At 47.2% G+C, this 57,671-nt stretch carries 35 protein-coding genes (2 of these 35 running past the window's edge); 23 read left to right on the forward strand and 12 right to left on the reverse strand.

Translation table 11 applies throughout. The features are described from left to right. The 8 genes from C1752_RS11890 to C1752_RS11925 form a co-directional block, all read right to left on the reverse strand. Positions 1-540 carry the 5' portion of a condensation domain-containing protein gene (locus C1752_RS11890; RefSeq protein WP_110986284.1) on the reverse strand. Its footprint begins 2,172 nt before the window's first position, so only the first 540 of its 2,712 coding nucleotides appear in the window; its start codon is at positions 538-540; the stop codon falls past the left edge of the window. Between the two features lie 153 nt (positions 541-693). Next, positions 694-3,405: a condensation domain-containing protein gene (locus C1752_RS11895; protein ID WP_110986285.1), complete on the reverse strand. Its 2,712-nt coding sequence runs from the start codon at positions 3,403-3,405 to the stop codon at positions 694-696. Next, the gene (locus C1752_RS11900; RefSeq protein ID WP_110986286.1) at positions 3,402-11,675 is read right to left on the reverse strand and encodes a type I polyketide synthase; all 8,274 of its coding nucleotides are present in this window, start codon (positions 11,673-11,675) and stop codon (positions 3,402-3,404) included. The genes C1752_RS11895 and C1752_RS11900 overlap by 4 nt, the downstream gene beginning before the upstream one ends. An 81-nt stretch (positions 11,676-11,756) precedes the next feature. Continuing rightward, positions 11,757-12,008 carry an acyl carrier protein gene (locus C1752_RS11905; protein WP_110986379.1) on the reverse strand — a complete coding sequence of 84 codons (252 nt, stop codon included), beginning with the start codon at positions 12,006-12,008 and terminating at the stop codon, positions 11,757-11,759. A gap of 216 nt (positions 12,009-12,224) precedes the next feature. Then, positions 12,225-13,748: a class I adenylate-forming enzyme family protein gene (locus C1752_RS11910; RefSeq protein WP_199464363.1), complete on the reverse strand. Its 1,524-nt coding sequence runs from the start codon at positions 13,746-13,748 to the stop codon at positions 12,225-12,227. Positions 13,749-14,021: 273 nt separating this feature from the next. Next, complete coding sequence (locus C1752_RS11915; RefSeq protein ID WP_199464364.1) at positions 14,022-15,017, reverse strand: chorismate transformation FkbO/Hyg5 family protein; 996 nt, start codon at positions 15,015-15,017, stop codon at positions 14,022-14,024. Between the two features lie 949 nt (positions 15,018-15,966). Then, positions 15,967-16,764, reverse strand: coding sequence for a WecB/TagA/CpsF family glycosyltransferase (locus C1752_RS11920; RefSeq protein ID WP_110986287.1), 798 nt, complete (start codon positions 16,762-16,764; stop codon positions 15,967-15,969). 441 nt (positions 16,765-17,205) lie between these two features. Next, the gene (locus C1752_RS11925; RefSeq protein ID WP_110986288.1) at positions 17,206-19,437 is read right to left on the reverse strand and encodes an FdhF/YdeP family oxidoreductase; all 2,232 of its coding nucleotides are present in this window, start codon (positions 19,435-19,437) and stop codon (positions 17,206-17,208) included. Between the two features lie 318 nt (positions 19,438-19,755). Between C1752_RS11925 and C1752_RS11930 the strand changes: the two genes are divergently transcribed. The 19 genes from C1752_RS11930 (at position 19,756) to C1752_RS12020 (ending at position 45,386) form a co-directional block, all read left to right on the forward strand. Continuing rightward, on the forward strand, positions 19,756-20,940 hold the full coding sequence (locus C1752_RS11930; protein ID WP_110986289.1) for an aldo/keto reductase: 1,185 nt from the start codon (positions 19,756-19,758) through the stop codon (positions 20,938-20,940). Between the two features lie 848 nt (positions 20,941-21,788). Next, positions 21,789-22,979, forward strand: coding sequence for a glycosyltransferase family 4 protein (locus C1752_RS11935; RefSeq protein ID WP_110986290.1), 1,191 nt, complete (start codon positions 21,789-21,791; stop codon positions 22,977-22,979). A gap of 123 nt (positions 22,980-23,102) precedes the next feature. Beyond that, positions 23,103-25,214, forward strand: a complete 2,112-nt coding sequence (locus C1752_RS11940; protein WP_110986291.1) for a GumC family protein — start codon at positions 23,103-23,105, stop codon at positions 25,212-25,214. A gap of 91 nt (positions 25,215-25,305) precedes the next feature. Further along, a complete protein-coding gene (locus C1752_RS11945) occupies positions 25,306-26,781 on the forward strand; it encodes an O-antigen ligase family protein (protein ID WP_199464365.1) in 1,476 nt (491 codons plus the stop codon). 7 nt (positions 26,782-26,788) lie between these two features. Continuing rightward, positions 26,789-27,577 carry a Stf0 family sulfotransferase gene (locus tag C1752_RS11950; protein ID WP_110986293.1) on the forward strand — a complete coding sequence of 263 codons (789 nt, stop codon included), beginning with the start codon at positions 26,789-26,791 and terminating at the stop codon, positions 27,575-27,577. Between the two features lie 102 nt (positions 27,578-27,679). After that, the gene (locus tag C1752_RS11955; protein ID WP_110986294.1) at positions 27,680-28,645 is read left to right on the forward strand and encodes a glycosyltransferase family 2 protein; all 966 of its coding nucleotides are present in this window, start codon (positions 27,680-27,682) and stop codon (positions 28,643-28,645) included. Between the two features lie 82 nt (positions 28,646-28,727). Further along, positions 28,728-29,702: a glycosyltransferase family 2 protein gene (locus tag C1752_RS11960; RefSeq protein ID WP_199464366.1), complete on the forward strand. Its 975-nt coding sequence runs from the start codon at positions 28,728-28,730 to the stop codon at positions 29,700-29,702. A gap of 87 nt (positions 29,703-29,789) precedes the next feature. Further along, the gene (locus C1752_RS11965) at positions 29,790-30,899 is read left to right on the forward strand and encodes a glycosyltransferase family 4 protein (protein ID WP_110986295.1); all 1,110 of its coding nucleotides are present in this window, start codon (positions 29,790-29,792) and stop codon (positions 30,897-30,899) included. Positions 30,900-31,139: 240 nt separating this feature from the next. After that, positions 31,140-31,832: a hypothetical protein gene (locus C1752_RS11970; RefSeq protein WP_233501543.1), complete on the forward strand. Its 693-nt coding sequence runs from the start codon at positions 31,140-31,142 to the stop codon at positions 31,830-31,832. Between the two features lie 5 nt (positions 31,833-31,837). Beyond that, a complete protein-coding gene (locus C1752_RS11975; protein ID WP_110986297.1) occupies positions 31,838-32,815 on the forward strand; it encodes a sulfotransferase family protein in 978 nt (325 codons plus the stop codon). A 679-nt stretch (positions 32,816-33,494) separates the two neighbouring features. Beyond that, positions 33,495-34,268, forward strand: coding sequence for a glucose-1-phosphate cytidylyltransferase (gene rfbF / locus C1752_RS11980; protein WP_110986298.1), 774 nt, complete (start codon positions 33,495-33,497; stop codon positions 34,266-34,268). Between the two features lie 143 nt (positions 34,269-34,411). Beyond that, entirely contained in the window at positions 34,412-35,419 is a 1,008-nt protein-coding gene (locus C1752_RS11985) for a glycosyltransferase family 2 protein (protein ID WP_110986299.1), read from the forward strand. An 815-nt stretch (positions 35,420-36,234) separates the two neighbouring features. After that, positions 36,235-37,290 carry a hypothetical protein gene (locus tag C1752_RS11990; protein ID WP_110986300.1) on the forward strand — a complete coding sequence of 352 codons (1,056 nt, stop codon included), beginning with the start codon at positions 36,235-36,237 and terminating at the stop codon, positions 37,288-37,290. Further along, entirely contained in the window at positions 37,287-38,708 is a 1,422-nt protein-coding gene (locus C1752_RS11995; RefSeq protein WP_110986301.1) for an MBOAT family O-acyltransferase, read from the forward strand. Before C1752_RS11990 ends, C1752_RS11995 begins: the two co-directional genes overlap by 4 nt. Positions 38,709-39,492: 784 nt before the next feature. Continuing rightward, entirely contained in the window at positions 39,493-40,173 is a 681-nt protein-coding gene (locus tag C1752_RS29715) for an acyltransferase (protein WP_110986383.1), read from the forward strand. A 344-nt stretch (positions 40,174-40,517) separates the two neighbouring features. Beyond that, positions 40,518-41,450 carry a sulfotransferase gene (locus C1752_RS12005; protein ID WP_110986302.1) on the forward strand — a complete coding sequence of 311 codons (933 nt, stop codon included), beginning with the start codon at positions 40,518-40,520 and terminating at the stop codon, positions 41,448-41,450. A gap of 26 nt (positions 41,451-41,476) precedes the next feature. Then, the gene (locus C1752_RS12010) at positions 41,477-42,562 is read left to right on the forward strand and encodes a glycosyltransferase (protein ID WP_110986303.1); all 1,086 of its coding nucleotides are present in this window, start codon (positions 41,477-41,479) and stop codon (positions 42,560-42,562) included. A gap of 188 nt (positions 42,563-42,750) precedes the next feature. Next, on the forward strand, positions 42,751-44,418 hold the full coding sequence (locus C1752_RS12015) for an alkaline phosphatase family protein (protein ID WP_110986384.1): 1,668 nt from the start codon (positions 42,751-42,753) through the stop codon (positions 44,416-44,418). Between the two features lie 38 nt (positions 44,419-44,456). Continuing rightward, the gene (locus C1752_RS12020; RefSeq protein ID WP_110986304.1) at positions 44,457-45,386 is read left to right on the forward strand and encodes a glycosyltransferase; all 930 of its coding nucleotides are present in this window, start codon (positions 44,457-44,459) and stop codon (positions 45,384-45,386) included. Between the two features lie 192 nt (positions 45,387-45,578). Here C1752_RS12020 and C1752_RS12025 read toward each other — a convergent pair whose 3' ends face one another. Continuing rightward, entirely contained in the window at positions 45,579-46,424 is an 846-nt protein-coding gene (locus tag C1752_RS12025) for a hypothetical protein (protein ID WP_110986305.1), read from the reverse strand. An 834-nt stretch (positions 46,425-47,258) separates the two neighbouring features. Between C1752_RS12025 and C1752_RS12030 the strand changes: the two genes are divergently transcribed. Next, positions 47,259-48,320 (forward strand): D-alanine--D-alanine ligase family protein, encoded by a 1,062-nt coding sequence (locus tag C1752_RS12030; protein ID WP_110986306.1) that lies wholly within the window; start codon positions 47,259-47,261, stop codon positions 48,318-48,320. A gap of 205 nt (positions 48,321-48,525) precedes the next feature. Here the strand turns inward: C1752_RS12030 and C1752_RS28925 are convergent, their stop codons facing one another. Then, complete coding sequence (locus tag C1752_RS28925; RefSeq protein WP_199464367.1) at positions 48,526-48,675, reverse strand: hypothetical protein; 150 nt, start codon at positions 48,673-48,675, stop codon at positions 48,526-48,528. A gap of 408 nt (positions 48,676-49,083) precedes the next feature. Here C1752_RS28925 and C1752_RS12035 point away from each other — a divergent pair, with 408 nt between their 5' ends. Beyond that, positions 49,084-51,432, forward strand: coding sequence for an HD family phosphohydrolase (locus C1752_RS12035; protein WP_233501546.1), 2,349 nt, complete (start codon positions 49,084-49,086; stop codon positions 51,430-51,432). Between the two features lie 68 nt (positions 51,433-51,500). Next, positions 51,501-51,944 (forward strand): peroxiredoxin, encoded by a 444-nt coding sequence (locus C1752_RS12040; RefSeq protein ID WP_110986307.1) that lies wholly within the window; start codon positions 51,501-51,503, stop codon positions 51,942-51,944. A gap of 31 nt (positions 51,945-51,975) precedes the next feature. Here C1752_RS12040 and C1752_RS12045 read toward each other — a convergent pair whose 3' ends face one another. After that, positions 51,976-52,644, reverse strand: coding sequence for a cysteine dioxygenase family protein (locus tag C1752_RS12045; protein WP_110986308.1), 669 nt, complete (start codon positions 52,642-52,644; stop codon positions 51,976-51,978). Between the two features lie 1,020 nt (positions 52,645-53,664). Here C1752_RS12045 and C1752_RS12050 point away from each other — a divergent pair. Further along, the gene (locus C1752_RS12050) at positions 53,665-55,884 is read left to right on the forward strand and encodes a calcium-binding protein (RefSeq protein ID WP_110986309.1); all 2,220 of its coding nucleotides are present in this window, start codon (positions 53,665-53,667) and stop codon (positions 55,882-55,884) included. 54 nt (positions 55,885-55,938) lie between these two features. On the opposite strand, the gene menD is transcribed toward C1752_RS12050, so the two are convergent. Further along, a protein-coding gene (gene menD, locus C1752_RS12055) for a 2-succinyl-5-enolpyruvyl-6-hydroxy-3-cyclohexene-1-carboxylic-acid synthase (RefSeq protein WP_110986310.1) crosses the window boundary here: on the reverse strand, positions 55,939-57,671 show its 3' portion. It continues 37 nt past the right edge of the window; 1,733 of the gene's 1,770 nt are visible here — the last part of the coding sequence; its start codon lies beyond the right edge, outside the window; the stop codon is at positions 55,939-55,941.

A 57,671-nucleotide genomic window follows, 5' to 3' on the forward strand; every position in this document is an offset into this window, starting at 1 on the left:
GAAGGGTTGCTTACTGATCTCTGCGACCCTGCGTAGCGCTTGGCTTTCTGCGTCACTCTGCTCCTGTAAATTAACGATCGTAAGGGCAGGGGGAGTTTCTGCTTGGATGACGACTTTGGGACCACTACCGTTACTGGTGTAGATAGTTCTTAGAACTTCATGGCGGTTAACAATTGTTTTCAGCGCGGCCTCAAGGCGTTCGATATGAAGATTGCCCGTCAGCCAAAAGGCCATGGGTAGGTTATATATACCCATGCCTGCCTGAAGCTGATCAACTAACCACAAGCGTTCTTGGGCCATTGAAACCTGCAAGGGGACATCTCGGGAAGTGACAGGGATAGGAGTAAGAGTCGAAGCTAAACCCGAGAAAGTCTTGGTCTGACTCAGTAATTGCAGCAGCTCTGGTTTGGACTGCTTTAAAGTCTCTTGGAGTTCAGGGGTAAATTTCCCTTTAGGAGCTCGGATGCGCAACCTATCGTTTTCAGCAGATACCTTGATCCCCAGTTGAGATAACTCAGATAGCAGACCCTCCAAACTCATGTAATTTCCTCCATTTCCTTTTCTAGATCACCGGATAATGTAGCCTCCGGCATAAATCACATTGGTGCTTCTTCCTTGACTCAAGGCTTCATTCCCTTGTGAACCTGTATTGTTCGCTTTTTCTGCGGGAATTTTGGGTAATATAGCCTGATTCTAATTTGATGTCTGTGTCGGCTCGTTGAAACGGATTGATATTTTCTGAGCCTCGTCCAAGCATGCTCCGAGCTGCTGAGCTACGTCTTGAACGTAGGGCTGGCTCAGCATTTTTCCATGATAGCCTGGGACAGAATGAACTTCTATCTTCCCGTCGATTAACTCTCCCCAACCTAGGTCAGGCGCGCGATATACATGTTGCTGGTCAACATTTCGTTCAGTGGCTCGAAGAATGGTTAACGTATCTGAGTAGATTCTGGGTTCGTAGTCTTTGACGGCTTTGTAATTGGCTTGCGCGACTCGGTAGGTCACTTCATCGATCGTGGAACTCCAGTGAGGACGTGACTTAGATGAGAAGAAAGGACGAAGGAGCCTGTTCGAGTAACTTTTTTCCTTGAGCTGATGCTGTAGGAAATTAAGAAAATATTTCAGAAAAACGAGAGGATGAACTCGAAATCGCAGAAGATTCATCGCATTATAAAGCCACCTCTTCAACGGTGAGACATCCCGTATTGAGTCAAACAAGACCAGCAGTGCTACCTTTTGACCTTTCTGACGAAGTTGCTGGGCCATTTCAAAGGCTACGATACCGCCAAAGGAGTATCCTCCAAGAAAATAAGGTCCTTCTGGCTGAAACGTTCTTATTTCTTGAAGATAGTCTGCGGCCATGTCTTCAATGCGAACATTTGCAGAGTGCTGACCATCTAGAGCACGGGACTCTAAACCATAGAAGGGCTGCTCTGAGTCTAAAAGACTCGCTAAAACTCGAAAATTGAGGACGTGACCCCCTCTGCCACAAACGCAGAAAAAAGGAGGCTTAGCACCATGGGGCTGCAAGGGAACAATCGGAGACCAGGGAGCCGACTCATCTTTCTTACGGATTGTTTCGGCTAGCTGTTCAACGGTTGGTGCTTCAATCAAGGTCGCCAACGGTAGCTTTTGATCACAGACCATTTTGATCTGATTGAACAACTGCAGCGCTAACAACGAAGAGCCGCCTAGATCAAAGAAGTTATCATGCACGCCAACCTGGTCTACACCCAAAACAGTTTGCCAAATTTGTGTTAACTGTAGCTCTACGGGATTGCGAGGGGCAACGTAGTGGGCCTGATCTTGTTCGGCTTTGGCTGAAAGCTGATTGAGTGCATCAACTTTATCTTGTAATTGTTGACGCTCAACGGTGCCGAGGGGCTGCAGCTCACTTAATGTTGCTTCTGGCTGCTCAAGTGCTCGCTCTAGCAAAGTCACCCAGTGACGAAAGAGATCTTCGACTGTGGATTGCTCAAAAAGCTCTGTTCGATACTGAATATATCCGCCGAACTGATGGGGGGCTGGCTCTACAAAAATTGCTAGATCAAAGTCAGCGGTATCAACGCCCATTTCTTCTTTTGTTAGCGGTTGAGCGGTTACTGCATCAAGGGTCAGAGCCTGCTGGGGACCGCTCTGTTGACTTTGAAGGACGAACAACGCTCGGGATAGGGAAATACCTGCTAAATTCGGGAAATTGGCAATCTGTTGCAAAGGTACGTCAGGATAGTCATAAATTGCGGTGACTGTTTTCTGCTCCTGTTGGATAAGGTCACGAAAGGTTTGGTGACTAGAAACCTGGGTCCGCAAGGGCAAGATGTTATTGAAATACCCGATTAACTGCTGTGTGTCGCTGCTGCGCCCCGCGACTGGCGAACAGACGATGAGGTCCTTTTGGCCGCTATAGCAGTGCAGCAATGCTTTGAAGGATGCCAAAAGGACCGTGAATTGAGACTTACCTTCCTGCTGGCAAAAAGCGATGAGGGCTTGAGAGAGCGAGCTATCTATATTGAAAGTCTGGCAGCGTCCCTGCGTGCTTTGACTGGTTGAGTGGAGCCGATCTAGAGGTAGCTTGAGGGTTTCTGGAGAGTCTGTAAAAATTTGGTGCCAATAGTCTAGCTGAGGCGTCAATTGTTCACTCGCTAGCCATTGTTTTTGCCAAGCTGCGAAGTCAGCATATTGAAAGGGAAGATCTGTGAAAGATACTTCGCCTGAGCCTTTGGCATTGTAGAACGCAGATATTTCAGAAATGATCAGTCCTAAGGACCAACCGTCTGCCACCATGTGATGAACAACAATAACGAGTAAGGACTCATCGGCAGCTAAGCGGATCAGGCTGTAGTGGATGAGAGGTCCTTGAGCGAGGTCAAAGGGTTTCTTACTCAGCTCTGCAACTAAGCCTAAAGCTTGAACTTCAGGTTCAGGATGCTGCTGTAGGTCAGTACAGGTCAGTGCTGGGGCCGTTGTCTCAATGATGACGCTGGGACCGTCCCCACTGGGAGGATAGATAGTCCTGAGAACTTCATGTCGCTTGACCAGGGTTTGTAGGGACTTTTCGAGCCGATCTGCGTCAAGATGACCGGTCAGTCGAAACGCCATGGGCAGATTGTAGGTACTGCTGCCAGGTTGGAGCTGATCGACTAGCCACAGACGTTCCTGGGCGATAGAAACGGGTAGAGGAGCATCGCGGGAAAGAAGCGGAATGGCGTTCGCTGCCTTTGCAGGACTGGCAACTGTTCTTTGCTGGCTGAGGAGATTGAGCAGCTCTGGTTTTGATTGGTGCAGGGCGGCCCGCAGCTCTGGGGTAACTCGACCTTTTGGAGCCCGGACGCGCAGCTTGTCGTCCTGCACGGAAATTTTAATCCCACGTTGGGACAGATCGGACAACAGTTGTTCCAGGCTCATATGAAAAACTCCTCCATCTCTTCTTCTTCCAGCTCTTCGGAAGGGGTGGATTCCGGCAGCAAGATATTGGCAACTCTCAGCTTATGTAAGAGTTCCCCTGTTAGCTCCTGCAATGTACTGCCGCCGATCAGCTGCTCCATGGCAACGTCAATTTGGAGTTGACTTTGGAGGCGGGTCCTCAGCTCAACACCCATGAGGGAATCTAGGCCGAGGCGATTGAGAGAGTCTTTCGACTTGGGCCGTCGAGAGGCCGGTAATCCCAAAACCTCAGCAGATTGAACCTGTAAGTATTTCAGGAGTAGCGAAAGACTCTCTTCTTCTGATGCTGTTTTTAGCTGCTGGAGTAGTTCATCGATCTGAATCGAGTCGCTTCCTTCTGCGCTAGCTGCTGCGGAAATAGGGCTCGCTAGCTCAGACAGCAGACTTGTATAGGCTTCTCCTGAAAAGCGCTGGATGAAGGTGGACCAGTTAACGGGCAAGACACCGACATGGCTTCGGGACTCGGCAATCATCTGCTCTAGAGCCTGAAGCCCCTGTTCTACGGGAATGGAGCTGATGCCTTGAGAGGATAAGCGTGCGCGGTCTTGTTCGCTCATGCTGGCGGCCATGCCGACCTCTGCCCAGGGACCCCAGCTGAGGCTGAGTCCAGGCAGGCCTAGGGACTGGCGGTAGTGGGCGAGGGCATCCATGAAGGCGTTGGCGGCGGCGTAGTTGCCTTGACCTTGGGCACCTAAGAGGGCGGCAACGGAGGAGAAGAACACCATGAAGTCTAGAGGGTGTTTCTGAGTGAGCTTGTGCAAATGCCAGGCTCCGTTGACTTTGGGTTCCATTACTTCGAGGATGCGATCGCAACTCTGCGAAACTAGCAATCCATCATCGATTACCCCAGCCGCATGAATAATCCCACGCAGCGCCGGATACGGTTCGATCTCTTTGAGGGTCCGCTCCACAGCTTCTGCTTTGGAAACATCAGCCGCGACCACATGGACTTGAGTTCCCGCCTCCTGAAGCTGGTCGATGACAGCCTGGGCCGTTGGACTTGCGCCCCGGCGTCCGGTCAGAGCGACATGCTTAGCCCCTTGTTTTGAAAGCCACTTGGCAATTTCTAAACCTAAAGCGCCTAATCCACCTGTTACTAAGTAGGTCGCATCTTCCCGAACAACCTCGGTTTTTGTTGGAGATTGAGGAGGCTGAGAAATCACAACCTTACCAATGTGCTTGGCCTGGGCCATAAATCGGAACGCGCCGATATAGTCCTGCATCGGAAAGGCCGTGAAAGGCAGCGGTCTCAGGGAGCCGTCCTGGAAAGCGGCCATCAGGACCGTCAGCATCTCTTTGATGCGGGCGGGCTGCGGAACGGCAATGTCGTCGCCGAGATCGTAGGGCATATAGTTGATGTCTTTGCCCAGTGCCTTGGCTTCCTCTTGCGTCCACAGGCCAATTTTGCCCAGCTCTAGGAACCGACCGCCGCGACCGATGGTGTCAAAGGTCTTGGTCATGAAGTCACCTGCCAAGCTGTTGAGGACAACATCGACGCCCTCTCCGTTAGTCAAGGACAGCACTTCGTCAGCAAAGTCCAGCGTGCGGGAGTTCATGACGTGCTGAACACCCATCGATTTAAGAAAGTCCCACTTGCCCGGGCTAGCGGTGGCAAATACTTCAGCTCCAGCTCTTTGGGCGAGTTGGACGGCAGCTTGACCGACGCCACCGGCTGCGGCATGGATGAGGATGCGATCGCCCGCTTTAATCTCAGCCAGGGTGTGCAGACCATAGTAGGCGGTCAGATAGTTGGTGGGGACTGTCGCGGCTTCTTCAAAGCTTAGTTCGACAGGTTTGGGAATCACGAACTGGGCGTCAGCAATCACGTGGCTGCTGAGACAGTTGGTTGCGATCGCAACAATCACTGCATCACCCACGGCAAAATCAGTAACGCCGTCGCCCACAGAGGTTACAGTGCCTGCACATTCATAACCGAATGGCATATTCTCAGGGTCTTCTAGCCCCAGAGTCTTAAAGTAATCCTGCAGCTTGCCCAAGACCGTGAGCACATCTTTAAAGTTCAAGCCCGTTGCCTGGACCTTGACCTCCACCTGAGCCGGTCCAGGAGTGGGTCGCTGCAGCGGCTCTAGCGTTAAATTCTCTAAAATCCCGTATTCCTTGAGCTTGAGCTGGAACGGTTGCTCAGCCTTTTTCTGCTCAGTCCGGCGGACCAATCGGGCGGTGTAGCGAACGTCCTGTCGATAGGCGACTTGCTTCTCTAAATCAACGCCTGTCACTTCAGCCAACAACGCCTCAGCCTTATTTGCCGCAGCAAACGGATCAAGGTCCACCATCTTGCAGTGCAGCTCGGGATGTTCTAGAGCAATCACGCGCCCTAGCCCCCATAAAGGAGACTGCTGAACCTGAACAGATTCTGGAACTTGTCCCACAGCTTGTGCCCCAGCGGTCACGAGCCAAACCCCAGCAGAAACATTGGCCTGACTGAGAGCCTGGACAAGGTGCAGAACGCCGCCACAGGTTTTAACCTGCGTTTTTTGAATCTCAGGCAACGTCAATGTGCTCACCGCTTTAGTCGCTTGATCAAGGCTTCCGAGGTGAACGACGCCGTAGCCCCCCTCTCGCTTCAGGTCAAGATTACTCAGTAATTGCTGAACGTCCTCAGGTGCTTCTGGATTGACGGTGTAGCGATCACCCTGCCGACCGTAGGCTGACCCGCTGGCAATCAACTTGCAATGATGGCCTTTGTCCTGTAGTGAGGTGGCAAGATTCTCCCCTACCTGTGCCTGATCCATAAAAATGAGCCAGTTATTCGGGATCTTTGCTACATCGCCTGCGCCGACCTCTTGGGGTTCCCAAGCATACTCGTATAGCCAGTCTTCAACATTCTGCTGTAGACTTCGCATCAACGCCTCACGGCTGGCTCGTCGCAACGCTAGATCTCGAATCCGAGCAACCACGTTTCCGTGATCGTCCAACAGCGTCAGCGTTGCAGTCAAACTTTGGTCATCTCGCTGGAGCTGCTCGGCATGGCACCAAAGATGCGTCTCTGGCGCGCGATAAAGATCTAGAGCGGCCAAACTGACCGGAACGTAGGTGTCATCAGAGTCCTCGCCGGAGAAGAGGGCACCCACGACCTGGAGACAGGAATCTAAGAGGGCCGGGTGCAGTTTGAATTGCTTGATTTCAGAGGCAACAGAAGCGGGTAGCTCAATTTCTCCTAAGACCTGCTGAGGCTGCGTCCAAAGCTGCTTCACACCCTGGAAGGTTTCACCGTAGCCAATGCCCTGATCTGCAAACTTCTGGTAGTGAGCCGCCGCCGCAATTGTTTCAGTATGTGCTGCCTTCAGCGCCGTCAAATCAACGGGAGGTACTTCTAATTCCTGGGGGACTCGCACATTGCCAGAAGCATGTAACGTCCAAACAGGTTCGGTCTGCTTCAGTTCTTTGAGGCTAAACACCTGGAACGAATAGCTCTGATTGCCCTCGGCATTAAGAACACACTGAAGCGTCTGCGTCTCATCGTCCGACAGCGCTAGCGCCCGTTGAACCTTGACATCTTCAACGGCTAATGTCTCAGATTGAATCAGGCTGGAGCCAGCAGCCAGCGCCATTTCCAGGTATCCAGTGGCGGGCATCACCGCTGTCTCAAACAGACAGTGATCGTTCAGAAAAGCTGGGATCGCAGGACTAACCTGAGACTCAAAGCAAATGTTAGTCATCCCAGCTAGATGGAGGCGCTGCCCCAATAGCGGATGCATCGTTTGACTACGGGCATCACTGGGAAGAGCCTGTCCCTGTATTTTTGGTGCAGGATCAATCCAGTGACGGTGACGCTGGAACGGATAGGTCGGCAGCGGCACCCGGTAGCGCTGCTCATCAACATAGAAGCCAGCCCAGTCCAGCTTGACACCAGCCTGCCAGAGCTGACCGACGGTTTCGAGTACAAAGCCAACGTCTGAAGCTTCCTCTTTAGGATGGCGAATGGAGGAAAGCACGACTCGCTCAGCTCCAGTCTGCTTGGAAGCCAGAGACTTCAGCATCCGTCCAGGACCAACTTCCAGAAGGACGCGCGTTTCATCCTCTAACAGTTCCTTGACTCCAGCGGTGAAGCGCACCGTGGATCGGAGATGGTTCGCCCAGTAGCTAGGATCAGTAGCTTCTGCATCTGTAATCCAAGTTCCCGTCACGTTTGAAATGTAGGGAATCTGAGGCGGATTGAGCTGCACCTGTCGCACCCGCTCAGTGAAAGGCTCCAGGATAGGATCCATCATGAAGGAGTGAAAAGCGTGGGATGTGTGCAGGGTTCGGAAGTCAATACTTTCGTCTTCCAGCTTCTGCTTGAGAGCATCAATAGCCTCTGCAGGTCCGGCCACGGTACATAGAGATGGAGCATTACTGGTCGCCAGAGCGAGCTGATCATTCAACAGTGCTTCGACTTCATCTTCTGGCAAGAAAACGGTCAGCATCGAGCCTGACGGCAGGGACTGCATCAACCGGCCCCGTTCTGCAACGAGCGCCAACGCTTCTTCTAGCGAGAAGACGCCCGCTAAGCAAGCCGCCGTATATTCGCCAATGCTGTGGCCAATCATGGCCTGCGGCTGAATGCCCCAAGCCATCCAGAGCTGAGCAACGGCATACTCTGTGACAAAGAGCGCAGGCTGAGTGATGTTAGTTTGCTTCAGGAGCTCGGTGTTGGCTGCAGCATCTCCCGAGGTGTTGTAAATGATTTCGCGTAGATCTAGGCCAAGGTGCGGCTCTAGGATTTCTGCGCAGCGATCGACTGTTTCTCTGTAAACGCGCTCTGTTTCGTAGAGATCGCGGCCCATATTGACGTATTGAGCGCCCTGTCCCGACAGCATAAAGACAATCGAAGGCTGATGGGTGTCGGGGGCGTAGATGGCTTCTTCGGGTTCCCATGTGGTTAGGGTTGCGATCGCATCCTCCCCACGTTCACAAACCACTGCTGTCCGATATTCGAACGCTCGCCGACCCACCTTTGATGTGTAGGCAACATCAGCTAGATTTTCAATCGGAGTCTCACGTAGATAGATAGCAAAATTTTCAACCGCCGCCGCCAGAGCTTCCTCTGTCTTGCCAGAAAGCACCAATAGCTGCCAGGAACGAGATTCTCCAGAGGCATCTATCTTGGGTGATTCTTCCAGTACCGCATGGGCATTGGTACCCCCGACCCCGAACGAGCTAAGCCCTGCCCGACGTGGACCCCCATTCGTCTCCCAAGGCAGCAGCTCTTTGTTGATGTAAAAAGGGCTGTTCTCTAGATCAAGCTGAGGATTCGGTGTTTCAAAGTTGACAACTGGCGGAATCTGCTTGTGCTTGAGCGCCAAGGTCGCCTTAATTAAACCCGCAACGCCTGCCGCTCGATTCAGATGACCAATATTGCTTTTGATAGATCCCAGGGCACAGAATCCCTGTTGTTCGGTTTGCTCACGAAAGACTTTGGTTAAAGCTGCCACCTCAATGGGATCGCCCATTTGGGTTCCTGTACCGTGGGTCTCAATGTAGGAAATACTCTCAGGCTCAACTCCAGCCAGAGCGTGAGCCTCAGCAACTACATCTGCTTGACCATCAACGCTAGGGGCCGTGTAGCCAACCTTCAACGAGCCATCATTATTGAGCGCCGTACTTCTGATCACAGAATAAATATGATCACCGTCAGCCAAAGCGTCCTCAAGACGTTTTAGAACAACAATTCCAGCTCCATTACCAAGAACAGTTCCCTGCGCCTCAGCATCAAAGGGACGGCAGTGACCATCGGCTGACTCAATCCAACCTTCCTCAAAGGGATGGCCTATTCGATGGGGCACATTAATGGTCACGCCTCCCGCCATCGCCATATCGCATTCACCACTGAGGAGGCTCTGGCAAGCTAAGTGTGTGGCAACTAAAGAAGTCGAGCAGGCCGTATTCACAGAGAATGCAGGCCCTTTCAGATCGAGCTTGTACGAGATCCGAGTGGCGACAAAATCTTTATCGTTGGCAATCTCCACCGGACCCGCCCCCATCGACTGGATAAAGTCTGGACGAGACAGAAGATTATTGTGCCAATAGCTGCTGAACAGAGCACCAGCATAGACCCCAATTCTGCCAGGGAAGGTATCCGGATCGTAGCCTGCATTCTCTAGAGCTTCCCAAGCGCACTCCAACATGATTCGATGCTGGGGATCAAGCGCAGAAGCCTCCCGAGGACTGAATCCAAAGAAGTACTCATCGAACAGTTCGATATCGTCGATAATCGGGCCTGACTTGACATATCCCGGCTGGCTCAACAAAGTCGGATCAACGCCAGCGGCCAACAGCTCCTCGTCTGTAAAAGCAGTCAGCGACTCTACGCCATCACAAAGATTCTGCCAGAACTGCTCAACAGTATCAGCCCCAGGGAAACGCCCTGCCAAGCCGACGATGGCAATGCCCTCCACGCTTGACGTAGCATCACCCTCGAACCCCTGGTTGCGGCGCTGCTTTTGGCGCTGCACTCTATCTTTGACAGCCTGAAAAGAAGATCCCGTCGATGGAGCCGCCGTTAAAAACTGCGCTAAAGAATGAACGGTCGGAGACTTAAATAGCTCAATTGGGGAAAAGTCAGATTCAAAAAGGCTTGTCAACCGTTGATGGACTTGGGCGAGTAGCAGTGAACCGCCCCCAATTTCAAAGAAATTATCGTGAATCCCGACATCCGTTAGACCCAGTACATCCTGCCAGACCTCAAGAATCTGTTTTTCTACCGTAGTCTGAGGCGTAACGTTTGTGCTCCCCGCCGGCTTAACGGGTTGACGCGGCGTGTAGCTGATGGCCTCTGCCAGCTCAATCGAGGCAATCTCCTGCTCAGGACTTTCAACGATGCCGTTTAGTAGAGACTGATAGTTTCTGAGAAATGCCGCGATTGTCTCAGCTTCAAATAAATCCGTTTTGTATTCTAAAGCGCCGACTAGCCCGTCCTCTCCTTCCTCCCAGAAAAAAGATAGGTCGAAGTCAGCATTTCTCTCAGGTGCTACCATCGCCTCAATCTGAACATCCGGCAGCTGAAAGGGCTGATTTTGGGTGTTGAGCAACGCAAACAGAACCTTCGAGATTGAAGGGAGTAAAAGACCCTGAATGTCTCCCAATTGCTGAAACGGCACATCTTGATGCTTAAAGGCATCCAATGATGTCACGCGAACGCGATCCAGCAGTTCCTTGAAGCTTGGATTGCCCGATAGCTGACACCGCAGGGGAATAATGTTGTTGAAGTACCCAATCAACTTCTGAATCTCTGGCCGATTGCGACCGGCAACTGGCGAGCAAACCGTGATATCTTCCTGGCCGACATATCGATACAGAAGCGTTTGGAATGCAGCTAAAAGAGTGACAAAAAGCGTTGTTCCTGAATCTTTTGCGAGAGACTCTAAAGCAGTCTTCAGAGAGGACGGCAGCGTCAGAGATTGTCGAGTCCCTGCCATTGCCGGGAAAGAGGGTTGTTCGTGGTCGACAGGTAAAATAACGGATGGACAGCCCTCTAGCTGCTGTTCCCAGTAAGATATTTGTGGCGCTAAAGCACCGGTGGCAATCCAGCTACGCTGCCAGTTCGAGAAATCAGCATATTGAATCGGCAGATCCGGGACCGTTGCAGGCTGTTTTATCTGATGGGCCTTGTAAATTTCTCCTAGCTCAGAGAAGAATAATCCCTCTGACCAGCCATCGAAAACAATGTGGTTAATGCATAGACTCAGTACGTTCTGGTCTTCATCCAGTTGAAGTAGCTTAGCTCTTAGAAGAGGTGCTTTGCCCAAGTCAAAGGGCCGATTGATGTTGTCCTGAACGAGCTGCTTGAGCCTTTCGTCCCGTTGCTCAGCCGACAACTCCCTTAAATCATAGGTTTCAAAAATACCGGCAATACTGTCTGAGACAGCCTGTATCGGTGTCCCATCCACCTCTTTAAAGTAGGTTCTTAAAGCCTCATGACGATTCAATACCTCAATCAGGCTCTGCTCAAGAATTTGCGGATTCAAGGAGCCGTTGAGCCGAAAAGTGTAGGGAATATTGTAGGCACTATTTGACCCAATCTTAGCCAGGAACCAAAGACGCTCTTGAGCAAAGGAGAGCGGTAGATTCTGGTCCCGACTGACCGGTTCTAAGGGTGGAGCTTGCTTTTGCGCCTCCATAGCGGCTCGAATAGCTTCCCAGAAGTCCTGTCCTTTCTGGTCAGCGGATGAGTCATTAGTGCCAGGACTTTCAATATCGATTTTTTCTTGATGGTCTGATGCGTCTGGCACTGGGTCACTCCTCTACGGGCTGAGGTTCACAATCTGATTAATTATCTGGAGGAAATACCGTTTCTATGCAGGACGGTACGACTAAGCGCTTTGCTTGCTTTTCAGCAATTCTTCAATATTGGCAACGGTTCTAAAGTTATCAAGGTTGATCTCACCCATATCAAACTGAACGCCAAACTCATCCTGTAGCTGAAAGATGAGATTCATCGCGTTCACTGAGTCCAGTCCGAGCGCAAAAATATCGCTATCGTCTGCGATTTGATCCTCTGTTGTATTTGGTAGAATAGATAGAACAACGGAGTAAATCTTGGGCTTAATTTCTTCAGCAGTCATTTTATAAATCAACTTTTATAAGCGTTACAACCAGGAAATCAATTGTCTGACTAGATCTATCTTTGTGATGGTAGAGAAGTTACTCCCGAAACTCATGAAAGCAACAGAAGAGCTGGCAAAGAGCCACTTTCATGACTCGTCACCGTCAACGGCAGCATCTCATGAAAGCAATTCGCCCCTGAAGAGATGCTGTTAGCTAGAAATAAGGAAAATGAGCTAGATCAAGTCCTTACGTAATATTTTACCCAGAGCGCTCTTAGGAATTTCATCTCTGAACTCAACAATCCTCGGAGTCTTGAAGTCAGCTAGCTTATCTTGGCAGTAACTGATGATGCTAGACTCCTCACATTCTCCCTCAGCAACTACTACGGCTTTGATCACCTCCCCTGCATAGGGGCGCTTAGTCCCCACGACCACAACTTCTTTCACATTGGGGTGTGTCGCTAAGAGATTCTCAATTTCAAAGGGATCGACCTTATGGCCACCCGTATCAATAAAGATTTTCTTGCGGCCCGTTATGAAGATGTAGCCGTCTTTATCTTTAGTCCCTAGGTCTGACGTGAAATAATGACCTTCTCGAAAGACCTCTTTGTTAACCTCTGGGGCATCATGATATCCCTGGGTTAGCGTGTTACTCTTGATGGCCAGCTCACCCGTCACGCCGGGTTGCGCCTCGTTACCGTCATCACCCATAACTTTGATCTCGACATCTTGCATGGGTTGACCCACAGAGTCGTACCGATGCTCAGGAGATGCCTCCATATTAATTGCGACTGATCCCGCCTCTGTACAGCCATAAAGCTGACGAATGGGGAGTCCAAATCGAAGCAAGAATTTGTCAAAAATATCTTTTGCTAGGAAGTTGCCTGCCGAGATACACAGCCGCAGAGTGGATAGATCAATCGTCGGATCGGGAGGCGTAGAGGCCAAAATGCTGTATACGTAAGGCACACTCGGCAAGATCGAGATCTTTTCTGTTTTGATGAGCTCCAACACTCTAGGCCGACGAAAAACAAAAGGAATTTCAGAAACGACCCCATCCTTTGAATAGGGTTCAAGAATCACCAGTTTGGCTCCTGAACAAGTTGCTGCTAGCAAGCATTCACCAAACCCGTAGGCGTGATACATCGGCACGCTACAGAAAATACTGTCTTCCATGGTGACGCCTAGCGTTTCAACGCAGCTTCTCGCCTGGGAGAAAACGTTCACCTGAGTTCTGCTGACTCTCTTCGGTTTACCGGTGGAACCAGAAGTGTATTGATATAAGACGGCTCCCTCATAAGAATCAGTTGATGGATCCTCGGTGGAGGCACCCCGTACGACATCTTCGAATGCGACACCACAGGGAGGGTTGTTCCCAACCACAACTAGCTTTATCTGTCGGTCGCTTTTATCAATAAGTGCTTGGCAAGTCTCAGCACGGGCTGCATCAGTGATAATGAGCTTCGTCTGGCTGTCTTCAATGTAATGGTTGAGTTCGCTTTCTTTGAAGGATGGGTTTAAAAGCAATGCGATCGCATGTAGGCGAGAGACCGCGAAAAAGCTGATTAAGAACTCGGGACAATTCGGTAAAACCAAGGCGATACAATCTGATTCGCTGATTCCCAGAGAACCTAGTCCATTCGCAAGTCTAAGAACTATCTCACGAAGAGCTTGATAAGTGAGTCTTGATTCACCGCAAACAACGGCATCATTATCTGGATAACTGCTCGCCGTTTTATCCAGCATTTGATTCAACATTGGCCTACCCTATATTTATAAATTTCATCATAATTACGCTGTCCCAAACCCCTGCGAGCCAAAACATATAGCGAGTTCACTAGAACATTACCGCGTCAAATGTATTGATCCCCAGGAAAGTCATAAAATTGACATCCCCCCGTCTTCTCACATCTTATCTGATGCACCGATATTCTCATCGAAATCGCTGTCTGCGGGAAGTAAGTATCCACTCATCCCTTCCGCCTGTAATGCTTGGGGATACTGCGGTTCTAGAATCTATCGACCCTATCTCTACCTTTCTTCGATAATGGCTTCAATTTCAATATCTAATTCAAATCGGCAAATATCTGATTTAAGGTAGATAATGTGATCGTCTTTAGTCGCCATGATCAGCTTTGGGAAAAGCTCTCGAACATGTGCCGCGTCTTCTGCTCGCCTTATATAAACCTTAAAAATTCTGTCATGCTTGACGGGATCGGGCATCAGGTTACCGTAGCTCTGACGCTCAAACAAAAGCCCCATCTCCTCAAAGACTAGGCTCATATTGTCAACTGTCGTATACAGTTGCTCCGTCATGTCTGATAGCGTGACTGACTCATGGCTTTTGATACTAGCCGTTCCCGAGAGGAACCCAACTTGCTTGCTGTCACGCATAAGAACAGTCCCCCTCGCAAAGCTAGGAGAGCGAGGACCGTAACGCTTCGGATATTTATATGCCGCAATCTGCTCGGGGTTTTCGACATGTTTGCCGTCCTCTTTACCCGCGACGAAGTACATAACAAGCTTGTTGTCATCGATTCCAACGGCAGAGGCTGCGGGCAGTTTGACATCGAACCCCTCTCCGTAAAAAGCCTCAAAGGCGAGCGAACGTGCTTTACAGAAAGAGCGATAATTCTCTAGAGAAGAGGTCTCTTCATTGATATATGGAACGTAGTGCCAGACCCGGTATAAATTCCAGTTTTTGGTCAGCTCCAAGAAATCCATATAAACCTCGTAGGTTGCTTTCTCGAGAGGGAATTCAACCTCTCGTGTCAGCGCTCCGATGAAATAATCATCACTCTCTAAAATATGAAAGCCAAATTTTTGATAAACGCGTCCAGGACAAGAAAAAATTCGTTCTCGACTTTCTTCACCCAGTACCGGGATTTTGACGTGGACGTCAATGCTCTCTGCCGTTTGTACACACTTGGTCTCACCTCGTCCAAAGAGGACCTGAAGCGTCTTCTGCTGATAAAGCGGCTTGAGTTCATCAGACTCTTTAGATTCGATGGATGGTTGTGTGACCATAATTGCTCCCCAGAATTAATAGCTTAGCGCTTCATAGAAAAACAGCTAAAATATGAAAAAAGATAAAATGCTTGTAGAGGCCTCTGATGAATCCCCATCACGGCTTAAGAGTGAATCCATTGATGGTGCCGACCCTTTATCCAAGGTGTAGGTGCTCCCTAGGTTTATTCTCCGAAGCAACGACCGGCGTGAGCAGTCGGTGCCTACAAAATTCATCGCATAATTCAAAAACTGTAAATTTTAAGAACTATGAAATGGTAGGTGCAAATAGCCTTACCTGAAGTGGCGTTTAGATGTTGATTTATCAAAACTAATTTAACCCATCTCTCCTAGTGTTGCCAACTCTTCCGTAGCGTATCTACAAGTAATCGCGCTTTCTTGGCGACGCTCACTATTTTGTTCTGCAGAGTCGCAAAGAATCGAAGACTCCTGCTCAAAACCGTTGCTAGGACTCCAGATTGTTTAACAGATTGCAATGTAAGAGAGTCAATCATGCCGAGCTATCTCTCAATAACGCACTTTTTATAACCTAGGCTCCAGGCTCAGTAGCCCGGAAATTGCATTGTGCAAACTGGCGTACTGCTTGTTATTGTCAAAGATGCTGCTCTTTGAATCTGTGTCTTCAACTACTAAACTTTCCATCACAATACTTGAATTATTTCCTTGGGAAAAATATATATGTCAGCGATACTCTGAGCTGCTAGCCGGATGGTAAAGGCTGGCTCAGCTCTCTATATTTGTGCCTTCAAAGCTGTTTTGGCTTCGTAGAGAATCCGGGATTTAGTTGTGAAAATGGAAATTTATTAGAGAGATTCTTTTTGAAAATAACGAAAAAACCTGTGGGGAATTCATCTTCTAGACGGCTATGGTCAATGGAGTGTTGAGTGTGAGAAAGGTAGATCTCTGCTAACCTATATCTCTCTTTACCATCTGCCCTGAATCGATCGCATCATCGATTACTCACCCTCAGATGAGCTCGGCTAACGACTGTCTTGGTGATTAGCTGCCGCGCTGCAAGCCAGACGAAGGGAGGAATCGTTGTTGCATATCGTCGCCATAGTCGCCCCGGCTCTTGATATAGACGATATGCCCATTCCATTCCCAATGTTCTTATCCACTGAGGCGCATACTTTTGTAGCCCGGCATAAACGGGGAAGACGCCACCTAGTCCCACCATGGTGGCGTTGATCCTGCCTCGATGCTGAGCAATCCATTTTTCCTGTTTAGGGCAGCCTAAAGATAGGAAAAGTAAGCCTGCTTCTGTGCCATTAATTCTTTCTACGATTTTTTGGTCTTCTTGATCTGTCAGAGGCCGAAAGGGCAAGGACTCCATACCGATAATGTCTAAGCTGGGATATTCACTTTCCAATCGCTGACGCATTTTTGCAAGAATCTTTGTCTCAGAACCCAGGAAAAATATGCCGACTTTTTGCTGCTGTGCCTCTTCACAGAGTTTCTTGAGCAGATCCATGCCAGCAACTCTTTCTTGGCTGTATGCCCCTAGAAATTTCAGCATCCAGACCAGCGGCATTCCATCTGGGGTGACCAAATCAGCTGAATGTAAAATCTGTTTGAAGGATGGATCCCAATACGCTTCCATCAGCATGTGAACATTAGCCACACAAATGGTCTTGCTAATATTCTGTTTTGCCCAGGCAATGATCTGAGTTGCACTTTGCTTTAGAGATAGTGCATTGACATTCGTTCCAATAACCTGGATCTTATCAAGGGTTCTAATATGATTCATGCTTTTGATCCGTTTGAATTTGGAGAGAATGCAGGTTTATTTTTGCTGCCTCTACCCTGCTCTTGATATCTTGCTGAGAGCGAGTAAGAAACGCGTTAGCGCTCGATGTGGTAGTTGCACTGTATCGATGGAGTCAAGATGCCATATGTTGCCTAGTACCTCGATAAGGTGTAAGTGACGACTAAACTGCAGAGAAGGCAAAATGCCTAAATTACAGCATTACGCTGCCAAATAAATTGTGATGGTGTTCTGCAGCCTGTTTTTGAAGACCCGCAACGGATCCTTCCAAAACGCCATCATTTACATGTCTGTTAGAACTGGCTAATTTATGCAAATGCCCTGCATCGAAGGAGAAGGTCTGCCGTTTTGCAATGCTTCTAGCCAAGCCGTTAAGGGACTCATCGGGTAACTTTTGTGTTAATCAAATTAAGTGACGGCACTTCAACTCTGGGCATAAATGACAACAGGAACCCGTTTATAGGCGGGGGTCCCACAGCGCGAATCAATTTTTGCTTTGAACAGCACATTGGCCTCTGGATAGAACATTAGCGCTGCACTTGAGCGGATGTTCCCGTAGATAATTTCTACTTGTTCTAGCTTGTCAGCATTGCCCTGTACGGTGACGCGCTGATGATTGCTGAAGCCTGCTTCTTTTGCATCATCTGGGTTCATCAAAATGCAGTTGCGATGGGGCATGGCTCGATAGCGATCGTTCAACTGATACACCACTGTATTGTGTTGACCATAGCTGCGCCCTGTAATCAGCGCTAAGACTAAGCTAGGGATCTGATCCGAGATCCCAAACGCTTCGGCTTTAGGCAAATGTAGCTCAGGTATTGGTGTCACCTGCATCTGGGCTTTGCCAGAAGGTGTTAGAAATTTTGGCTGCTTGAAAATGCGTCCGCTGATTGTAAACTCAGCTTCTGTTTTGTCAATGTCTGCGATGGCTGCGTATCCTGGGATCGTTTGAGCAATCAGTTGCCGGACATACTCTGTATTCTGCAGGCGACGCCAGTCAACTGGGCTATTCCCTAAAAGCCGATGGGCTAATTCGGTTAAGAACTCGACTTCGGAGATTAGATCTCCTTTCAGGTGGGTTTCGCCTGGATCGTTGAGTCGGACAAAGTTATTCCCTGATTCGGTTGTTGTCCGGTGGGGCGTTTCGAAGCGGTTGAAGACGGGGATGATGATGGTGTTTTGATTGGCTAGGCCATGAAAGTGACCTAAGTTTGGCTTTGTTGCCAGATAGATTACTGTCTTGATCTTCCCGAATGCGCTTTTGGCCTGGGCAAGGTCTGGGTTGGCAGCGTAGAGGTTGCCGCCAACACACAGCAGTGTCTCTACTTTGTGGGTGTCTGCAGCTTCAATGAGGGCTCGGGCGTCGTAGCCAGGGACACGGCTCAGAGATTTGCCGAGTAGCGTTTCTAGGGCCTGCTGAATTTCTTTTTTCAGCTTTGTTGTTACCCCCATGGAGCCAAAGCCTTGGACGTTAGAGTGTCCTCGAATGGGCATGGTGCCTGAGCCTTCTTTCCCTGCGTTTCCAGTCATGAGGGCAGTATTGGCGATGCTGAATACGTTATCTACGCCGTTGGCTTGCTGGGTGATCCCCATTGCCCATGCCAGTACAACATTCTGGGCTTGCCCAATGATTTGGGCCGCTGCTTCTATCTCACGCTGGGCAACGCCACAGGTTGCAGTAATGGTGTCCCAGGAAGTCGCATGAACCTGCTCTATAACTGCTTCCCAGCCATCGACGTGGCCTTGTAGAAAATCAAATTCTACGAGATCCATTGCCAATAATGCTTTCTGAATGCCGACAAAGAGTGCCACATCGCTGCCGGGAATCGGCTGCAAATATAGTGAGGCAATTTCAGAACCCGTCAATAGCGACTTAATCGGAAAGGCTGGGGAAGCAAATTTGACTAATCCTACTTCTTGAACCGGGTTGATGACAATGATGTGACCGTTGCGATCGCGTATTTTAATCAGTTCATTTACGAGTCGGGGATGATTCGCAGGCGCATTCGAGCCAACGAGAACGACGCAGTCAGATTTTTTTAGGCTCTTTAAGCTCACCATTGAGGTACCAGAACCAAACACCTGTTTGAGTCCAACGGTGGATGGCGCATGACAGAGGTCAGAACAGTCTGCTAGGTTATTAGACCCCAGTGCCCGGATCATCAACTGCAATAGGTACGCAGCTTCGTTAGAGGATCGCCCTGAACTATAGGAAGCTACTCGCTCAGGTGGGCATTGAAAGGCATCTGTCGCAATCTCATAAAGTTCGTCCCAGCTTAGGCGTTCGTAGTGGCTTTGGCCTGCCCGTAGGATCACAGGAAAGCTCCAGCGACCAAGCCGGTCTGCTTCATAGGAGGTCAGTTGCTGCAGTTCAGTAAGAGAGTGGCGTTCGAAAAAGTGCTCTGACACAGCAGGCATTAACTCTGCATGAATAGCCTCAACGCTCTTCATACAGCGCTGCAGAGACTCTCCCACTTCGTTGGTGAATCCGCCATGCTGCCCACCTGTGCCCCAAGCACAGGAAAGACAGGCGCTCTTGTGATTAAGGGTTCGCCACAGCCTCGGCCCTCGAGTCGAGAGGGTCTTGGCTGCCCAGTAATGAATCACAGGCATCCCACCGCCGACTGTGGGAAGTTGAGGGCGATTCTCTGACATTTAGGGATGCTCCTGCACAGTAGATATATTGTACGTGCAGTTTTAAATAATTTTGCCGTCCACCAAGCAATGGCTCAACAATGTCTGCCTATTTAACTATGGCGATTGACGTTTACGACAAAAGCAAAGCCTCTGGCATAACCAAAGGCTTCTCGATAGGTGCGGCCCCCCCGCACACTCAGCTAAGTATCTTAATATGTACATTACATTTCAATGGTGAACATCTAGTGAAGGAATATCTTGAGCCGTTGAGCTTTCTGGCACTTTTTCCTTGCTAGGATAATCAGCGTTAATGAATTCCTCGCGGTTTGATTTGTGATGCGATATCGACGCTTCGGGCGCACTGAGCTACAAATGCCTGTCTTTTCCTGTGGCGGAATGCGCTACCAGTATTCTTGGAGAGATGATCAGGTAGAAGGTATCACCCAAGCCAGTCAAGACAATCTTGAGGCAACGATTCGCCGCGCTCTTGATTTGGGCATCTATCACATTGAGACAGCGAGGGGATATGGTACCTCAGAAGTTCAGTTGGGTCGCATCTTGCCTCAGCTACCGCGTGAGCCATTGATTATTCAAACAAAGGTTAGCCCTAAGCCAGATGCCGAGGAGTTCCGGCACACGTTTGAGCAGTCTTTGGCCAATCTTCGGCTTGATTATGTCGATCTGTTGGGGCTGCACGGTATCAATACGCCTGAAATTTTAGAGTACAGTCTTCGACCTGGGGGCTGTCTTGATATCGCCCGTCAGCTACAGGCCCAGGGTAAGGTCCGCTTCATCGGCTTTTCGACCCATGGACCCACTCAGGTGATCGTAGATGCGATCGCAACTAACCAATTTGACTATGTAAACCTGCACTGGTACTACATCAATCAACATAACTGGCCTGCTTTGATGGCTGCCGCTGAGCGCGATATGGGTGTATTCATCATTAGCCCCTCCAATAAAGGAGGACTTCTCTATAAACCCTCACAAACACTGCTAGACCTCTGCTTTCCCCTTAGCCCAATGGTGTTTAACGATCTGTTTTGCCTAAGTCATCCACAGGTTCATACCCTCAGTCTTGGGGCTGCTCACGCAACAGACTTTGACGAGCATCTCAAGGCCCTTCCCCTTCTAGAGCAGGCTACGCAATATTTACCCCCCATTATTGAACGGTTGGAAGATGAGGCTATTGAAGTACTAGGAGAAGACTGGGTCAAAAACTGGCATAGAGGACTTCCCGAGCCAGACGAGACGCCGGGCAACCTTAACATCCCTGTGATTCTGTGGCTGCGGAACCTTGCGATCGCATATGACATGGTTGAATATGCCAAGATGCGATATAACTTGCTTAGTAACGGGGGACATTGGTTCCCTGGGAACACAGCCGCCCAAGTGCAAAACCTCGATCTGAATAACTGCTTGAGCGCTAGTCCCTACCAATCTCAGATCCCTGAACTACTAGCAGATGCTCACCACCGACTCGGCGACAAACCGCTCCAACGTTTGTCGAAAAGTGAGTGATTGGAGTGCCTTTGCTCAAATAGTAGCCCACCCCAAATTCTGTAATAGCTGCAACCGGCCTAGGCGCTCTCAAAATTACGATCTAGCCCTAAGGCGTTATGACTTTGATTTTGAAGGCCAACGACTGCTAAACACCGCCTACGCCGTATAGGGTGCAAACATTGCGGTTCACAGGAGTCTATGATTAAATATATGACAACCTGTTAAGTTGTTTTAAATTAAGCTGCGCTATCATTCCACGCTACATTTTCAGTGATGGTGGAATAGCTGGCTAAAATTTATTCAGCGTGGGTTGGGGGTCCTACACTGATAGCATTCTTTTTTAGGGAGTTCAGTCAAATTGAGCGGTTGCTGTAGAGAATCGGGGGGTTCTAAACGGCACCGAATCTTTATCACTGTGAAGCTAAGAGACGCTTAGTTTCTAGACTTCTGTCTTCTGGCTGTTAAGCAGCGTTATGAGGTCTGACTATCTGCCTTAGAGTCTTCTATTGACTCAGTCAGATTGTTCGGTTCACGGGTGCTTTTGGGATTGGAGACCTAATCAAACTTAAGAAACGAAGTCTGGGCACATTTTGCCTAAAGCTATCGTCCTTGTGATTCATACTCAACTCCAGGAGTCGCATGCAGGGAGGTCCATTGGGTTTGTTGTGCGTCCGAGAAGCACGCCGATCTAGAACTAAATGTCTTTTTCCTGTTTAGAAAGTAAAATTAGCTTATTGTCGTTTTTTCGGCCTAATATTGGAGACTTCCGTCTGCATAAGTCGGGCCTTCTCCATATCTATATTCGAGCCATCTACCGTTCGAATCATTCTGTTACTTCAAGTAAATGACATTGAGTTTGAACCCGTATGAAGATTGCTGTAATTGGTGCAAAGGGTTTACCTGCTCAGCAGGGGGGGATAGAACAGCACTGTGCTGAAATATGTGCGCGTATGGCTGCTTGGGGGCACGAAGTTGACCTCTTTGCCCGACCGTCTTACAACGGGACATCTTGGTTTCATCATGACATTTACCATGGTGTGAGGGTTATCACGTTGCCGAGCTTGCCCCTCCGAGGAATTGACGCATTCTTGAATTCGGCGCTAGCGGCCATCATGACCTTGAGACGACCGTACGACGTTGTTTTTTTTCATGCCCTGGGACCTTCTCTGTTCTCCTGGATTCCCAAGCTAGTCACCACCTCTAAAGTCATTTCTGTTTGCCATGGCTTGGATTGGCAGAGGGCTAAGTGGGGTCGGTTTTCAAGTTTGATGCTACGTCTTGGTGAAAAGACCGCTGCTCACTGCGCAGACGATATCATCGTTGTGTCTCATGCTCTGCAGTCATATTTCTCGCAAGCTCATGCTAGAGAAACAACCTATATTCCCAACGCACCGGCAAAGTATGCTGACTCAGATCCCAACTTTGCCTATGGACAATCTCTAGGGTTAACGGCAAATAAGTACGTTTTGTTTCTGGGCAGAATAGTGCCTGAGAAATGTCCAGATCTATTGCTTGAGGCCTTTAGCAAACTGCAGCCAGCCGGCTGGAAACTAGTATTTGTCGGTGGAGGTAGCGACACCGAAGAATTCTCAACAGATTTGCAAAAACGTGCTACGGGTCGGATGGATATCGTTTTTACCGGTCAGCTAAAGGGCAAGTTTCTAGCTGAAATAGTTAGAGGATCAGGTTTATTTGCCTTGCCTTCTGATTTAGAGGGTTTGCCCCTAGCGATGCTGGAAGCGATGCGAGAAGGTATCCCAGTTCTTGCCAGTGATATCCTTGTTCATCAGCAATTACTGGGGCGGGATCGGGGTGTTTTGTTTAAAGCTGGAGATCTTGAATCATGTATCGAAGCTTTGGACTGGTCGATTAACCATTCTGGCAATTTAGCGGAAATGGCCCACGCAGCTCAGAAACACATTCAGAGACATTACGATTGGGACGGCATCACAATTGAAACGCTGAACCTATGCTTTGCCCTCCTTGGAAGCAGCCCAGATGTTTCTCTGCCCATTATTTCTACTCAAGGTAAAAAATACTTTAGACATAGAATGTAGATCTAAATCGTGTCTCTACCAATGGGTGAGAAGTAACGAGTTAAATATCCCTACTTTCGATATTAAGTGGCTAGTATAGGTATTAGGTATTTTAATTTTTAAGTGCAGCAGTAAGGTATCTCCATGGATCAGAGTTTATCCCGACTTCCTCTTGTCTTTAGTCGGCATCGATGGTCAGCTTTAGCAGCTTTTTCCGCCGTTATGTGTGGTCTTTGCCTATACGTGGTTTTTGCGCCTCGTTTATACACCTCTAAGGTGCGCCTGATTTTGGATGGCACGCCAAGCACGAGCGTCTCGGATTTTGGTAGCACGATTGCTCAACAGCCCGGTAATGGCGCTCTGGCGAACCAAGAAGAAATTGTCTCTTCGAAACGTCTTCTTGAGAGAGCTCTGCAGTCCTATCGTCAGCAGTGGGATGATCCAGTAGATATTCCACTATCAGTTGGAGAACTCAAGCAAAGCCTCCAGACGGGTATTGTTCCTGGTACCGACATCTTTCAACTGCAGTATACAAGCTCTGACCCCGAGTTAGCTTCTAGAATGCTCAACTCCATTGCTCAAACAGTTGTGCAAGAAAATACGGAAACAATTCAGGCTGAAGCTAAATCAGCTCGTGAATTCTTAGAAGGGCAAATTCCTCAGCGACGTCAAGAGCTGCTTCAGGTTGAAGCAAGAATGAGCAAATTCAAGCAAGAATATGGTTACGTGACGCTGAGTGCTGAAGGGAATAATAACGAGGCAAATCAGCTATTGGTTAATAGCTATGCCCAGTTAGAAGGTCAAATTCGTGATTTGACGTCACAAATTCAAGAAGTTGATGCGCGCAATCTGTCTTTGAGTACTTTGACGAATGCAGGCAGCATTAATAATACCTATACTTCGGTTCGAACGGGGCAAGATCCCGAACTGCAGAACTTAAAGTCAGCCGTGACAAATTTAGAATCTCAGGTCGCTGCGCGTCGGACTGAACTTACAGATAGCCATCCAATCGTTATTCAGCTTGTTCAAGAACTGGATGCTGCTCGCACACTATATAATCAGCGACTATCACAGTTGGGAGGCGGTTCAAGTGTTAACATCGCGCCTGAAAGCGCACGGGTAGGTCAAGACTTATCTGTGCAGTTGATTCAGGGGAAAATTGAGCGTCTGTCTCTCCAAGAAAGATTAGAGGCCGCTCGAGGTAGCATGAAGCAGCTAGAGTCGCGCCGTCAGCAATTTCCCATCCTAGAGCAGTGGTTCACCCAGATGGATCGACGCAGGGAGGCTCTGTTCAACTCTATCCAGTTGCTAGAGCGCAAGTTGGATGAAGTTCGAGTGGCTGAGGCACAACTGCTGAGCAACTTCAGGATTCTTGATCTTTCTGAACCCAGCGGCAAACCCAGTGATCCAAATATTCCTGTGGTGCTTATCTTGGGTACGCTAGCGGGCGCGGTTCTTTCAATCGGTACGGTAATACTGCTGGAGGCTCTAAATAGAAAGCTTTATAGCGCTGATGAAATTGAGGAGCTGGTGGAGTTGCCTGTCTTAAGTACATTGCCTCGGCTCTCGAAAAACACTCTCAATTTAGGCGAGCCAGCAAGCTTTTACGAAAATTCAGCTATTTTAGAAGCGTACCGAGCGTTGTTCAAAGCATTGGAATTTAGAGGTTTGGAAGAGTTCCATACTCTGGTTGTTAGTAGTGCTATTTCAGGGGAAGGTAAATCAGTTGTAACGTCCTATCTTGCTGCCGTTGCGGCTATGCTCTCTCGCCGAACATTAATTATTGATGCCGATCTGCGACGACCGACGATCCATAAGCAGTTCCAATTACCGAATAAATCAGGCTTATCAGACATCCTTTCAGGTGACGTAAGTCTTGAAAGTGCTGCACAGTCAACATCGATTGATAACTTATCCGTAGTCACGGCCGGTAGTTCCTGCGTTCTCCCCTCCCGCTTTTTTGAATCAGACGGCATGAAGATTTTGCTTGAAGAAGCGCGGAGTAGCTACGATCTCGTTATTGTTGATACGCCTCCTGTCACGAGCTGCGTTGATGCTATGGCGGTTAGCAGCGAAGGATATCCTCTTCTGCTCATTGCTCGACCAAATGTGACAGAGAAAGATCTCTTAAAGCGATCGGCAGCGGAGTTGATAGAGCACAATATCAATGTTTTGGGTGTTGCTGTGAATGATGGGATCCCCAAGACTGACAGATATTATCAATACAGGCTAGAGAGCTATCAAGAGACAGCGTAGTAGCTTTATTGAAGTTGTTTCGTCCTCAATAGGAGTGAGTTTGGCTGTTGCTTAAATCAGGATGAGGGATGCTATTAGGGGAGATTTTTTTGTGTTACCCGTTGTCGTAAAGCGTTTCTTGAATCCAGCGTTCTGGGTCGTTGTCAGTGTTGTTATTGCGGGCTTGCTGGTTGGCGTGATTGCTGGCACTTCCCCTTCTTTGCTTGTTGCTGCGCTTGCGGCTCCCTTTCTGCTAGCCTATTTTTTTTGGGATTTTGAGCGAGCTGTCATTGGCTTATTGCTCATACGCAGTTCATTAGATACTTTCTCTGAGGGAGGAATTCCTGCTGCTTATGCCATAGGTTTAGACGCACTGACGCTGATTTATATCACTGTGCAATTGCTGACGGGGCGTCCTGTCAAAACTGACTGGTTTTGGTGGTGCTTGGCAGGGTGGGTCGCATTCCATGGCTTATGGTTGATTTTTCTGCCTCTAGGAGGATTAGGATTCGATGCTGATCCTTCTCTTCTAAGGATCAGCCTGCGGGAGTGGGTTCGCTGGTTTACGCTTGCGATGGTTTACTTGCTTGTCATGCAGCTCAAGGACAGAGTGCATCCGAGCAAAGCACTCTCTCTCATGTTTTTTTCCTTGATTCCGCCTGTTACCTTCGGTCTAGTCCAGTTACTTGCGCCATCAAGTTTACCTGAAGAGCTAGTTAGGACGGGGCGAGGAGGGCAGTCTGCCCAACTGGCTGCACAGGGAATCGATATCTCTCGGATCAATGGGACATTTGGTCACCCAAATACTTTTGCCCTTTATCTAATACTATTTATTGCTTTAGCCTGGTGGAAAACAAACCAATCAAAAAAACGCTGGCCTTGGTTAGCGCTCATGTTTTTACTAACGTTTGTTCTTGTCGGGACCAAGGCTTTAGGCGCATTAATAATGTTCTCTATCTTTATCCTGATTCAAGCCTTGACAAAGATCGATCCGCCGAAACTTTTCGCAAGTGGAATTTTTCTAGTCATTGCGATAGCCTTGTTCGGAAGTACAGAATTTGGGCAAGCCCGTTTACTAGAAATTTCTGAAACGCCATTACTCAATCCAGAGATTGATGTATCGAGGGCCATTCTGATGCGAGGGAATAGCTTTAACTGGAGAATAGCTCAATGGGTAGATGTTTTAGGTGCATGGCGAGAACACCCATTTTTGGGTTTCGGCCTGGATTTAAGTCAATTTATCCCTAAGGAAAATAATTTAGCCCCTCATAACGACTATATCAGAGCGTTAGTTGAGACGGGATTGCTGGGGCTAGCTGGTTTGCTTACGTTCCTAGCTCTACAGCTCACACGTTTATTAGCTTTACTCAAAGGCTCTCAAGGGCAATCTCAGCGTAACTTATGCTCGGGATTATTTGCGATTGGTGTCGCCATATGTGTTGGCATGCTTGCCGACAATGTATTGAGTGCTACGCCTTTCTGGCTATATTTCTGGTCTGTAATGGCGATGGCGGGCTGGGACTGGGGAGACCCACAAAATCCTCAAGATGCTGGTGATATAGATTCGCGAACAATAGAGAAGAGCTAAGCTGACGATGAAAAAAGCAGGTTTCTGTGTATTGACGACGCAAAGGAGCGGCTCAACGTGGCTTGCTGAATTATTAGATAGCCATGAGCAGGTCACAATGTTCGGTGAGCTATTCTTTTGGCAGAGCAAAGAGGTGGAGATGAAAAATAGGGCTAGAAGGCTGAGCTCTGGCCATAATAAGAAAATTAGTATTGGTAAGTCTATGCTGACCTATAAGAGCTTCAAAGGCAACCGAAGAAGGCCTTGGTCTATTTTTCAATACATTGACCAGCTCAAATTATCTCCTGAACTCGGGGATATGGTGGGCTTCAAGCTCATGTATAATCAGCTGTTGCCAAGGCCAGAAATATTATTGAAGCTAGCGCTAGATGAATACAAAGTTATTCACCTAGTTCGACAAAACTACCTCGATATTTTGATTTCAAAGGCTAGTATGAATCAAAATAGCGTTGTTCATGCAAAAGCCGAGGTTGCGCAAAAACCGGTGATCTTAGATGTATCCTCTTTGGTTAAGGATCTTTCGATACGAGAGGCGGCCACGCGGGCGGTCAGAAGTACCTTGCGTGCGTTGCCCAACCCTGTATTGGAAATCAGCTACGAAAAGCTGCAAAGTAGTAAAAATGATCTGCTTTCGTCAGTCATTGAGTTCTTAGGGTTACAGAGTCTAGATGTTGAGTTTGAAAGCGACCTGCGAAAGATAAGTAAAGGACTTTATCGTGAGAAGATAGCGAACTATGACCAGGTTTGTTGTGTATTGGAAGGTACAAGATTTCAGGCTTTGCTCAAGGATTTCTGACGTTCTTTTTTTTCATGCTGTGTCATGGATTTTGTGTTGCGATCGCAAGCAATATTCCGATTTTTTCTATAGCTTATTTTCGCTAAATCCTAGTTGATTGGTATGCCTAAAGTTTCGATCATTATCCCAGCCTATAACTCAATGGTTTTTTTGCCAGAAACCGTTGAATGCGTTCTGAGCCAAACCTTTAGCGACTTTGAGCTTTTGATCGTCAACGATGGCAGTTCAGATAACATCATAGATTGGACTGCTCAACAAACCGATCCTCGTATTTGTTTGATTTCACAAGAAAATCGTGGGGCACCCATAGCTCGGAATACGGGCCTTGAACAGGCAAAAGGAGACTATATTGCCTTCCTAGACTCCGATGATCTATGGGATTCAACAAAGCTAGAGAAGCAAGTTTTGCTCTTAGATAAAAATCCAGACATCGGTGTTGCCTACGTCTGGACACGACTCATGGACCGGCATGGAAAACCGCTAGATCGGGTGTGGGCTTCAAAGGCGTCCGGGCATGTCTGGAAGCGCATTGCCGTGCAAGATAATATGATTGCTAGTGGCAGTGTTCCTTTGGTGCGTCGAGACTGCTTTAACGTTGTTGGAGGATTTGACCCTAACCTTCGGGGGCAGCAAGATTGGGATATGTGGGTCCGGCTCGCATCAAAGTATCGTTTTGGGTTGATCCCCGAAATCTTATCCTTTCATCGACACCATCAAAGCAGCATGTCGCGAAGCCGGAGCATGAACGATACAGAGAAATATTCTTTAGAGGTCATTGATAAAAACTTCAGCTCTGCTTCGCCTGACCTCGTGCATCTGAAACAGAAAAGCTATAGCTATTTTCGTATTGCTCAAGGCTATAGTTATGTTGATAATGGAGAGCCTCGTAAGGCTCTAGGATCCGTTGGCTCTGCCTTTTCTTTATACCCAAAGGCTGCTTTCTCTCTTTACTTTTTGCGTTTGCTGTTCGCCTCTTTAGTGACACTTCTCTTGGGCGTAGGTGGATATGAAAAAGTGAGATCCTATCTCCACTCTATTAAGCTCATGGCATTGGGGATTGGCTCGTAAACTAAAATGGTCTATATATCACGATTAGTCTCAAGAGATGCTACCCCCTCTGTCTCTCAACCGTTCTCAAAGCCTCGTTTCTGTGAATAGAAAAATACCAGCAGTCTCAGTCGTGGTGCCCGCCTACAACTCGATGGAGTATTTGCCAGAAACAATCTCTAGCTTACTGGCGCAGAGCTATACAGACTTTGAAGTCATCATCGTTAACGACGGCAGTACCGACAATACCCAAGAATGGGGATCGCAAATTCAGGACTCAAGGGTTGTTCTCATTTCACAGGAAAATCGAGGTTTATCTGGAGCTAGGAACACCGGCATCTGCCATGCAAAGGGGCAGTACATCGCATTTCTCGATGCCGATGATCTTTGGCATCCCAGCAAACTGAAGAAGCAAGTACAGGAGCTAGACAATAACGCCAGTGCAGGGCTGGTTTACTCCTGGGTGTCTTATATTGATGATCAAGGCCGATCTACAGGGAAATGTCTGCGGAATTCAGAAACAGGGATGATTTGGGACACGCTGATTCAACACAACATTGTTGAATGTGGCAGTGTTGCTATGGTTCGACGAGAGTGTTTCGATCAATGCGGTCTGTTTGATGAAGCCTTGAAATCTGCAGTGGAAGACTGGGATATGTGGTTGCGAATTGCGGCTCAGTATCCGTTTGCGGTGGTCAAAGAAGCCCTAACCTACTATCGTCAGCACCCTGGTGGTGCTTCAAAAGACTGGAAGTCAATGGAGCGCAGTTATCAAGTTGTCATTGAGAAAGCTTTCTCTACGGCTCCAGCAGCCGTTCAGTCCTTAAAGGATGAAAGTTGTGGTTATGCTAATTTGAAACTAGCGTGGAAACCCCTACAGGCAAAGGAGAAAGATTGCAAACAGGCCATTGAATACCAAAAACGCGCCGCACATCTCTATCCACCCCTGAAATATACAAAAGAGTATGCACGCTTGAGTATCGCAATTTTTTTAATGCGAACGTTAGGTCCAACCCTATATAGAAATGTTTTAGATACCGTTCGCTCAATCAAAGGGTGGATGGTAGGTACATCATAAAAGTCTTTTCTAATCTGCATGAATCTGAACGGACTCTGCAGCTTGAGGTACTTGCGTCGCCAATGATGTCCAAATTTTGCTTAGCCTATGATTCTTTCTAGCTCCACAAACGTTCAAATCGAATCTAAGCATCTCCAGATAGGATTTGTCCCCTTCATTACTTCCAACTCATATCAGACGCAGTTGACCGAACAGTTGACCCAATTGGGTGTTCGCGTGTTCGCGCTTGATGGAGGTGACTACTTTCTTCCTTGGGTTGCTTGGAGAATGAATCTGAAGGTCGTACATATTCACTGGTTAGATACATTTTATTGGGGGAAAAATACCTTTAGATCTTATCTAAAACTATCTCTTTTTATTGCTGGATTGATTTTTCTGAAGCTAACTGGAATTAAAATCGTGTGGACAGTCCATAATCTAAAGCGACACGAGTGCCTAAATCCCAGGCTAGAAAAAATTTGTACTTCGGCTGTCGCCAAATTTTCTCATCGGCTGATTGTACACTGCGATATTGCAAAGACAAAAATAACTGAGTCTTTTCCCTTCATGCCGAGTGAAAAAGTCGTTGTTGTTCCCCACGGCAATTACATTGGTCAATATGACAACAAGATTAAAAAAAAAGAAGCTCGAAAAGTCCTAGGTATCTCTGATTCCAGCTTTGTTTTTCTCTTTCTAGGTCAAGTAAGAGCTTATAAGGGAATCATAGATTTAATAGAGGCCTTTAAACAGCTTGATGAGGCTGAAAATACGACTTTACTGATCGCCGGCAAGGTCGTTAAGGATTCTGTGGGTAAAGATATTCAGGCGCATGTTGGCGATTCGAACAAGATCTATTTGAACTTAGCGAATATTAAAGATGAAGAAATTCAGCTCTATATGAACTGTGCCGATATCGTTGTTTTCCCTTATAAAAATGTTTTGACATCGGGGGCCGTTATTTTAGCGATGTCTTTCGCAAAGCCCTGTATTGCTTCTAAAGTAGGCTGTATTGAGAATACACTTGATAGTGATGGTGCTTACTTGTATGAATCTGACGATCCGAGCGGTTTGCTCACCGCGCTGCAAGCCGCGCTACAGGAGAGAACTCGGATGTCTGAGATGGGGCAACACAATTACGTAACGGTCAAACAGTGGGATTGGAGCATTCTTGCCAAAGACACCCATGCCGTCTACCTAGACTCTGTGAAAAAGAGATAAACTTCACATAGATAAGCTGTAGATACCGAAAAGCTCTATGAGTGGCTAAAGTATTGCGTCGGGCCTTTGTTGTAGAGAGGCAATCCTAAGCTTTATCTTTTTAGTATGCTGTTTCTCCTTTATACCTCATTCTAAATGCCATCATTAAGGAATATATATCTAGGCTGCCGTCAGTTTTTAGGTCCAAATACACAGGAAAAAATTGCATTTATACATATCCCTAAATGTGGTGGATCCTCAGTGAATCATGCAATTCGCAGAAGCTTTGGATTGTCTGAGTACTACTTCAAAAAGAATAGATTTGAGCTAGAGAGTGGTTCCTCTTTAAGAGCATCACTAATTGTAGAGGACGATCTGATGGCTTATCGAGAAAAACTGCTCTTATATTATTTGTCAAGTCATAACTGCAGATATATTAGCGGACATTTTGACTATGCTTCAAATGCCTTCGATGAATTTAAGGATGCGTGGAGCTTCATTACAATTTTGCGTGAGCCCATATCTAAGTGGTTCTCGCAATACTTCTATAATCGCAACAAAAATTTTGGCACTTTTCAAATTGAAGCGACTTTAGACGAGTTTCTCGACTCAGAGGAGGGGATTGCTCTGGGAGGAGATTATGTGCGCAAGTTCTCAGGCTTAAGGGGGAGCGATGTCCATCTGAATTGTGACGCTGTCGAGCGTGCTGTCAGCAACCTGGATAACTTTGCTCTTGTGGGTTTTTTAGAACATCTTGATCGGTTTGTTGATGACTTTGAAGATCTGTTTAACGTGCGTCTTTTTATTACAAAAGGGAATGTTAGCCCTGTTGTTAAGTCAAAGCAAAAGCAGCTTGTGACAGATGCACATCGAAAGAGGGTCGAAGAAATTTGTCAGCCGGATACGCTAGTCTACCAAGCCGCACTGAAGAAGATGGGGTTACTTGAGGCCTGATCCAAATGAAGCAATATATTCCTACAGGCTTAAAGCAGCATCTGCGCAAAACGTTGCGCAAGGTCAAGCCTGTGATCTGGACAAATCTGGGGCCGGTGAGCTGGCGGTTGGCGCGCTCATCTCCTCTGGCATCACCGCCGGTACTAATTTTATCTTTGCCCCGTAGCGGTTCGAGCTGGGTCGGTGAGATTTTGGGACAATCAGAGTCGTCACTTTATCTCCATGAACCGATTACCCAAACGTATCTTGATCAAAATGTTGAGGCCGGTCCGAGCTTTTTTGAAATTGACGCCAATAATTTACCCATAGGCTATCGGTTCGCTGCTGATGCGGCTTTCCTCGGTTTACCTATTTTCCACCATGTGATCGTAAAGTCCCCTTCGCAGTGGATGTGGCGGCAGAACCGTCAGCATCAGCGAGCATTGATCAAAGAGGTTAATCCCTTTGCTCTTCAATGGTGTATCGATGAATATAAACCTCGAATCATCTATCTTGTTCGCCATCCGGTGTCTGTGGCTAACAGCTTTTCCCGCATGGGATGGACTGGCAAGCAATTTGAGAGTCGGCTCTCTCCGCAAACGTTATCTACGCTGCATCCAAACTACCAAAATTTTACTCACTCTTTCTGGGCTGAGATGGGTGCGCTACAGGCGGTTACTTTAAATCGGTCGCTTGAGATTCTGCAGAAGTATGACGACTTTACTGTGGTGGAGTATGAGGAGATTTGCGCTGATCCTTTGACTACCTTTCGTCAGCTTTATAATTTTGCGGGTCTGCAGTGGCAGCAGGCGATAGAGGACCGCATCCTCTCAAAGAGCAATGCTTCTAATCAAAATCGAACCCAGACATACTCTACCTCCCGCTCTAGCAATGCGATGATTAATTCTTGGAAAGGTGAAGTTTCTGAGGGTGTGATCGCAGAGGTCAGAGATGCTTACTGCGCTTATAACCCTCCCTACTATGCTGCGGCTGACGACTGGTAGGCGGAGGCTAATCAGTGGTTTTGATGGGTTGCGATCTCAACCAAAATATTTCGAGCCGCTTTGATCTCGCTATTCTTGATTTCCCAAGAGTTTAAGATCCTACTAAATTTCGCCCCTTGACCAACCCATCTATATCAAAGAGCAGGCATATTTTTAGAGACAGGTATTGCAACTACTACCAAGACAGCGGAGAAACGTTACAGCTCATCGGATTAGACTGAAATGTGTCCACTATTCTTCTACTGCACCTAACATAACAGCGCTCGTTTATCGCTGAACGTCTTTACTAATGCTCCTAATCCAGGCTACATTAATCTTAATAGGGGGTAGAGATTGAAGGGTAGAATTAAGTTCATATAAAATTTCTGCTTAGCTTGATGAGGTTTGTTGAATTACGATATTGACGATTGTATCAGAGTTTATTGTCTGAACTTAGTGTTTAGTAAAACTAAACGTTTCGTTCTGATTATTCCAAAGAGATCTTGTTTCTATTTCTTTCTATGTCTTTGTATTGTTTCGAGATTTGATAGTCTGTATCACACCGGAACCTTGCTTGCTTCAAAATTTTTAATAGGCTTGCTTAGAGTATGTTTGGGGCAAGCCTCCGAATTATAGTTGAGCCTTCAGACGACAGCTCAAGTCAATATTTAGAGAGTAAGCACTAAATTAGGTAACTATTATGAAAGCTGTAATACTGGCCGGAGGACTAGGTACTCGCCTGAGTGAAGAGACCAGCATTAAACCAAAGCCTATGGTTGAAGTTGGTGGCATGCCTATCCTTTGGCACATAATGAAAATTTACTCAGCCCATGATATTAACGACTTCATTATTTGTTGTGGCTATAAAGGTTACGTTATTAAAGAATTTATCTCCAGTTATTTCCTCCGTGTGTCAGACGTAACCTTCGACATGCGAGATAACCAAATGACAGTGCACAATGGTAACGCTGAACCTTGGCGTGTCACCTTAATTGATACGGGTGAGTTGACCATGACTGGCGGACGTCTCAAGCGAGTCAAAGAACACATCGGTGATGGCACGTTTTGCTTTACCTACGGTGATGGCGTTGCTGACATCAATATTTCAGACCTAGTCAGATTTCATCGATCACAGCAAACATTAGCGACTTTGACTGCCGTGCAGCCGCCAGGACGATTTGGGGCGATATCTCTAGGTGAAGAACAGACAATTATTGACAACTTTCAAGAAAAGCCCGAAGGGGATGGTGCCTGGATCAATGGCGGGTACTTTGTACTCGAGCCACAGGTCATCGACTTTATAGCAGACGACACGACCGTTTGGGAGCAGGATCCCTTGAAGAAGTTAGCTCAGAAAAAGCAATTAGCAGCATATAAACACGATGGCTTTTGGCAGCCGATGGATACTTTAAGAGATAAGCGCGTCCTCGAAGACCTGTGGAGAAATGAAAAAGCCCCGTGGAAAGTTTGGTAAAATAACGGCGGGTAAAGGTCTACCTAGTTTTCTCAAACTTATGAATAAGTAGCATAGCAAACATGATGATGGCTGACTTTCTTGGCCCCATCTATTGATTATCCAGAAATATTTCTCTCTTCGTCTCAATACAGGTATGACTCATGACTCCGCTGGTAAGTGTTTGCATTCCTACTTACAACGCCTCCAGGCATTTAGAGGACTGTCTTAACAGCGTTATTTCTCAGACCTTAACCGATTTTGAAGTTTTGGTTGTTGATAATCAGTCATCAGACAACACGCTTGAAATTGTCAAATCATATGCTGAACGTGACAGTCGTTTTAGAATTATCGTAAACGATCAGAATATTGGTGCCATCAACAACTTTAATCGCTGTGCTGAACTGGCTCAAGGGGAATGGATAAAATATGTACATGCAGACGACTTGATTGAGCCCCACTGCCTAGAAAAGCTAATCTCAGCAAAACAATCAGACAGCGCTTTGGTTTGTTGTCGCCGGAACTTTCTCTTCGAACCAGGTGTCAGTGAAAAAACAGAGAAATACTATCTAGATATCTTATCTAAAAGATCTATCGAAACCCTTTTCCCTGATTCGATAAATATCTCCGCGCGAAGTTTCTGTAAGGCTACTCTTGAAAATATAGGATTCAATATTGTCGGTGAGCCAGTGGCTGTAATTTTAAATCGCAATGCGTTCTACCGTTACGGTGTTTTCAACCGGCATATTGTAAATAAATGCGACGTAGAGCTGTGGACTAGAGTCGCAACTCATACAGGGATTACCCACGTACCAGAGGTATTGGCTACTCACCGGGTCCATAGTGGTTCAGTAACGACTGGCAATACAGCAGATCGCCACTATAGAAAATCCAAAATTGACCAGCTTATTATTCTGTATGAATTTGTATTGAACCCTATCTATGCTCCGTTACGAGACGTTGCCAAAAATTACCCGACGGTAAACTTACAGAATCTTCTTGCTAAAAGCGCACATATCGCTAGGAGAATTGCCGAGAAAGATACTAGTGTAATGCCTCAATGGGAGGAAATACAGAAGTATTATCCAGCACTTTCGAATATATCAAAGCTCAGTTTTCCCCAAAAAATCACTCACTATACCAACCGATTAGGCAAATCACTGGAGAACTAAGCTTCATGTAGTCTGCTCGATAAAAATACATAACTGCAATGTTTGCACCATAGGCAAGAGATCATGGACCAATTTCAGAGCTGCTTTATAACTGATATTAAAATCTTCAGCTCATCTGTTAGGAAAAGAGAAAGCTGATGTGACAAAGGCTGTGGAATTCTCAGATTGAAAAAAAAGATGATAGATTTGATTGAAAATAAAAAGTAGGTGATGTTTCTGACTCCATCCGTAAGATAGGCTTAAAATATTTATAGAGAACCATCAATACTCTTTGGAGTAGCTCGACTACAGTTAGCGAGTAAACACTGCAAAAGGTATCTAAGCTCTTATTACCCTACCTGAAATAAATCCCCAACATATTGAGGGAAGACTAGCACAGAGCTGTTGCATTGTTCTTTGAGAAAACTCGGATAAGCTCAATATCCTAAATAAATCCAAAGGACACTACCAGCATATATTTCTTGTAGACTAATTTATTTGTTGGAGTTTAGTTCTAACCAAAAATAAAAGGACGATATAGGAATATACATGTTCTTGTTCTGCAATAATTCGAGTATCTGAGAATCATCTTTAGTATTGGCTAATAGCAAGGGTACTAGATTGCATGCTAGGGATTAAAATCGTCAGCATAATCTGGATTTTTGCACCACAGGTTGATGGTTTGCGGGTGGGATTCTCAATTTAAATCACATGTAAAAAATACTTCAACTAAGGAGCATTCTATATTCTTAACAGGGCATTCATTCTGTAAAACGCCATGACAAAGGATCTTCTTCTATATAATGATTAGAAAATACTATAAATCCCTGTTAATAATGAGTCTGTCATTTTTAGGTGCAAGCGCTCTTCTGAAAACTGCACTATCTAAATTTGCTCCTGAACCTATTGTTCGGACTTACACAGTTAAGATGGCAGAGTTTGAGAAAGCACCCAATCAATACAAAATTCTCTTTGTGGGCTCCAGTCATATTCACTACCATCTTATGCCCGATCAATTTGACTCACACGCGCGTAGTCAAGGGTTCTCTTTCCAGTCTTTTAATATGGGTAGCCCAAATTTAGATAGAATGGAAACGAATGCGTTAGTCAAAAGAATTATAAGTTCAGGTCCAGAAAATCTCAAGTATATATTTATAGAACCTAGATCTTTTAGCAGCAATTTCAAAAATCCAGATAGCCTCCGAGCAGTCTATTTTCATAATCATGAAAATACAGCATTTCTGCTGGACTATATTGTCCGATCTAGCCTAGAATTTGATGAAAAATTTCTAAGAATAAAAAGTGCGATTCAATCATTCAGTATAAACTTTTTCAATATAGGAGATCTACATAAAGGACTGACTCAAGGTGCAACGAATAAGCTTGATGTTTATTCATTAGGGCCTCAGAAGAATGGCTTTGCAGAAATGAAATGGTATTGTCGCCGGGTTGAGGGTAAAGAAGGAAAGGCATGCTTGAGGAAGATTCAGAAATTCTCAAAAAAGCTTGACGAAGAGAATGATTTTTATCGTTCAGCTCAGACAGAGTACAATAAATCATTACGTGGCACCGAGCCTTTTTCAAAGTATCAAATACAATCTTTAGTTGATCTCTCTAATACTCTAAAGGAACAAGGCATAACGGCGATATTTTTAAATACCCCTGCTGTATACGGAGGGAATGATCAGAGTATTGCTTTCAAGCTAGCATATAAAAGAGATACTCCCCCCATACATATCTTGGACTATAATGATCCTTCTCAATTTCCAAGTCTTTTTCAAGAGGATCTATGGTATGACAACACTCATCTTAATCAGCAAGGTGCTCAGCTCTTAACACAGTATATAGCGAGTGATTTCTTGAAAAAATTTAGCGCGAGTCTGGAAGAGTGATTTTTACAGAGTTCAAATTTCTTTTCTTCTTTGCCGCTGTTTTTTGTGTCAACTGGTTACTGCGGAAATTTGTATTTAGAAAAATATTTCTATTGATTTGTAGCTATCTATTTTACGCCGCGTGGGACTGGCGATTCCTCTCTCTAATTTGGATGTCAACAATTGTTGACTATATTCTTGGTCTCCAAATGAAAAGCGCACCAGATGTTTCTCGAAAGCGCTTCCTATTGTCTATTAGCCTTGTTGTTAATCTTGGAGTCCTTGGCTTTTTTAAATATTTTAATTTTTTCCTTGAATCAGCTTTTGATCTTTTAGCTTGGCTAGATTTGCCCACGAGTACTAACTCGCTTGAAATTATTTTGCCTGTGGGTATTAGCTTCTATACTTTTCAAACGCTGAGCTATACGATTGATGTTTATCGAGGACATTTAGAACCAACGAGAAGCCCTATTGATTTTGCTTTATTTGTTGCTTTCTTTCCGCAATTAGTGGCTGGTCCCATTGTGCGCGCGAGTGACTTCATCCCTCAGTTGAGCAAAGCGCGATCCTTCGTGACTGTTCCTGTGCGAGCTTGCCTAGTTTTATTCCTCTTTGGCTTTTTTAAGAAAGCATGTATTGCCGACAGCATTGCACCGGCCGTTGATGCTGTTTATAGCCAACCTTCCGAATATTCTGCCTTTTCCATATGGCAGGCGATCTGGCTCTATGCGATCCAGATTTACTGCGATTTTTCTGGTTATACAGATATGGCGATCGCCTGTGCTGGTTTACTCGGCTTCAGTTTTCCGGATAACTTCAACTATCCATACTTTGCTTCCAATATTTCTGATTTTTGGAGAAGATGGCATATTAGTCTTTCCACATGGCTTAAAGATTATCTGTATATTCCCCTTGGCGGTAACCGTGGCTCTAGGGGGGGCAGCTATCGGAATTTAATGATCACAATGGTTTTAGGAGGACTGTGGCATGGTGCTGCGTGGCGCTTTATCGCTTGGGGGGCAATGCATGGAGGCGCTCTTATTGGGCATAAAGTGTATCTGAAACAACAGTCTAGCCACCGGAGAGATCTTGACAAACAAGAAAAATTTATCGTCAGTCTTCTAGGAACCTTACTGACCTTTACATGGGTCTGTTTAGCTTGGGTATTCTTTCGTGCCGATGGTCTAGATGATGCAATGTCTGTTATTTTCAATTGTTTCTCTTTTGGTGCAGAGAGTAAGGCTACGCTTGGCTTTGAATATATTCCTTTGCTAATTGGTCTGCTGCTAACTCATTGGCTCAGCTACCGAGGGTACTTAGAAAGAGCCTTCAGTTCTCTTCCTGGTTGGGGGTTCTCACTCGTTTATGGCGCAGCTTATGCCGTCGTCTTTGCGGCTAAGCCAACAAACTATGAGCCATTTATCTATTTTCAATTCTGATATCTATCTACTTCAAGCAGAAACCTAGAAGCTTGGATCTTTACGCTGCTGCAACGTCTATTCTCTGAACAAGCTGTCTCTTGAGCTCTGGCAGTGTCTAATCGATTGTCATTGTATTAAAGATATCTCCCGTATCTTGTCGAATGAATATGCCGTTAGGAGTAAAATCCTGAATTTAGGTCAGATTCTTTAGGAAATAAGATATTCAGCTGACTAATCATTTGAGCAAAGCAGAGGATTCTAGTATGCTGATGTTGGGCGGAGTGTAGAGCGTTACTCTGCTGGCAAGCTACCAGACAGATGTTCTTAGTCTTCAAGTTGATGCCTGCAGAATGGGGGACATCTATAAGATTCTGTAGGTTGCTTTTTTAGAACATCTATCTTGTGGATTTGGTAATAGACAGAATTGGAGTCCGACCATTGGTCGATATTAGGCATCAAGGTTGTATAAGTCAGGTGGAGAGTTAGGCTCTCACTGGTTTACTCTGTAGCTCTCTGTGGCGGCCTTAACGTGTCATATCCAACAGACACATGCAAACTATTCTGAAATGTAGCCATAATAGAGAGGATATAGTTGTGCTTTGAGAAATTCGTTAGCATGGAAGCCAGTGAAACTAGGCTGTTAGCCAACTTTCTATGTGAGTTCTATACCTGCACTTAGATTTTCCGTTTTCTGTAAGCTCTGAATCCCAAGTGCTCTTTATCTCTTGGAGATAGGTTACATACGATGTCTATTTTTACGCCAGTGATAACGCTGATAGGTTGGTTCCCAGGCCGGCCTGGAATGTCTCTAAGAAAGTTCCTGTATCCTCTTGTTTTGAAGAAGTTTGGCTCTCAAGTTTCTATAAAATCAAATGTTCAGCTCATTGGTCCTGATTTGATTGGCATTGAGAAGCATGTAAAGATCAGTAGAAATGTCATATTAGAGGCTAGAGAAAACTGCAGTTTTGCTGTCGGAGAAAAATCCATCCTCTCAGAGAACACCTACCTTAGAGGCGGTTACTGTGGCCGAATCAGCCTAAAAGAAGAGGTGCGCTTAGACTATGGTGTCTATATTCGCTCTGAGAAAGAGGGCGATATAGAAATTGGAGAACGTACTTATGTCGGACCTTATACCTGTATCGGGGGACCCGGACCTGTCAAGATTGGCCGTGATTGCATGATCGGCTCCCATACCTGCGTATACGGCAACAATCACAATTTCGGAGATCTCGCTCGTCGAATCAATGAGCAGGGGACAACGTCTAGGGGAATTGTCATTGAGGATAACTGCTGGCTGGGGGCAGGGGTAAAGGTCTTAGATGGAGTCACAATTGGTGAAGGAAGCGTCATTGGAGCGGGTGCGGTTGTGACGAGCGACATCCCGGCTCAGACTGTAGCAGTGGGTGTACCTGCTAGGGTTATTTCAAAACGCTGTTCCCAAGTGCCCATCGAAGAATCGAAGCCTAGACTTGTTGAGAATTAAGTGAAGCCTAGCTTGCAATATCAGCATTCTGACTTGTCAATGATTAAAATGCTGAAATATATGACTTAAATAATTTTGCCTATCAGATGATCTTTTGATGAATTAGCAGATAGACAATGTAGACATCTAATTTGAAACTAATTTGTAAGGTATGCAGCTATTCAGAAATAGCAGGCAGAAGCTCAAAGAATATCTTTCGCTACTATAGGCTCTCTTGCATTGCGTCCTACTGTAAGCTTCAATAGCCACAATGGCGCTTGATCGTCTGTAACAAGTCCTCATCAAGGTGTGAACTCTCACAACTGCTTATCACTTCCGGGCTAGATTTACATCAGCATTCAAAAATGAGTAGAAAGCCAATTTTACTAACTGGGTCACACCGTTCTGGCTCAACATGGGTAGGCAGAATGATCGCAGGAAATCCTTCTGTCGTCTATATTCGAGAGCCTTTTAATGTATCTCATCCTCCAGGGATCGGTATCAGCAGTGCAAGATTTGACCACTGGTATACCTATATTTCAGATGAAAATGCAGATTGCTTCTACAGGAAAATCGAAAGGACGCTCAATTTCTCCTATGGTCTAGGTGCAGAATTAAGGGAAGAAAAACGCAGCAAAAATCTATATAAGATATCTAGAGAATTTCTAGCATTTAACAAATATAAAATTTTAGGAAAAAGACCTTTACTAAAAGATCCGTTAGCTTTGCTCTCGGCTGAGTGGCTTGCATCAAAGTTTGATATGGATGTCGTTGTTTTGATTCGGCACCCTGCGGCATTCGCAAGCAGTCTTAAGCAGAAGGGATGGGAGTTCTCCTTCTCTAATTTTTTAGACCAGGATGAACTCATGAGAGATCATCTCTATCCTTTTGAAGCTGCCTTAAAATCTTATGCGAACGGCGATTACGATATTATCGATCAAGCTTCCTTGCTGTGGAAGGTCCTACATCATATGATCCAAAAATATCAAGAAACCCACGGTGACTGGCTGTTCGTTCGGCATGAGGATGTCTCGGAGCAGCCTCTGCTTGTCTTTCAAGACATCTTTAATTATCTAAACCTGGAGTTCACAGAAAAGAACTCTCAAGTAATCAAGGAATATAGTAGCGTTAGCAATCCTGTTGAGGGTACAAGCGATGTAACCCACACTTTGAGGCGCAACAGCAAGGATAATATTAAGAGCTGGAAGAATAAATTAACGACTACCGAGATTGAAAGAATACGAACTCAGGTAGAAGCCGTTTCCTGTAACTTCTATGCTGATGAAGACTGGCAATAATCGGCTGCTCTCTAATAAAATTTATAATGACTCGTTCAAGATTTACGTTTTGTATCCCTAATCTCAATAAGATTCAGTATTTGCCAATTTGTATTGATAGTGTTCTGTCTCAAGATAGTGATGTCTGGGAATGTGTCATTGTTGATGGCTTTTCTTCTGATGGGAGTTGGGACTATCTACAGCAGTTTGCTTCAGATTCGCGCTTTAAAATACTGCGAGGGTTGAAGCAGGGTATGTATGCGGATTGGAATGAGTGTCTGAAGCATGTGGACACAGAGTATTTCTACTTTTTGCCCAGTGATGATGTTTGTAATGAGGATTTAGTCAGCAAGACAACTCTCGCTCTAGATTCTCAACCCGATATTGATGCTTGCCATTTTCAGTTCAACTATGTTGATGAGCAGGGGCAGGTTACACGTTCATACGATCAGATTTTGCGATCGCAACTCTCGCTTTACTCTGGAGTTAGTCATTACGCTCATCGTCGATCTGCCCATTGTGAATTCATGATGCATTTTGTCTATCGCACTGTCTATCGGACGATGAACTCACTGGTCTTCCGTCGAAATATTATTGGGAAAATGAATGGTTTCTCTAGTTCCTACGGTTCGGCCGGAGATTATGACTGGAGTATGCGCCTGAGCTTCTACACTGATGTTCTCTACATTCCAGAATTGCTGGCTGCTTGGCGTAGGTATGACGAACAAGCAACGCAGGCTCCTGGTTCACCCCAAAATTTTGAAAACATCATTAAGATTGCTGCATCAAACCTTGAACAGTTTTTGCAACTAAATTCAGCTCACTATCTACATGCTCAGATGGAGAAGCAGAACCTACTGGCTCACTTGAAGTACAAGTACCGGAACTCTGTTGATAGGCATTCTATCCAGAAAGACTTAGAGAAAGACAGCACGCCGTCAGATCTAAACATGCGACAAGCATTGTTTGCACGGCTTGTTTTCTTCAGAGGTTTGAGCCTCAGATTTTTCGCACGTCTAACCCGTTATAGATTGTTCCCATATGTCTCTGAGAAGGGGTTTTCCCGAAAGTTGCTGCGTGATCTTGGGTTGACTTGGCCTCCCGTTTCAGTTGATTGGCCGCTGGATCGCTAGCACTGGCTAAACAGCATAATTTCGGGCCTCATTATCGATAGGCCGTGCGGGCTTTCTGTAGGCGCAAATTCTATTCATGATCTGTGTCTCTGGTGGCTGATTCCACTTGGGTGCCAGTAGACTTGAGGTGTGTGTTCTCAATGTTCGGCGCTGTCCATTCTCAGGACGATTGGATTATTATTAGTCCTATGAATAAAAAAGTTGTTGCAATTGGTTTAGATGCGGCTCCACCCAAGCTACTCAATGAGTGGATGATGCAGGGGTTATTGCCTAATCTACAGTCTCTCCGCATGGGTGGGGCCTATGCGCCGCTGACGAACCTTGATTACTTCAAAGCAGAGACCCCCTGGACTACCTTCCTGACTGGCTGTATGCCCCAGAAGACAGGATATTGGGGGCCTGTAAAATTGCAGTCGGGGACCTATGAAATTGAGGAAATTGGAGCATACGATTTTCAGCCCTATGCTCCGTTTTATGCGTTAGGCGATCGCTATCGCGTTGCAGCTTTTGATGTACCCCAGTCCACGCTTTCAGATCGCGTGAACGGTATTCAGGTCCTGGGATGGGGGGCTCATTCGCCACAGACCCCGAGCTACTCGAAGCCGGAACATCTCTTTGCCCAAATTCAAAATCAGCATGGTGAGCATCCAGCCCTACATAAGGATCATGGAAGCTGGTGGGACTGCGCCTATATTAATCGCTTGCATCAATCGCTGCTAGAGGGGCTGAAGCGACGGGTTGATATCTGCCGTAGTTTACTGCGTCAAGAGGAGTGGGATCTCTTCCTGACGATTTTTGGGGAAACGCATTCAGCAGGACATGACCTATGGCACTTGAGTCAACCGCAGCATCCGGTCTATCCCTATCGGGCTGAGGGAATGCCCCAAGGCGATCCAATGCTAGATGTTTTTCAGGCTGCAGATGATGCTCTGGGCAAAATTCTCGCTGAAACGACGGACGATACCAGCATTGTGGTCTTTTCGGGGCACGGCAGTGGTGATAACAGTACTGATGTGATGAGTATGCTGTTTTTGCCTGAGTTCCTCTACCGCTTTAATTTTGCGGGCGCGATGATGTTTGTGCCCGACGAGTTAAGTGTTGATGCGCCTCCTCTAGTGGCTTCAGCGCGTGATCAAGGTTGGTCTGAGGATATTTGGGAGCGCCGTTATGTTCGAAATCCTGTGGAGCGGCTTTTGCGATCGCATCTCCCCAAGAAATTTCACCGCTACATCAACCGTCTGTTTGCAGGTGATGGGCGACTGGCAACTTCGCAGCAGCTTAAAAGGCAGGGGCAGGCCTATTACTGGCAGCCAGCCATGTGGTTTAAACCCTTTTGGCCACAGATGAGAGCCTTTGCCCTGCCTAGTTTCTCGGAGGGCTATATTCGGATTAATCTGGCCGGACGTGAGCCCAATGGTCTTGTTAATCCTGAAAGCTATGATCAGCTGTGCGCTGAACTAACAGAGCAGCTTTATCTATTAGTCAATCCCAGGACGGGCAAGCCAGTCGTAGACAAAGTAATTTTGACGCGAGCCGCTGCTGATGATCGAGACGATCGCCTCCCTGACGCAGATCTAGTGGTCAAATGGAATGATGTTGCTGTAGATGTTGTCGAGCATCCTCAGTTGGGTCGTATTGGGCCCGTACCCTATCGGCGCACCGGCAGTCATCGTGCCCAAGGCTTTATGATTGCCAAAGGGCCAGGGATTGAGCCAGGATCGACGTTATCTGCTGGACACTGCGTTGATTTAGCGCCTACTATCCTAGACTTGATGGGTGCTCCTATCCCAGACCACTTGGATGGTAAATCTTTAGTTAAAGCCTCTCGCCATGCACATGCCGCAAATGCGGTCTGAGCTAGAATCTATCCGCAAGCTCTCTCACTAAAGCGAGTATGGCTGTCTGTATCTCTGCTGTTATTTGCACCTTCAACCGCTCTAGCTATCTACAGAAAGCAATTCAGAGCCTTGTCGATCAGACACTCGCAGCACGTGAGTACGAGATTGTGGTCGTTGATAATGGCTCTACCGACAATACTCGGCAGACGGTCGATGAAATATTCAGCACGATTGAAAATCTGCGCTACATTTATGAGCCTAAAATTGGGCTTTCTCAGGCTCGCAATACAGGCTGGAAGGCTGCAAAAGGGAAGTATATCGCCTATTTAGATGATGATGCGATCGCAACCCCCCATTGGCTCGCAACCTTAGTCCACGACTTTGAAAAGGTGATTCCCCAGCCTGCCTGTATTGGTGGGAAAATCGATCCGATTTGGGAAGCTGATCGCCCACAGTGGCTTCCCGATAGTCTACTGCCCTATCTCACTATCCTAGACTGGTCCAGCGAGCCCAGCGTGATCGACGAAAGCCAATATATTGCCGGAGCTAACATGGCCTTTACTCATAAGGCCTTAAGTCTTGCCCATGGTTTCCAAACTAAGTTTGGGCGTCAGGGCAAAAAACTGCTTTCAAACGAAGAACTTGCGCTTCAAAATCAGCTTCGCAAGCAGGGCTTTGATATTTATTACAATCCTAAAGTCCTGGTTCGCCATCACATCGTCGTCGATCGCCTGAGACAAAAGTGGTTTATTCAAAGAACATACTGGCAGGGAGTATCGCGTGCCTTCTTGAAAGCCAGTGAACAGTCACCCTCAAGGCTGAAACGGTGGCGCATGAGTCTATCCTCTCTTCTTAATTTACTGAGATCGCCCCAGCCAATCATCTTGTCACTGCTTCCCAACAAGAATTCTCGTTGTCTAGAAGCAAGATGCCGTATCGCAAATATTACGGGATATATTATTGGGATTCTAGCGGCCAAAGACTAACCGTAAATGACCTCTTTTGAAATCTGTATACGTATTGATTTGAACACCCGAGTGTCTTTGTAAATAAAGCCAGGGAGAGCTTGGTTTATGGAAATCTAAGCTTCCCTTGATACTCACCTTACGGCAGCAGTTGCAAACCGTAAGGTGTCACAAGGTGAGTATTACTACTCTTTCTAAATAACTTAGAAAGAGTTAATTACAGCTACCTTTGAAAGGAAGGCTAGGAGGTAACTTCTTCTGCTGACACAATTTCTTTAGTGTATTGGGACTCATTGTGTGAGCGAGGTAGACCTGCCATTTGCTGTTGATTAATTTGCGGCGACCATGGGTTACCGGAGGAATAACCTTTCCGACAAGGCTAGGATTACGCTTATCCGCACCAATCCCGTACTGATAATGACCACCATTGAGGTTGGCTGACTTGTTCGGGTTAACCTTAGCGGTTCTGGCTGTGCCCCAGACCATGATGTACTTAACATCCTTAGAATTGTGCTGCGCGCGCCCCTTAGACCATCCATGCGTATGCTGCTTGGGATCTTTCCACGTATAGAGATTGATTCCCGCATTTGCATAGCCACTCGAGCACTTGGCTGCATTCTTATTTCGAGCCCGAAGCTTACCAAAGCTAAAAGTGACAGCATTGCAAGGTGGGCCAAAGTTTTTCTCATGCCACTTGCCATTTTTATAAATAGCCATGACAAGATCACCCATCTGAACACGGGTATTGGCTGGTGCTTTCCCCTTCACTGAGTCAATATGATTCCAGGGGTTGAACTGGCTGTATCCAGGGCCTGGACCTCTATCTAAGGTGCCCTTCTGGATACTAGGCTTGGGATAGCGTGCAAAGTTCCAGTTAGCCGGTACGCTAGGAATTGGAGAGATTTCATGAGGTTTGGAGACGGTGTCTTTCAGCTCCTTCATCGTTACAGAGACGCCTTTCGGTGTCGCTGCAGATGCAACATCTGTTACTGTTGCTTGGGTTATTACAGAGCAGGCTAAAGCTGCAGCGCCAGAAAGCGCTATTTGCGTTAAACGCATGGTGATATTTCCCCCGTATGTTTTAATGTCATTGTCTCCAGAGGACTAAGTCCTCTGGTTTTTTAGATGGAGTCACGCTTTGACGGTACTTATGACCAATATGAGCAAGTCTCCTATCTTTTTGTCTAGCAGTTTTTTCTGCAAGAACTTGTTGATATGTATCTGATTTTCGCTTGTTTCAGTACTCAACTTTTTGGAAAGATTTTACTGTTTTTGGTGTAACAGATTTTACCTTTGTCAAAAGCTAAATTCAATGCTTTTCTTGATTGAATGAGTTTCACTGATGGCGCGAAAAGCATTACTACGTAATTGTGCCCACGTGTAATTGAAAGTGATCAATACCTTGCGTAAATTTTCTGGCAAACTGGCTAGTCAAAGAGTTCTGTCTCAGTAACTCTGGGTAGACGGAGCATCTCAGGCATCTTGGGCAATGCATGGATTTCGACAATTGGTGCTCGACTCATGTGATCATGGTTATCCAGACTTTAAGTTGTAGGTGTAAGGATATTTGGCAAGATTGAGTGATTTTTCAGTCCGCCTAAATTATCTTTGTACTAGAAATGCAAGTGACAAGATTAGCTGCAACTGTCATTGAACATAAAATCCACTGGCAGACGTTGTTTGGACACAGAGTCTCTAGAGTTGCCAGACTCATCATATGGGTAACAAACGTTTGTCATTAGATACTCACCCACCGACAGTGACCGTGTACTATCAGTGGAATAGTTTCTTTAGTGCGCGGGGTATGCCTATCCAGGCCTACTCTGTTTTCCTGAAAAATGAAGTTAGATTGTGATAGTCTGACTGGCATCGAAGATCCCTGAGGGTAAGCCTGTGGCAAAGTTAAACGTTGGACTCTTGTTTGGGGGCTGTTCAAGAGAGCACGAGGTCTCAATTATCTCTGCACAGGCCATTTACCAGGCACTGCAGGCTCCATCAAATCTGGCTCAGTATAACATCAAGCCTTTCTACATTACTAAGGTTGGCTCTTGGCATTCTGGTGATGTGGCTGAGCAGGTATTGACAACCGCTAAAGCTGCCCAGCGAGAGGAAAAGCCCAATCTCTGGCAGTTCCCGAGCGATACATCTGAGGTAGACGTGTGGTTCCCAATTTTACACGGTCCTAATGGTGAAGATGGGACCATACAGGGACTGATGCAGCTGATGCAGGTTCCCTACGTTGGCTCTGGAGTCCTTTGCTCAGCCGCGTCGATGGATAAGATTGCTATGAAAACGGTGTTTGCAGCTGCGGGCTTGCCGCAGGTTAAGTACGAGGCTGTGACGCGTGCTCAAGTTTGGTCCGATCCCTGTGTGTATACTAAGCTTTGCGATCATTTAGAGGCAGAGTTTGAGTATCCCTGTTTTGTGAAGCCTGCCAATCTGGGATCATCGGTGGGGGTCTCAAAGGTCCGATCTCGCTCTGAGCTAGAAGCAGCCCTAGACAGTGCCGCAGCATACGATAGTCGTATTATTGTTGAAGCGGGTGTCGTTGCCCGTGAAGTCGAATGTGCGGTGCTGGGCAACGACAAGCCAAAAGCCTCAGTGATCGGTGAAATAACCTTTGATAGCGACTTCTATGATTACGAGACGAAATATACAGAGGGTAAAGCTGACCTATATATTCCTGCAAAGCTGCCAGATAAAATCTCTCAACTTATTCAAGAACGTGCTATTCAAGCATTTCAGGCTGTTGATGCCTCTGGTTTAGGTCGCATTGACTTCTTTTATATAGAATCGACGGGTGAAGTCCTCATTAATGAAATCAACACCCTGCCTGGCTTCACCACAACAAGCATGTATCCGCAACTCTGGCAAAAAACAGGTGTCGAATTTCCAGCTCTCGTGGAGAAGCTGATTACGCTGGCTTGTGAAAAGGCAAAGGCCTCAAAACTTTGAGGCCTTCAAGCATACATTCTTTTTTGTTAGCAGAGCGCTTTAATCTATCTTCGAGAGGTGCTTGTTTCAGCCCGTAACATAGTGAGCAGCTATGCAAGCTATCTCTGTCTTTATCAAACGTGCTGGCTGATTGCAATTATTGCTAACGAGTCCAAACGCGTTAGCGAGAAGCGATTGAGACTGTTATACCCCCCCTAGCTGAAATCTAGATTTTGATGCTGGCTAACAGACCAAAACCCTGATCCGGTGCAAGAAATTGACCGACTTTGACTGCATCTTCAAAGTTGACCTGAGTCAACTCTTCAATGGAGCCGTGAGTAATTAATTTGGGGGCTTCCCAAGACTTCTTAAGCATGCCTGTGCGCTCCGAAGAAAATAGGTTGTTCGACGATTATAAGCCATAAAGCAAAAATGTCACACAACTGCTAGCAAACGCAGTAGATTACAAAGCATCTTTTACTATGACAAGTTGATTCTAGGCTAAGGTGAGACAATCATTGCTTAAGTTATGTTTAATTTCTTGTCTGTTGCGATTCTTCTGGCCCAGATTGCTTTGGCAGAGCACTGATGATTCCCCTGCCTGACAGCAACCGTTCTGTACGGTTCACTATAATCGGGGAATATGGGAGCACAGTTCTTTGTTCAGTTGCAGGAAGACAGGATGTTAAGTCCTGGTTTGTCTTATGGTCTACTTACTTTCAACTTTAGTTTTTTGCTTCTGAACTAATTCAATCAGGTTCCTCTACATATTGCCTGCGCGTTTATGAAACCGTTTCGCTTCCAGAAGCTCGACTTTATCCACTGGTGGTCAGCAACCTCGAACTCAGCATCGAAGGAGTCGGCCTGCGTCCGTCAGTCCGCGAAGACGAGGTCGCCGATTCTGTTGATTACTATTTCAATTGCTGCATTGACGGGCACAATTGGGCATCGCTTTTATAATGAGCCAAAGCTGGCGATTGGAACTCCAGCGCCTCAGACCATTCGCGCTCCTGCTGATGCGACGGTTGAGGATCAGCTGGCAACAGAAGCTGCACGGAAGGAAGCTAGCCAAAGTTCCTTAAGTATTTTCATGGTCAATCAGGCACAGACTCGGCAGATTAAGGCTAATTTTAAGCGCACCTTGGCTGAGGTTCAGAAAACGCGACAGGCAGCAGGACCTTTGCCCTATGTGGATCCTGGTGTTCTATCGACTTCTGTGCAGGTTTATTTGCGACGCATGGATAGCACTGATTTTCAGGCTTTACGGAAAGAGCTTGATCGTCGCCCCCCTCAACGCCCTGAACAGCCTTCTTTAGAGGCTCAGAAGGCCTGGGAGCAGCTTTTAGATTACCGAGATCAGGATTCAGAGGATTTATCTTGGTCACAATTGATGCAACGCTTATCACAGGCGCAGCGGCGATATCAGACGGCAGTTCGAGAGAGTCGTTTGCCGGCTTCTGAGATTCATCTGATTCTGTCGCCCGTGGATCAAGTTTGGAAGGATGCTCCTCAGCAGCTCACGGCTGTGCAAGACCGCATGCTGGCTCAGGGCATTCCGCCGGGGTTGCCGCCGCAGGTATTGCGGCAGGCCATTCAGCTGAACTTAGCGGACTTGAATCCTGATATTCAGGCGGCTGGGATGCCTTTACTGCGGTCTCTGCTTATGCCCAACCTAAGTATTGATCCAGCCGGGACACTGCGACAGCGCGAGCAGGCTGCTCAGACGGTTCAGCCTGTGACGGTTAGCGTCACCGAGGGAGAAACGATTGTCACCGCAGGTGCCCCCATTACCCAGGCGAACTTTGTGCTGTTGGACCACTTTGGCCTCAGCAAACGCGGAATCAACGGAGGGGGGTTGGCTCTCATGGTGACGCTGGTGAGCGGTGCGATCGCAATTTTCTGGCTTATTCAAACTCGAGTGCGTCCTTCCCTGTCACGGCGCGATTACATCTTGATTTTGCTACTGTCTTTGACAGTACCCCTGATTCCCTGGGCCTTTGAGCTGAGCTATGCGAGTTTGCCTGCTGTGGGACTGCTGGTGGGTAGCTTCTACGGGTCGATTCTGGGGGCGACGGTCATTATTCTGCTGACGGCCCTTATGCCCTTGGGGCTAGGCGGTGGATTATCGACTCTACTTGCGATCGCAGCCGGTAGCTTAGTGGGCAGCATTTTTGCTTCTCGACCCCGTGCCCGCGAGGAGTTAGCGCTTTTAGGCCTTGTCGTTGCCGTTACCCAGGGTCTGACAGCCTTTGTTTTATTGACGGCTACAGGTGTGGCTCTTGCTAGCGCCCTCGGAACCGCTGCTCTTCAAGGTCTGATTGGTATGGGTTGGAGTGTGATCGCCCTAGGCGTCAGCCCCTATCTAGAGAACCTCTTTGATTTGGTGACGCCCATTCGGCTAGCAGAACTAGCCAATCCCAACCGTCCTCTGCTCAAGCGTCTCGCTCAAGAAGCGCCAGGGACTTTTCAGCACACCTTATTCGTTGCGACGTTAGCTGAAGCAGGAGCCCGCGCCCTAGGCGGGAATGTGGAGCTGGTGCGAACAGGGACTTTGTACCATGACATTGGCAAAATGCATGATGCTCAGGCCTTTATTGAAAACCAGATGCAGGGCAAGAATCTCCATGAGCAGCTTAATGATCCCTGGCAAAGTGCTGACATTATCATTAAGCATGTGACTGAAGGGCTGGTGATGGCCCGCAGATGCCGCTTGCCGAAAGCCGTTCGGGCCTTTATCCCTGAGCATCAGGGCACGATGGCAGTGGCTTACTTTCATCATCAAGCCCAAGAGATCGTTGCCAACGATCCGGAGCGGGAAGCCGTCAATGAAGCAGACTTTCGCTATGCCGGTCCTATTCCTCAATCTCGGGAAACAGGGATTGTAATGCTGGCGGACTCCTGTGAAGCAGCGCTGCGGTCTCTCAAGGACGCCACGCCTGATACAGCAAAACAGACCGTCAACAAGATTTTCAAGGCACGCTGGCAGGATGAGCAGCTTGTGGACTCGCAGTTGACGCGTGAAAATTTGAACACTTTACTGGATGTTTTTATTGATGTCTGGATGCAGTTTCATCACAAGCGGATTCCCTACCCGATGAGTAATCTACCCACCATCGGACGACAAAATATGTAACACTACCCTCTGGGTCGTTTGGGTTCATCCCATCGAGGGCCAGTTCGCAATCATAGGAAAGATTGATTATGACTTTAGCCGTCGGCGCAACTGCTCCAGCATTTAGCGCCCAAGATACGCAGGGTAATTCGATTTCACTCTCAGATTTAGCTGGTCAAACGGTGATTCTATACTTCTACCCCAAGGATGATACGTCCGGCTGTACAAAGGAAGCATGCAGCTTCCGTGATAGCTATGCAGCCTATCAGGGTAAAGATATTGTCGTGCTGGGCGTGAGTGCTGATGATCAAGCATCACATCAGCAGTTTACGCAAAAGTTCAACCTTCCGTTTCCGCTACTGGTGGATACTGACTTCTCGATTATCAAAGCCTATGACGTTGATGCCGGTGGGCGGGCTAAGCGCGTAACCTATGTCATTAATCCTCAAGGTCAAATTCATCGTGTCTATGAAAGCGTGAAGACCGAGACCCATGCGACCGATATTTTGAGTGATCTTGGTCTAGGTCTGTAGCCTGAAGCAGGGCCGAAAGCTCAGAGCAGCCTTAGTGGTTTTTTAGGCGATTCGTCGCCGGGTCAAAGATATAGCGTCGCTTGAGGTCAGCCTTGCCGTATACGTTGAACGTATAGGTCGGTTTCTGACTGTGCGGAGCGCTGAGTTGCTCGACGCTGTGAATAGCATCGGGCATCAACCCTAATATATTTCCAGGTTTGAGAGTGTGCTGCTCTGCCGGCTGAAGCTGAGCATAATCTGGCTGACGACCATCATCTTGGCGGTGCCAGAACTGATTTCTTTCGTGTCCGCAGGTGGCATCTCCGATGATGGCGACGATGCTCCAGGCGGCATGGTTATGAACAGGGGATTTGATTCCCGGTAGCCAAGAGACAAGCTTGATTGTAAAAGGATAGCCCGGTTCTCGATAGAGGCGCTGAATGGCTAAACCTTTGTTGGGTTCGGGTTCGGGACAAGAGGGCATAATCCAGTGGGCTTGGGCCAGGAGCCGTTGGACTAGAAGGGCGGCAATACGGATGCGATCGCAATCGTCTGAGACTGTTTCCACTAGATCTTCAAGATCACACAGAAACCGACAAAAGCGGTAAGGATCCCGCTGCGGGAAATGCTCGATGTTTTGAGACGGGGGCTGCATCGGTCTGCAGATGCCACTCTTCCCAACCTCTAAGAGGGCCGAACTGGGCATATGGGAATGATCCATCAAAGGTCTTCCATGGTAAATCGGCACATCTAGATTAACCCACCCGTCCATTTTGCGCTGAACGCTAGCCTATCGCTACATCAAGCAACAGATTGAGGCAGATGCTATCGGTAACTATGGCGTTCTATATTTACCCGTAATAAGATCTCTGGAGAATAAAATACTAAATTGATGTCAGATGATGAAAATCCATGGGTATTTTAGATATAGATGTGTACGTCATTTTGTGATTTCAATACTTCTAACAGAACCGATACAAGAAGTGTAGAAATGGGTATAACAGCTGAGCTGTTTGCTTGAAAAATATCTCAAATATGACAATGAGTGTGTTTCCAGTTCTCAAAGGCCTAGTCATAGGCTGCATATCACAGCAGATAGTAGAGTCTCTCAATAAGGTCAGTCTTTACTATTTCAAGAATTAGATTAACTTGTCTACATGTGACTCTCATCGCTCATCCTGTGCGGCTTTAGAAGTAGCTGTGCAATCTTGATGACCTTAGAAGAGTTCTTATTCATAAACCGGGGGGTTCAATGTATTACTTAAGCTTTTCCAGACTCCAAAACGGCTGCAGGGTAAAACCGCGTGGAGCCTTGGTCTCAAAATTTTTTAGTGGCAACCAGTCGGTCTTCCGTACTTCCTACTCACTAGGTTGCCGCCTTATTTGATTCTCTAATCTCAAAAGTCTAACTTCCATCTTCTGTAACAGCTCTATCTTGATTCTCTATGGATAGATCGCAATAAAGTCGTTCGGCTTAAACCTTATTTGTTTGAGTTCTCTGTTTGTTGTGACTCTATCTTTGTCTGGCACGAATGAATGGAATCAAAAGAGCTGTTTTCAATGGTTGATAGGCTCAAGAATTCTAGAGGGCGTGAATGTTTTTCACCTCTAGATTTACTTTGGCTTGGGTCAACTACGAAGAAAAAGACTATGTCTCAGGTAACGAAGCTGGGCACGCCGTAATTCTAAATATTCGCCAGATCGACACAAAAAACTAACCTTAAATAGGACAAAAATAACGATGATTAATCTGAATGGAACAACTGAAAATGACACTTTACAGGGTGGCCTTGGTGCTGATTCCCTCTTTGGTGGCGCCGACGGTTCTGACGTGCTTCGCGGTGGTGAGGGCAACGACACGCTAATTGGCGGTAATGATTCTGCTGGTGGCGACCTGGTCTTTGGTGAAGCTGGCAATGATTCGTTGTTTGGCTGTACAGGTGATGACACCTTGGATGGCGGCATCGGTGATGACACGCTAGATGGTGGTGCTGGTGTTGACCTGTTGATGGGTGGCTTGGGCGATGACCTCTTGTTTGGCGGTGGCGGCGACGATACGCTGCAAGGTCAAGAAGGTGATGATACTCTCAACGGTGGTAAAAATGGCGATGACCTCCTTGAAGGTGGTGCAGGCGATGACTCCCTTTGGGGTGGTTCCGGCCTTGATACCGTTGATGGCGGTAGTGGCAACGACTTTGTCGGCGATGGCGATGGTAACGGTTTACTGCTGGGCGGTAGCGGCAATGATTCGCTTTGGAGCGGTAATGGTGACGATACGCTAGAGGGCGGAATCGGCGACGATACGCTCAATGCTGGTGCTGGCAACGACATCCTTGAGGGTGGTGATGGTGATGATTCTCTGTTTGGTGCCGACGGTTCTGATGTGCTTCGCGGTGGTGAGGGCAATGACACGCTAATTGGTGGTAATGATTCTGCTGGTGGCGACCTGGTCTTTGGTGAAGCTGGTAATGATTTATTGTTTGGCTGTACAGGAGATGACACGCTATATGGCGGTATCGGTGATGACAGTCTAAATGGTGGCAGCGGTATTGATTCTCTTTTCGGTGGTGAGGGCAACGATACCCTCTCTGGCGGTGCTGGGGCCGACTCGTTAGTTGGGGGTATAGGTAACGACAGCCTTAATGGTGGGACTGGCTCTGACATCCTTTACGGCGGTGACGGTGACGATACATTGATTGGCGGCAATGATGCTCCTGGCGGTGACTTGCTGTTTGGCGAAGCCGGTGATGATTTAATGTTTGGCTGCACAGGTGATGATACGCTCTACGGCGGTGTTGGTAATGACAATATCAATGGCGGCAGTGGTGATGATTCATTGATCGGTAGCTTTGGTAACGATAGCCTCAAAGGTGGCAGCGACGGCTCCGATATCCTTAATGGTGGTGAGGGAGACGATACGCTGATTGGTGGTAATGATTCGAGTGGCGGTGACCTGCTATTTGGTGGCGCTGGCGATGACTTGATGTTTGGCTGCACGGGCGATGATACGCTCTACGGCAATGCCGGAAACGACACGCTTGGCGGCGGCACCGGAGCGGATCTTTTGAGTGGCGGCATGGGCAATGACGACCTTCGTGGCGGTGATGACGACGATATTTTGATGGCTCATGCGGGTAACGATACGCTCAATGGCGGTGCTGGCAATGACCTCCTTGAAGGCAGTGGTGGTGATGACTCTCTTTGGGGTGGGGCAGGCCGCGACACCGTTGATGGTGGGGCAGGCCATGATGTGGTCAAAGATGGCGATGGCAATGGCTTACTCCTCGGCGGCAGCGGCAATGACTATCTCTGGAGTGGTAATGGTGACGATACGTTAGAGGGTGGAGACGGTAACGATACGCTCAATGCTGGTTTTGGCAACGACATCCTTGATGGCGGCAGCGGTAATGATTCGCTCTTTGGTGCGAACGGGGCCGATCTGCTACGAGGGGGCTTCGGTAATGACACGCTCATTGGCGGCAATGACTCTAGCGGTGGTGATCTTGTCTTAGGTGAAATGGGACAGGATCTGCTGTTCGGTTGTACGGGGGATGACACTCTCTATGGTGGCATTGGCAACGATACGCTCCGAGGTGGGAGAGATAATGACCTTCTTATCGGAGGATCAAATAACGATTTGCTTTCAGGAGGACTTGGATCCGATATCTTCCGGTTTGAGTCGTCTGCTGATGGTGCCGATATTATTGAGGATTTCTCTGTTGCGGATGATTCAATTGAACTGCTCGCCAGTGGCTTCGAGGGACTATCGCTTGGAACGCTTTCAGATTCTGCGTTTACATTAGGTTCGGCGGCTGCAGATCAAAACGATCGGTTTGTCTACAATCGCAGCTCCGGTGAGCTGTTCTTTGATGCTGACGGCAGCGGTGCTGGCGATCAAACGCTGCTAGCGACGCTAAGCAACAAAGCCAACTTGGGTGCGGACAATATTCAGATTGTCTAGGGCCTGAGGCTGCTCGGGTGCTAATCATGGTGCCCGAGCAGTTTGCTTTTGTTTTCAAGTGAATTTGATGTCGCTAAAGTGCTGGAATTGCTGCCGTCGCCATTGGGTATCTAACTTGCGATCGCATCTCACTTCCAGCACCCGTATGCCCTCTGTTGGCAGCGGATTGATCAATTGAATTAGATGCTCCCAAGACTGAATGCATGTATGGGCAACACCATGGGTCGCACCCAGTTGGGCAAAGTCAACCTGCTGGGGTGTGGCGAAAAAAGTTTCAAAAGTAGAATCAAACTGAGCAATGGGGAGCATCTCAAAAATGCCGCCCCCATTGTTATTGATCAAAATAATTGTTAGATGTCCCTCCAGCGAATGCAAAAAGCCGTTGGTGTCGTGGAGTAGGGCTAAGTCTCCGGTGAGTAGGACGGTGGGACGGTGGCGATGGGCAATGCCTAAAGCCGTCGAAAGTGTTCCGTCAATGCCGTTGGCTCCGCCACGGTTGCCGTAGGGCTGAATGTTGAGATCGTTTGGTTGCCAGAAAGATTCTGCGTCTCGTACCGGCATACTGTTAGCGATGAACAGCGGCGTGTGGGAGGGCAAATATTGAGAAAGAACCCACGAGACTTTGGGCTCTAAAAGTTCATCTGTTTTTGCCAGAGTTTGCTCAACGTCTTGACGGGTTTCTTGATCTGCCGTCAACCATTGTTTGATATAGGCGTTCGCACTTCTATCTTGTTCCGATTGATCCTGGGCTATAGGCGGTCGCGGTAGAGCCTCTGCTAGCTGCTGAATGCTGAGCGGAAGATGCTTGATTCGACTGTGTAGGGGATCAAGATTGTGGTGCTCAGGCGCTATTAACCACTGCAGGGGATCGGTCTTTTGTAGCCAGGATCTAAGGATTTTGCTAGTGGGAAGTTCGCCGATGCGAATCACGAAATTTGGAGTCAGACGATGGGCCAGGTCTGAATTGCGCAGCATCAGGTCATAGCTGCTCACCAATAGAGGATTGAGGTGAGCAAAGTTTCTCAGGGGAGAAAGACCTTCCGCGAGGATCGGCCAATTGAGGTGTTGAGCAAGGGTTGCGATCGCAACGCAATATTCTTTAGCCTGCAGAGGCTGAGCTGGACCCGCAATAATGATGCCCCGCTCACACTGCCGCCACTGTGCCCAGATCGTCTCAGGAATTTTGACCCGAGCTAGGGTTGGCTGCGTCTGAACTGCTGCAAAGAAATGCTCAGCATCAAACCCTGATGCTAAAGACTGGGTTTTGAGATCTGGGATTGGCGCTAGGGGATCACGGAAAGGAATATTGAGATGGACGGGGCCTGGGGTGGGACGTTGCGATCGCATCCAGGCATACACCATTGTTTGCCGCAGATAGGCCAGCCGCTCCGGTTCAGGGTTAGGTAAAGACAATTCGGCCTGCCAGCTCGGGTAATGGGCGAACATCTTTACCTGATCAATGGCCTGCCCTGCATGGCAGTGACGCAGTTCCGGTGGCCGGTCGGCGGTGAGAATCAACAGCGGCACTCGACCTTCGTGGGCCTCAATAATAGCGGGATAGAAGTTGGCTCCTGCCGTTCCAGAGGTGCAGATTAGAGCGACGGGGATGCCGGTGCGGCGGGCCAGGCCTAGGGCAAAGAATGCGGCAGAGCGCTCATCAAGGATGGGGATTGCTTCGATGTGGAGATGTTCCGCTGCTGCAACGGCCAAAGGGCCAGACCGAGAGCCGGGGCAAATGATGGTGGTCTCTAACCCCAGACGCTGCAAGGTCTCGATCAGCAATGAGG

It is taken from the genome of Acaryochloris thomasi RCC1774 (genome assembly GCF_003231495.1).
In the GTDB taxonomy this organism is placed as follows: Bacteria; Cyanobacteriota; Cyanobacteriia; order Thermosynechococcales; family Thermosynechococcaceae; genus RCC1774.

Bases quoted from the DNA above. Each gene is read 5' to 3' on its own strand.
- C1752_RS11895 (WP_110986285.1), bottom strand. From the start codon at position 3,405: ATGAGCCTGGAACAACTGTTGTCCGATCTGTCCCAACGTGGGATTAAA.
- C1752_RS11905 (WP_110986379.1), bottom strand. From the start codon at position 12,008: ATGACTGCTGAAGAAATTAAGCCCAAGATTTACTCCGTTGTTCTATCT.
- C1752_RS11910 (WP_199464363.1), bottom strand. From the start codon at position 13,748: ATGTTGAATCAAATGCTGGATAAAACGGCGAGCAGTTATCCAGATAAT.
- C1752_RS11915 (WP_199464364.1), bottom strand. From the start codon at position 15,017: ATGGTCACACAACCATCCATCGAATCTAAAGAGTCTGATGAACTCAAG.
- C1752_RS11920 (WP_110986287.1), bottom strand. From the start codon at position 16,764: ATGAATCATATTAGAACCCTTGATAAGATCCAGGTTATTGGAACGAAT.
- C1752_RS11925 (WP_110986288.1), bottom strand. From the start codon at position 19,437: ATGTCAGAGAATCGCCCTCAACTTCCCACAGTCGGCGGTGGGATGCCT.
- C1752_RS11930 (WP_110986289.1), top strand. From the start codon at position 19,756: ATGCGATATCGACGCTTCGGGCGCACTGAGCTACAAATGCCTGTCTTT.
- C1752_RS11935 (WP_110986290.1), top strand. From the start codon at position 21,789: ATGAAGATTGCTGTAATTGGTGCAAAGGGTTTACCTGCTCAGCAGGGG.
- C1752_RS11940 (WP_110986291.1), top strand. From the start codon at position 23,103: ATGGATCAGAGTTTATCCCGACTTCCTCTTGTCTTTAGTCGGCATCGA.
- C1752_RS11950 (WP_110986293.1), top strand. From the start codon at position 26,789: ATGAAAAAAGCAGGTTTCTGTGTATTGACGACGCAAAGGAGCGGCTCA.
- C1752_RS11955 (WP_110986294.1), top strand. From the start codon at position 27,680: ATGCCTAAAGTTTCGATCATTATCCCAGCCTATAACTCAATGGTTTTT.
- C1752_RS11965 (WP_110986295.1), top strand. From the start codon at position 29,790: ATGATTCTTTCTAGCTCCACAAACGTTCAAATCGAATCTAAGCATCTC.
- C1752_RS11975 (WP_110986297.1), top strand. From the start codon at position 31,838: ATGAAGCAATATATTCCTACAGGCTTAAAGCAGCATCTGCGCAAAACG.
- rfbF (WP_110986298.1), top strand. From the start codon at position 33,495: ATGAAAGCTGTAATACTGGCCGGAGGACTAGGTACTCGCCTGAGTGAA.
- C1752_RS11985 (WP_110986299.1), top strand. From the start codon at position 34,412: ATGACTCCGCTGGTAAGTGTTTGCATTCCTACTTACAACGCCTCCAGG.
- C1752_RS11990 (WP_110986300.1), top strand. From the start codon at position 36,235: ATGAGTCTGTCATTTTTAGGTGCAAGCGCTCTTCTGAAAACTGCACTA.
- C1752_RS29715 (WP_110986383.1), top strand. From the start codon at position 39,493: ATGTCTCTAAGAAAGTTCCTGTATCCTCTTGTTTTGAAGAAGTTTGGC.
- C1752_RS12005 (WP_110986302.1), top strand. From the start codon at position 40,518: ATGAGTAGAAAGCCAATTTTACTAACTGGGTCACACCGTTCTGGCTCA.
- C1752_RS12010 (WP_110986303.1), top strand. From the start codon at position 41,477: ATGACTCGTTCAAGATTTACGTTTTGTATCCCTAATCTCAATAAGATT.
- C1752_RS12015 (WP_110986384.1), top strand. From the start codon at position 42,751: ATGAATAAAAAAGTTGTTGCAATTGGTTTAGATGCGGCTCCACCCAAG.
- C1752_RS12020 (WP_110986304.1), top strand. From the start codon at position 44,457: ATGGCTGTCTGTATCTCTGCTGTTATTTGCACCTTCAACCGCTCTAGC.
- C1752_RS12025 (WP_110986305.1), bottom strand. From the start codon at position 46,424: ATGCGTTTAACGCAAATAGCGCTTTCTGGCGCTGCAGCTTTAGCCTGC.
- C1752_RS28925 (WP_199464367.1), bottom strand. From the start codon at position 48,675: ATGCTTAAGAAGTCTTGGGAAGCCCCCAAATTAATTACTCACGGCTCC.
- C1752_RS12035 (WP_233501546.1), top strand. From the start codon at position 49,084: ATGAAACCGTTTCGCTTCCAGAAGCTCGACTTTATCCACTGGTGGTCA.
- C1752_RS12040 (WP_110986307.1), top strand. From the start codon at position 51,501: ATGACTTTAGCCGTCGGCGCAACTGCTCCAGCATTTAGCGCCCAAGAT.
- C1752_RS12045 (WP_110986308.1), bottom strand. From the start codon at position 52,644: ATGGATCATTCCCATATGCCCAGTTCGGCCCTCTTAGAGGTTGGGAAG.
- C1752_RS12050 (WP_110986309.1), top strand. From the start codon at position 53,665: ATGATTAATCTGAATGGAACAACTGAAAATGACACTTTACAGGGTGGC.